The following is a 57,671-nucleotide window of genomic DNA, read 5'->3' as shown; positions in this document are numbered from 1 at the left end:
GAAGCCAATAACGGTAAGATATCCAGTCGACAACAAAAGGCTCATGGCGTAATACGATATAAATCTGATGTCCGCTTTTTAGATTAATGATCCCTGTTAGTTCATTGCTATTGACGGTATAAGAGCTATGATTATTACTGCTAAAAGTGGTAGTGCCGATGGTAGGGAAAGCAACAGTAGAAAAAGCAGATTCATTGGGACGAGTATTATGATGAATATAGGTCTGCCCAGAAGGCATCATCAAAATCAGCTGATAACTAAGGTGATCAAAAGTAGGTTGTTCTAAGATTTTTTTTATTTCACTATCTACAGGCGCTGCATGCTCAATAATACTGTGCTGTAGGGCATAAAAAGTATCTATGCTATGTTGCTCACTATGTTTTTTCATCCCATCAAACATTGTGACATAGTACAGCAGTAACATAACCGTGAGAGACAAGGCATAAAAAATCAATAAGCGTTGTAAGGACTGAAACTGTTGCATGAAAGCGTGGCCCTATCTCGACACGAAAGAATATAGTGAAATAAAATTAAGTTTCTACATACAGTAGATGAATTATACGACGGTTGAATTGTCTAAAATTTTTAGTGTTACCTTCTATTTATAGCAGAATAACGGCTTACTGTTTACAGAGAGTGGTTATTAACACCAAATTGTTTTGTAAAAGATATAAATAGAACGTTCGATGTCCTTGATATTATAAAGGCAAATAATGTCATTGGTTATCATGAAGTGAGGTCATTACAATCATGGCACTGCGCCGTAAACTCACCTATAATGAACAAATAAACCTTATATAATGCATGATTATGACTACAACTGCTCCTACCTTTGATACATCTAACTCGCTTACTGACCATGATAACCCAACTACTAACCGATTAAGGGTCGTATTTGCGGGTACACCTGAATTCGCTGCTATCAGTCTATCAGTATTAATCGAACAGCAAGAAGCGCTGAATATAGAGATAGTCGCTGTTTACACGCAGCCTGATCGTAAAGCAGGTCGTGGTCAAAAACTGTCAGCCTCTGCGGTAAAAGAAGTTGCATTGACACATGATATCGCTGTAGAGCAGCCAGTCACTTTTAAAAAGTCTAGTGCAGAAGGTCTAGCTGCTAGGCAAACTCTGCGCACCTATCAACCAGATGTGATGATTGTTGCCGCTTACGGGTTGATCCTACCTATCGGTGTATTAGAGACGCCTACTCATGGTTGCTTGAATATTCACGCTTCACTGTTACCACGCTGGCGTGGTGCTGCACCTATCCATCGTGCACTCTTGGCCGGAGATGATGAGACCGGCATTACCATTATGCAGATGGACAAAGGTCTTGATACGGGTGATATGCTTTATAAAGTCAGCGAAAGTATTGCCTCTGATGACACCGCTGCTAGCCTACATGATAAGATGGCTGCACTTGGTGCGACAGCCATTAGTACGGTATTAAAGGATTTGCCCACTTATCAAGCTCAAGCTATCGCTCAAGATGATAGTCAAGCTAACTATGCTGAAAAGCTGGTCAAAACCGAAGGCGAAGTTGATTGGTCGCAGCCTGCTGCCGCTATTGAACGCCAAATTCGTGGGCTGACGCCATGGCCAGGTGCTTATACTTTCCTAGCAGAGCAGCGCGTCAAAGTGTTGGCTAGCTTACCTGTAAATACATCGCAGCAAACCAATGAACCTGCTGGAACGGTTATCAGTGTCGGACGAAAAGCGATTTTAGTCGCTTGTGGTAAAGAGAGTGACGCTGAATCATCAGCCACCACTTTAGCCATTACTCACTTGCAGTTTGCAGGTGGTAAGCCAATGACAGCTGAACAAGTTTGCCATGGCAACCAATTAAATGACGGCGATCAATTTATGTCAGAAACAAAATAACGCTACTTATATTTAACCTACTTGCACAAGACGCTATCGATCATACGTCAAGGAAATGAAATTTAATGAGACAAAACAGTACTGCGCCTAGAAACAATAAGCTCAAACCATCAAGCAATCTTATTATGAATGGCAGCGTACGCGTGCGTGTGATTCGTACCTTACTGGCTATTCAAAATGGTCAGTCGCTCTCAAGCGTCCTTGATCCGTTACTGAATAGTCTGCACGATGGCGATAAAGGCTTTGCTCATGCATTACTGCTCACGACATTGCGTCAATGGCATGCGCTGGCACGTTTGCTCGATAGCTTAGCAGACAACCCTATCGACGAAGTTGAAGTGCGTACCACCATTCAAGTCGGCTTAGTACAGTTGCTATATTTAGAAGTGGCTGACCATGCTGCAATTCATGAAACCGTTGAAGCAGCCAAAGAAATTGAGTTTGCTCATTCGACTGGTTTGGTGAATGCTATTTTGCGTAAAGTCGCCAAGAATCCAAGCAAATTCCGTAAGAAATGCGATAAAAAGCATAGTCTACCGAATTGGCTCGCTTATCAGCTTAAACAAGATTGGAGCGAACAGTATGATGAGCTGACACAAGGCTTGCGCCAACCAGCCCCGATGTTTTTACGAGTGAATTCGGCGGTTACTTCGGTAGAGGATTATCAGCATGCATTGGATGGCGCAGAAATTGATGCAGATATCGTTGAGCTAACGACTGGTTTTAAGGTAGCAAACTCATCAGGGTCTGCCACTTCCACCACGCTATCAACCAAAGGTCTTAGACTACATCAAAGCACTGCCGTTAACGCTTTGCCTGATTTTGCTTTAGGAACAGCTAGCGTTCAAGATATGCATGCTCAGTTAGCTGCACCGATTATTAATCAAGCATTGATGGCTAAGCTCAGCGTTGAAAGTAAAAGTGCTGACGATACTGACAGTGATAGTGTTGGGAAAGAGATACATATTCTAGATGCTTGTGCAGCCCCTGGTGGTAAGCTTGCTCATTGGTTAGAGCTTATAAGTGCTAACGACCAGTCATCGTTGTTTCACGTGAAACAAGATAACAATGGGATGTCATCTGAAACGTCGCCTGAAAATACCAACATCAAAGTAACAGCTATCGATAACGAAGCACCACGTATCGAGCGTATTCGTGAGAATTTACAGCGCCTAAATTTAAGTCAGCATGATTTGCAGCAAGCAGATAACAGCATTGCACTTAATATCGTCTGTGCAGATGCGACCAGATGGCAGCATGGAAAAAATAAAAAAGCGGCGACAAATGAACCCGTATTTGATGCGATATTATTGGACTCTCCTTGTACTGCGACTGGCGTGATTCGCCGTCATCCAGATATCAGTATCTTGCGTACCGAAGAAGATATCGAGCAAACAGCGCTGCTACAAGCAGACATCTTGCATAATTTATGGCCACAACTCAAAGCTGGTGGTTATCTGTTGTATGTGACATGTTCTATCTTAAAGCAAGAAAACGTCGAGCAAATGCAGGACTTTATTACTCATCATAATGATGCGGTAGTGATTGAGTTTACCGACGATTGCAACTGGGGCATTGAACAAGCGATCGGTCGTCAGTGCTTACCGATTGATAGCGCGAGTGGCGATGGTTTTTATTATGCATTGCTACAAAAAACTGCTGAATAAACCATTTTTAACTATTGAATAACATTATTGTAGACAGGACAATCTAATGAAATATATCAGTACCCGTGGTCAGACAGCGCCGATGGATTTTAGTGATGTGCTTTTGATGGGTCTTGCCCCAGATGGTGGTTTGATGTTGCCTGAGCATTATCCAAATATCGATAGTGCAACCCTTGATGAATGGCGTACGCTCAGCTATCCAAAGCTTGCGATGGCGATTATGCAGCGTTTTGCCACTGATATTCCTGTGGCTGATTTGCAAGATATCATTGAGCGCACTTATACTGCTGATGTATTTGGCTCTGACGAGATTGTTCCTGTCCGCAAGCTCGAAGACAATTTATATATTCTAGGATTATCAAACGGTCCGACATTGGCATTTAAAGATGTTGCCATGCAGTTTTTGGGCAATGCCTTTGAATATGTGCTTAAGAAAAAAGACGCACGTATTACGATCATTGGTGCGACCAGTGGTGACACCGGTAGTGCAGCAGAGTATGCATTGCGCGGCAAAGAAAATATCGAAGTGTTTATGCTGTCACCGCATGGCAAAATGAGTGAATTTCAGCGTGCGCAGATGTATAGTTTGACCGATGAAAATATTCATAACATTGCTATCGATGGTATGTTTGATGATTGCCAAGACATCGTTAAAGCGCTACAGCAAGATGCTGAGTTTAAAGCGGCTTATAACCTAGGCACGGTAAACTCTATCAACTGGGGGCGTATCCTAGCGCAGATTGTTTACTACTTTAAAGCTTACTTCGCGGTCACGACGAGCAACGATAAAAAAGTCAGCTTTAGCGTACCATCAGGTAACTTCGGTAATATTTGTGCCGGTCACATCGCTCGCGAAATGGGACTGCCAATTGACCGTCTGATTGTCGCAACCAATGAAAACGACGTTTTAAATGACTTCTTCAATCAAGGCGCTTATCAGCCGCGTCCGACTGAAAAAACTTATGTAACCTCTAGTCCGTCGATGGATATTTCAAAAGCGTCTAACTTTGAGCGTTTTGTTTATTTACTACTGGAAAAAGACAGCGCACGTGTTCATGAGTTATTTGACGGCGTAAAATCAGGTCGGGGCTTTGACTTATCTGACTTGATGGAAGCGGTTAATACGCGTTATGGATTTGCTGCTGGTAAATCTACTCATAGCGACCGCTTGCAGACTATCAAAGCGCTTTATGATCAGCATGGTGAATTGGTTGATCCACATACTGCAGACGGAATTAAGGTTGCCAAAGAGCTACAGCTAGATGGTGAAATTATTGTTTGTGCAGAGACAGCATTACCCGTTAAATTTGCAGATACTATCGTTGAGGCTATCGGTCAGATAGATATCGCTCGTCCAGTGCATACTGAAGGGTTAGAAGATTTACCGCAGCATGTAGTGGTACTGGATAACAAGGCAGAATTGGTCGCTGAACAAATCCGCCAACATGTCACGCCGAATCCTGCTTAAATAATTATGGTCTTTAGGCTTATTATCAACAAGGAAAAGTATCCGCGTAAAAGTTACACCATTGTAATAAAGTGTTTATGATTGTGTTATGGTAGATATAATTGTAATATTAGAAACAGCGTCAGCAAATCATCATCGTGCTAGGCGCTTTTTTAGGAATTATTCTAGCCAATTACACTGAACAGTTACCCTATAATCGCCATGAGAATTTTATTAATAAGTTGCTGATAAATTTGATTTTTTATTAATTTAAGAAATTTTTACAGTAATAAATCTAGTACAGTTCTTTGCGTCGAACACAGTGGTACATATTGTGGATATAACGATGAAGATGAGCTTAAAAAAGACAGCAAAAGCACTGGCAAAAGGATTATTAGTTACGACGTTTAGTAGTGCCATGTTGATGAGCACGGCTCAAGCTAACAACCCGCCGCCAACTATCAAAGCTGATGCGCCCAATCGTTATATCGTTAAAAAAGGCGATACCTTATGGGATATCTCAGGTCGCTACCTAGACAGCCCATGGCGCTGGAAAGAAATTTGGGTAACCAATAAGCAAATCAAAAATCCAAACCTTATTTACCCTAATGACGTTCTCATTCTTTGTGTGATTCAAGGAAAAACACTGATTGGCGTTGATACTGGTGAAGGCTGTGCTGGCGTTGAAAAGCAGCTTACTGGAAATGTAAGTACGAGTACGGTCGCGATTACCTCGACGGCCAATAGTATTCCTCCTATTCCGTGGTCAGCTATTCAGCATTGGCTTGATAAAACGCTTATCGTTAATCCTCAAGACTTTAATACCACGCCTTATATTTTAGCTTCTAAAAACCGTAACTTGATTACTGCGCGTGGTGATAAAGTCTATGCTAAAGGCGTACCGCTTATCGTAGGTCAGCGTTACGGCATCTACCGTGAGGGTGAGCTATATGTAGATCCCAAAACTCAAGAAGTGATCGGTTTAGAAGTTACGCAGGTAGCGACTGGTCTTGTTACTTCTACAGAAAGTAATGGTGTGACTAGCTTGCAGCTTATCGATAGCTATGGCAAAGAAGTGCGTGAAGGGGATCGCGTCTTTGTAGAGTTAGACAACGCTATTCCTCCTGTCTTTTATCCAACGCCTGCAAGTGTCAGTCGCGGCGGTATGATCGTACGTGTGATGGACTCTATCAGCTCAGCTGCGAAGGGTAGTGTGGTCGCCATCAATTTGGGTAGCTTACAAGGTGCTAAACCAGGTGATGTGCTGACGGTTTATCAAAAAGGGCCTTTGGTACGTGATACTAAAGATAATGACACACCGGTACGTCTACCAAACGAGCCAAGTGGTATGGTGATGGTTTTTAATACCTTTGACCACATCAGTTATGCTTACGTACTTGACTCTGAGTTACCACTTAATATTGGCGATCAGCTGTTACCACCCCCTTATTTATAAATAGCTATAAGGCTGTATTAAGCAATATATTAAACTAAATACTAATCTAAGCTTGCCTATACGAGACAGATGACAATGACGGCAGTCACCTCTTCTTTATCCGACGATCAGCGCGCTATCTTAGCGCTGTGGTACGAGGTGAATGCGTCGTTATCTGCTTATCACAAACTGATCACTTCTTTCGGTTATCCGCAGCTTGCTTGGCAAGCCAAAGTAGAGGCATGGAAGCAGCTCGGTATTCATCATACCCATCTCAAACGTCATGAACAGCTAGAGCAAACACTCGCCAATATCGATAAGATTCAGCAAGCGTTGATAGAGGGGCGTTATGGCTTGCTATTCGCTGATGACGCCGATTATCCTGCTCAACTCTCACAAATCTACGACCCGCCGCCATTATTATTTTATCGTGGGAATAGCGCGCGCCTACATCAAGCACAAATCGCTATAGTAGGTAGCCGCAAACCCACCGCGCATGCGCAAAAAATCACGTTTGATATGGCGCAGTACTTAGCGCAAGCAGGTTATATCGTTACTAGCGGTCTAGCTATGGGTGTAGATAAACGCGCACATTTAGGCGCGCTAGCTCAGGCAGACCCTGACTATCAGGGACGGACGGTTGGTGTAATGGGTACAGGGATCGATGTGAACTATCCCAATCATCGAGATCAGTTATTTACTCAAATTATTGAGCAAGGTGGCTGCATCATCAGTGAGCTACTACCACACACGCAGCCGCATAAACATACTTTTCCGCGTCGCAATCGTTTGGTAGCTGGGCTGAGTCTTGCGACCATTGTGACGGAAGCGACAATCAAAAGCGGCTCGCTTATAACAGCACGTCTCACGTCTGAACAAGGTAAACAGGTCTTTGCTATTCCCAGTCATATTGATAATAGTAATGCAGAGGGCTGTCATCATTTAATTCGTGAAGGCGCGACCTTGGTTTATCATCCTCAGCAAGTACTAGAAGATGTCAATGGTCAGCTTGACTATGATAAAGGCGCTTATAGAACAGCGAACGCTACTAATTTCAATAGTAATCACTCTAATATCACTCAGACTTCTGAAGCGATAGAGACAAGCTCAATCAAATCTACTAGCCAGCAACCAACCTCTGAGATAAAGCCTGCGCGCAGTACAGTCGTTGTGCCTGAGCATTTAACTGCAATCTATGAGCAGCTTGACTGGCATGGGCAAGATTTAGATGCGCTTATTAGTGCAACCAAGCTTGCACCGCCGCAGTTGATTGGTCAGCTAATGGAGCTTGAACTAATGGGTCTCATCAGCGAACAAGGTGGACGATATTTGCGCGTTTAAAGTATTGTAAATATTCCTTATTAGACACTGGCATAGACAGCCCTTAGTTATAGACTCTCCTAGACAATATCTCTCTTGTGGTATTATTAGAATTTACTTCTACGAACCATTTAAGTCATGAGCCAACTTACACCTCTTATTACTAATTCTGCTACCCAAGCTGCTAAATGGCTAAAAGAAGGGCAACTGCTCGCGTACCCTACAGAAAGCGTTTGGGGTATTGGTTGCGACCCTTATGACCAAGCAGCTGTTCAGCGTATTTTGGATATCAAACAACGTCCACAAGCCAAAGGCATGATAGTCGTTACTGATAGTGTGTCTCGCTTAGCACCTTTGCTAGCCTCTTTAAATGATGTTCAGTGTCAGCAGGTTATTGATAGCTGGCAGACAGGCGATAGCGGAGACGAACAGCAGAGTCGCCAAGCACATACTTGGTTATTACCGATTCCTCAGTCGCTTGCGAACACTGTACCTACTTGGATTACCGGACAGCATCAGACTATTGCTGTTCGAGTTATCTCGCATCCTACAGTTCGCCAGCTTTGCCAGCAGATGGTCAGTGAAGAGAACCCATTTGGTCTATTGGTTTCTACAAGCTGCAACCCATCAGGACAAACGCCTGCTAGCACTTTTGAGGCCGCCTATGCTTATTTCGATGAGCAAATTGGTTATTTGCAGGGCGATACTTTAGGTTATACCTTGCCTAGCCAAATTCGTGACGCAACGACAGGCTTCGTCGTTCGATAGCGTTCTCTATACGAACTCTTAAATTTCTCATAAGCGATTGCTTGCAATGCAAAGTGATGATTGTCGCTACTCCTTATTTACGTGAGCGTTTATAAATTAACCATCTGCTAGCTTTCCTATTTGCTCACCTTCCTTTACCAAAAGCATGTAAAAGTCGTTTTGATAAAAACCACAAAAAAGCAGACGATGGTTATAACAGTCTAGTTTTTATTGAACGATAAGTACTTCAGCAATAAGTAACTCAAAGATAAGTCATAGTGGTGGTATTTGAGGCATATAGGGAGTAGGGTATGAATGTTTTGATTAGTGGCGGTTCAGGATTTTTGGGAAGTGCATTCAGTCGAGAGTTAATGGCACGGTCTCGCGCGCAAAATAAAGACGTGACGATTACTTGGCTAACTCGTGATAGCGGTCAACCACATCCCGATGATATCAATATGATGACTTATGACGAGCTTGCAATGTCTGATATGAGCTTTGATGTCATATTAAATTTAGCAGGTGCTGGGATTGCTGACTCTCGTTGGAGCGATGGGCGAAAAGAAGAATTGATGGCGAGCCGTATCAAACCTACTCAGTCGATATTGGATTTTATCGCACGTGCTAGTACTAAACCCAAGTTACTGGTGAGCGGATCAGCGATTGGCTGGTATGGCACGCAGGGCGACAAGCCACTGACTGAAAACAGCGATTATGAGACGGATTTTGCTCATACACTATGTGATGAATGGGAGCAATTAGCGCTTAAAGCGACCGAACACGATGTTCCTGTGGCTATCGTCAGAACAGGTGTGGTTATTCATCCTGAGGGCGGAATGGTGGCTAAATTATTACTACCCTTTAAATTTGGTGTCGGTGGACAGTTGGGTGATGGACAACAAATCATGAGCTGGATTAGCCGTGAAGATTGGGTTAGTGCGGTCATCTTTATTATTGAGCAGCAGCTTAAACTTACTAAAGAATCAGACGTTAATCACATTGAAAGCTTAGCCCAAGACAATGCACCTATTAATGATAGCACTATTAAGACTGCAAACAGTACCGCAAATAATACAAATGCAGTCGTATATAACCTTACTGCTCCGAATCCTGTGACCAATCATACTTTTACCAAAGCACTTGGCTCATGGCTACATCGCCCAACCTTTTTTACTTTACCAGAGTTTTTGCTTAAGCTGATGTTTGGCGAAATGTCGACCTTACTTATCGATGGTCAAAAGGTGCTGCCACAAGCGCTATTGGATGCAGGTTATTCGTTCAAACACTCGACACTCCAGCAAGCATTAGGAAATCAGAAATAGTTATATAGCAGTTGTTTCATGTGAAACATTAGAGTTTATTTTCTGATAATCACTTATCAAACAGTATTTATGTCTAAGGGCAGTCCATGCGTTACGCATTTTTCTTCACTATCTTTTTGCTATTACAGCTGTTCAGTCTGGGTACAGTATTAAGTATACAGTGGTGGCTCCAGCCTTGGATGACGCCAACATTACAGACAACGATATGGGTTAGTGTATTTATTATTACTAATGGTCTATTAGTATTGAGCGTAAAAAGAGCATTTGCTAACAGTTATCGCTGGATTAGTGGATGGATGCTAATCATGCACTTTATGATACTGACGGCGTTGGCAGTGAGTCTATTCTACGGAGGGTATCTGCTAGTAGTTGCTTTATCAGGTAGTACGTTACACCAATCGAATGAAATGGCTATAGGGCTAAGAGTACTAGCGCTATTCCTATTTTTAGGACTATTTATTTATTCGTTATATAGTGCCTATACCCCTGTTATACGCAAGCTTTCTATTAATATAGATAAACCTTTAACCAAGCCATTACGCATTGCAGTCGCTAGTGACTTGCATATAGGACGATTATTTGGTGTAAAAGCCATAGATAGATTGCAACAACTTATGATTCGCTCTGGTGCAGATATGCTACTAATGCCAGGGGATATTATGGATGATAATACAGAGGCCTTTAATGAATATCATATGGAGCAAAACTTAGCAGAATTGTGCAGTAGTCTGCCACGTGGTGTCTATGCGACATTGGGTAATCATGATTTGTATGCTCATGAGCGACCCATTAGCGAAGCGCTGCAAAATGCAGGTATACAATTGTTGAACGATGAGGTGCTCTATATCGAGCACGAGGGTCAACCAGTATGGTTAGTTGGACGTTTTGATAATCATAAACGTCAACGTGTAGCAACTACCGATCTGCTGACGCAAGTAGATACGTCGCAGCCAGTGATATTGTTAGACCATAGACCGAGTGATATAGATAATCACAGTCAATTATCTATAGATTTACAAGTCTCGGGACATACCCACAACGGTCAAGTATTCCCCGCTAATTTCATCGTCAATGCTATTAATAGATTAGGCTATGGCTATGAGCAGATTGGTAAAGGGCACTTCGTCGTGTCCTCTGGTTATGGTTTTTGGGGCATTCCCTTTCGATTGGGATCGCGCTCAGAGATTTGGTTAATTACACTATCTGGCAATACAAATTGAATATACAAACCGATAATTAGCTAGCAAGCGGTCTATGCAGCTAACCGCGATTGTGTACTGATGATCTCACGTACAAAGCTGCTAAAGCCATGAATAATATTGCTTGTCTCTTGTCCAAGACCTTGATGAACACTCATAAAGTGAATAAAGCCATGCGGTGCTCCAAGCACAGTATAGGTCTCTACAGCAACGCCATAACCTCTCAGCTGCTTTGCATAAGCAAATGCCTCGTCACGTAATACATCGAGCTCAGAAGCTACAATGTAAGTTGGGCAAACTTTACTATTATCACCCAGCATAGGTGAGTTCAGTATATGTAGACGAGGCAGCGGACTATTCTCTAGGCAAGCAGCATCAAATACTGCTACATCAGCATGATCTAATAGTAGACCCTCACCATATAGCTCCCAACTAGGATAATCTGTCTCAATATCAGTGACTGGATACAAGGGCATTTGCGCTAGAGGTTCGGGTAGTTTTTCTAATAGATTAAACATTTTCTGACCTTCTATCCCTAGGTCTGCCCATGCGCTTTTGCTCGGTGCGGTCAGTTGCTGCGCAATTAAAGTTGATAGACCACCACCTGCGCTATCACCAGCCAATACAATACGAGAGGGTAACGCACCCAATGTGTGACAGTGCTCAACCAACCAATCATACGCAGTGATACAGTCTTTTAGTGCTGCTGGAGCAGGGCATTCAGGCGCTAAGCGATAATCGACACTAACCACAGACCAGCCAGTCTGCTCACAGACTGCATGACAGAACTCATGATGTGTATCGACATCACCAATGCAGAACCCACCACCATGAAAAAACAGCATGACTGTTTCATCAGGATTATGGATACGTTTTCTTCTAAAACCAGATTTTTTGCCGCCCGCTTTATAACAACGGACAGTCATGTCGCCATCATCTGCATTGGCAATCGTTTCATCTTTCCAGCTAACAGGCGAGTCACTTTTTTTAGTGAAGGGCTTTATATTGCTTAGCATAGTCGTATTGGCTTGCTGCCATACTCTAGGTGATTGCATGGCTACTGCATCAGCAGTAAATCTCTCACGCAATTCGGGCATTGGGGTTAGTTCTAACGGTGTTTTGAGGTAGCTATTTACTGCAAGGATGAGACGTAGATGAGCGTTTGCATGCATATATTGTTTTGAGTTGGGACCTTTAAGGTAACCAATTGCACCTTCTAAAATAGGGTCTGGTAAGTAACCGAGACTTTTCATTGCATAGTGCAATGTATGCGGCTGATAGTTTGCTACAGGGTTATAAGCGAGTATTTTTTCTTTAACGCTTAGACGTTTTTCTAATGAGTCATACGCTTGCGCATCTTGATTTGATGATTCTTTTGACGCTAAGTGCAATGTCATCAATGCTTTATTGAGCAAAGTATTGATAGATAAATTTTTTGAATTAGACATAACAGCTCTCATAAATGATTTTTAGCGTGCATTTGAGTGTAGGCGATAACATTTATAGCAATGATAAAATAGCTAGCAGAATAATAGGGTATCGTTTGGTAATAGCTTGATTAATAAGCGTAAAGCAATTGGAATAAATAGCGGTTTTTTGTTCTTTTTGTGAGTAAATATTGAGATTTATTGACATGGAACAAAAATGTTAGATGCATCGTATTAATGACACTTCACGAATATTTGTCATAAATGGTAAAAATTCCTTTATTCTAGGCTTGAAATTTATACTTACTACCTTTATCAAGCAGCTATTGAAGCGTATTAAAAAAAACAATGAGTCAGAAACATCGAGCATTTAATAATGGCATAGTAGGACCAGTAATGATTTGGTCTACTGTGCCGTCTCTTAATATTCATTATTGAAATTCCAAGGAGCTATCATGAGCGAGCAAAACCCGAACCACGAAAATCTTGACCAAAATGTGGCACATGAGAATATTGATCACAATGACAGTATCTTAGAAGAAACCGTGAAAGAGTTTGATCCACAGAATAATTCAGGTGAAGAAACGACTATCGAAAACGAAATCAACCTTGATACTTTTAAAGCGCGTATTGCTGAGCTAGAAGGCGAAGTAAAACAAGCCAAAGAAGGTACTGCACGCGCTAATGCTGAAGCTTATAATGCGCAAAAACGCATGGAGCAAGAAGCGGATAAGAGCAAAAAGTTTGCACTACAGAAATTTGCTAAAGAATTGTTAGACATCGTTGACAACTTAGAGCGCGCTATCGAAAATGCCGATGCCAATGATCCAGTCGCTGAGGGTGTGCAATTAACGCACAAAGCATTGGTTGCAGTATTGACCAAAAACGGCGTAGAAGTGGTCGATCCACAAGGCGAAAAATTCAACGCTGACTTCCATGAAGCAGTGGGTATTGACCCAGAAGCAGCGGCAGATACAGTGGGTACGGTCTTACAAAAAGGCTATAGCCTAAACGGTCGTCTATTGCGTCCAGCTATGGTTCGTGTTGGTCAGTAATATTTTTAGGGCTAAACCCTACTAATATGAAGGTTTTTCACAAAAAATGACATGAAACACAGTTTTTGCGTGATTATCGCCTTGAAAAATACGACGGGTAAACCGATATATAGCAACAAGTGACCGACTACGGTCTGGATAAATAAGTATTTATAGTTAAAAACAAATTAGGAGCAATTGATTATGGGTAAAGTAATTGGTATTGATTTAGGTACTACTAACTCGTGTGTAGCAGTAATGGAAGGTGACAAAGTTAAAGTCATCGAAAATGCTGAAGGTACTCGTACAACACCATCAATCGTCGCTTATAAAGATGACGAAACGCTTGTTGGTCAGTCAGCTAAGCGTCAAGCAGTAACCAACCCAAGCAACACTTTGTTTGCGATTAAGCGTTTGATCGGTCGTCGTTTTGATGACAAAGTCGTGCAAAAAGATATCGGCATGGTTCCTTACAAAATCGCTAAAGCAGACAACGGCGATGCATGGGTAGAAATCAACGGTAAAAAGCTTGCGCCACCACAGGTTTCTGCTGAAATCTTGAAAAAAATGAAGAAAACAGCAGAAGACTATCTTGGTGAGAGCGTGACTGAAGCAGTTGTAACTGTACCTGCTTATTTCAATGATTCACAGCGTCAAGCAACTAAAGATGCGGGTAAAATCGCTGGTCTTGATGTAAAACGTATCATCAATGAGCCAACTGCTGCTGCACTTGCTTATGGTATGGACAAGAAGCAAGGCGATAGCACTGTTGCTGTATATGACTTGGGCGGTGGTACTTTCGATATCTCAATTATCGAAATCGCAGACGTAGACGGCGAGCAACAGTTCGAAGTACTAGCGACCAACGGTGATACTTTCCTAGGTGGTGAAGACTTTGACTCAGCATTGATTGATTTCTTAGTGGCTGAATTCAAAAAAGAGCAAGACGTTAACCTAAAAGGTGACTCTCTTGCGATGCAGCGTCTAAAAGAAGCGGCAGAAAAAGCGAAGATTGAGCTATCAAGTGCACAAAGCACTGAAGTAAACTTGCCATATATTACTGCTGATAGCAGTGGTCCTAAGCATTTAGTCGTTACTATCAGTCGCTCGAAACTAGAGAGCCTAACTGAAGAATTGGTACAACGTACAATGGGTCCTTGTAAGACTGCACTTGAAGATGCTGGCCTAAAAATTGGCGACATCAACGATGTAATCTTGGTCGGTGGTCAGACTCGTATGCCACTAGTACAGCAAAAAGTACAAGACTTCTTCGGTCAAGAGCCACGTAAAGATGTGAACCCTGATGAAGCAGTTGCAGCTGGTGCAGCGATTCAAGGTGCCGTATTGTCTGGTGACAAAACTGACGTATTGCTACTTGATGTAACGCCATTGACCCTAGGTATCGAAACGATGGGCGGTGTCATGACACCAGTTATTGAGAAAAACACCATGATTCCTACTAAGAAATCACAGGTATTCTCAACGGCTGAAGACAATCAGCCAGCTGTAACGATTCAGGTATATCAAGGTGAGCGTAAAATTGCTAACCAAAACAAAATGCTTGGTCGTTTTGACTTGACGGATATTCCACCAGCACCACGTGGCTTACCACAAATCGAAGTGTCTTTTGACATCAATGCTGATGGTATCATGAATATCTCAGCAACCGATAAAGGTACTGGTAAAGCACAAAGCATCCAGATCAAAGCGGATTCTGGCTTGTCGGACGAAGAAGTCGAACAAATGGTTCGTGATGCAGAAGCTAATGCTGCTGAAGATGAGAAGTTCGCTAACCTAGCGCAAGTTCGTAACGAAGCAGATGGTCGTATCCATGCGGTACAAAAAGCGCTGAAAGAAGCAGAAGATAAAGTGACTGATGAAGAAAAATCAACAGTAGAATCTGCCATCACTGAGCTTGAAGCGGCGGCGAAAGAAGACGATCATGACGAAATCAAAGCTAAGCTTGAAGCATTAGACAATGCATTCTTGCCAATCAGCCAAAAAATCTACGCTGATAGCGGCGCTGGCGCAGAAGGTATGGATCCAAGCCAGTTCCAACAAGGTGCTGACGATGCTGGTAGCAACAAAGCTGATGACGATGTCGTTGATGCTGAGTTCACTGAAGTAGACGAAGACAAAAAGTAATACCAAATCCAAAAACGCGATTAGCTACGTCAAACTCGCTTAGTCTACTTGATGTAGTACTTACGCTTGTTTTCCTTGCTACTCAAGTTTTTGAAAATGGTATAGTCAATATGAATCGATAAGTAGTTAAATTAAAAAACGCATCCTTCGGGGTGCGTTTTTTTATGGCTGCTATTTCTAAATGTTGTTATGCCTACTAGCCACAGTTCCTACTAGCCACTATTTTTACTATCAGTTAATAAATTAAGGTTTAAACGCGCTCACTATTAGCACTTCATAGGTCAAATTAACTACGAGCTGTCCTGTGTCATTCTTTTCTGAGAATTGTTGCCAATAGTCTGACTCAAATTGCTGTAAACGCGACTTTGTCCATACAAAGGTTTGAGTATCTTCTGATTTAACTTGCGTTTGATTGGTCGATACGCCAGTGAGTTTCATATGTTTTAAGATAGCGTAGGGGGTAGGAAATGGTAAATCAAAGCGCTGAATTGAGAGTTTGATATTCTCAAAGCCAGCACTGTCTAATGCCAATTGCCATTCATCAATATCTGGATAGTGAAGTCCTTGGCCAGTAAGAGTTTTAATTTGCAAAAAGTTATTTGGCGTAAATGTGCTAAAGAGCAGCTGACCTCCTGATTTTAACCGCTGCGCTGATTGTGTGATGAAACTCAACGGACTATCAAACCATTGCACGGCATTGGCACTAACTATCAAGCTATGATTTTCTGCTAAATCTATCGTTTCAGCATCACCAATCATTACGTCAGCAGCAGGTAGTATTGATTGCAATGTAGCACTCTGCTCAGTACATAACTCATTAATGAGCCAGTGCTCGCTTTGTATATGATTAGCGAGTAGGCGCGTCATCTGACCTGTGCCTGCACCCACTTCCAACACACTACTTTGCTTGGTATGAGCAATACTGTCTAATAAGTACTTACAAACGGTTTGCTGGATACTGGCATGCTGGTCATAATCGATTGCATTAGCAAAGTGGCGAGCGATGGTTTGTTTTCTAACACTGAGGTCGTCAGCTGTGTCGAATGTTGTCATAGGCTTTATTATGTCCAAGTGCGCCAGTTATCTATCAATAGTAGGAGTAAATTCTGTGTTAAACGATAAAATTACAACTGCTGTATCAATCGCTCGCAGTCTTCCTTAGTTAGTTTGGCATTCATAACTAAACGAATGCGAGCAGTGTTTGCAGGCACAGTAGGTGGCCTGATAGGCAACGCGTAAAATCCAGCGGTTTGTAGCTGTTGTGCTTTGGCAAGGGTGCTTGCGTTATCGCCTAATATATAAGGAACGATAGGAGATTGATAATCCATATCTTCTACAGTTGGCGATACACGGTGCCGTGGGTCAATGGCTTGGCTAAGCGTGGTAGATAGCTGTGCTAGATGCGCACGTTGGTCAGTTAAAGCCGGCATCTTTGCTAAAATAAATCGTGTCCATGCGTGATTGATAGGAGGGAGTGCAGTGCTAAAAATCAGTGGACGCATGACATTGATCAGCCATTGTTTGACGACTTCATCACACATGATATAAGCACCCATTGAAGCAAATGCTTTACCAAAGGTACCCACCAAGTAGTCAATATCAGCCAACGTATGCGTTTCTTCCGCCAATCCTAGACCTGTATCGCCAAGCACTCCAACAGCATGTGCTTCATCGATATATAGTTCAATGCGAGCATCTTTGGATTTTATTTGTACCAGCTGAAGTAAGTCGGCACGGTCACCATCCATACTAAATATACTCTCGGTGACAATGATGATGCGTTCGACCGTCTCGTCTGCTTGTTCAATAAACTTGGCCAAATGCTCGTAATCGTTGTGACGGTAACGACGATAGGTGACAAGTTTACTTTGGCTCAAGCGCATCCCATCGATAATGCTGGCATGTACTAGCTTGTCAGCCAAAATGAGCGTCTTGACTGGCAAAGTTGTTAATGCTGGCAAGTTACCTACATTGGCATGGTAGCCACTGTTCAACACCAGCACCGACTTGGAGTTGGTTGAACTCTGTTTCTCTATGGCGCTTTGATACCAGTTTTGCAGTTCCTCTTCTAGAGCTTCTAACTGTATATCATTGCCTGTGAGTAGTCGTGAGGAAGTGGCGCTCATTTTAGGAGTGTGCGTAGTAGATAGCTGTCCCACTTGAACTAGAAACTCAGCTTGCAGCTCGGTATCGCCGCCTAGACCCAGATAGTCATTACTCGCAATATTGAGTAAAGCCTTAGCTTCCCTGACGACGTATCGTCCGTCGTGCTGCAGGTTTGGTAATTGACGATACTGCTGCTTTGCTTTTAAGTCTGCAAGTGCAGTTTGCAAACGCTCAGTGATAGAATTTTGCATTTTCTCTCTCTAATTATTGTTATATCAGCCATGTTTAGCCGATTTATCTAGCAAGAAAACTGTGAAATGAGTACGGATTATTGCATAAACTGGGTGGATGTAACAAAAGGTTTCATATCTGCGCCTTTGTAACCCACACACTGATAAACACTTTCAAATCTTAACTTTCGTACCATTAAACACTGACAGAGTGTCTGAAATAGTTTGTTACTATGTATTCATCGTTAGCAGACAAGGCGATAGGGCCACAAGGCCAATATAAATAAATAACTTGTTTGTCCAAATTTCTTTCAAGGAGCTAATAATGAAAACTCTACAAAAAACAATACTTGCACTAGCAACTGGTTCTTTACTTACTGTAGGTGCACAAGCTGCCGTTAATTATGGTAACGGCTATACAGGTCAACCGTATGTTGGTGCTAAGATTGGTCAGTTCGATAATGATGTAAGCGGCGACGATCCAACTGCGTATGGTGTGTATGCTGGTTATAATTTTGATCCTAATTTTGGTATGGAAGTTGAATATGTTGGTTCAGATGATGCTGATCTAGACAATAATGCTGGCGATTATGATACGAAAACTTATGGTGCGTACGGTACTTATCGTTACACGTTCCCAAATACTGCACTGTATGCTAAAGGTAAGCTTGGTATCGCTAAAACAGAGCTAGAAGCTGATTTTAACGACGGTAGCAGTGATTCAGTGAGTGATACTGGTATTGCTGGTGGCATCGGTCTTGGCTATGCGGTGAATCCTAACTTCAATGTTGAAACAGAATATGCCATGATGGATAGTGATGCAGATACTAAGCTGCTTACTGTTGGTGCTAACTTAAAGTTCTAAGATAATATAGCGTATTTATACCTATAGTCAAAAACGAAGAAACGACCATTTTATATGGTCGTTTTTTTATGCCTGTAAAAGATTTTTGCAACACATGTTTACTTTGGTAAATAAGTTGGTATGATACCTCCACTACTAATAACAAGTAGAAAATAGTTGAGTATCATTTGATATTAAACAAACTATTTGTTTATTGAATCCAAAGTTGAGAAAAGTATATGAAAAATCTACAAAAAGCTTTAATCGCAGTAATCGCTGGCTCAGTAATGACCATGAGCGCACAAGCAGCCATCTCTTATGGTGCTGGCCAATCATACGTTGGTATTAAAGCTGGTCAATTCATGGTAGATGCTGATGATTTAGATGATCCAACCGCATATGGCGTTTATGCTGGTTATAACTTCGATCCTAACTTTGGTGCTGAGATTGAGTATATAGGTTCTAATGACGCTGATGTTGATACAGGTAACAGTGGCATTGACGCTGAATTTGATCTAAAAACTTATGGTGCTTATGGTACTTACCGTTATGCATTCCCAAATACTGGCTTATATGCAAAAGGTAAACTAGGCTTTGCTAAAGCTGAGATTGAAGTTTCTGCTGAGGACTTTCTTGGAAACTCTGGAAGTGACAGCGATAGCGACAGTGGTGTAGCTGGCGGTATTGGCTTGGGTTATAACTTCAATCCTAATATGAGTGTTGAAGCTGAATATGACTATGTTGCTGAAGACCTTACGCTATTAACTCTTGGTGCACATTACAAATTCTAAGCTTTAATTTGTGTGGATGACTAAAAAACGATCACTTTAAGTGGTCGTTTTTTTTCGCTTAAAATTTATGTTAAGGACTTTAAGTTAGTAATTTATAAGCATCCAATAAGTAATATATCATTATCGTTAAAGCGTTGTTATCCTTAAAAATGTGCTACATTAAAAACTGGAATGATAAAGATAGGAATGGTGGCAAGGATGGAGATACTTTGGATGATTGAACCTTGGCATTGGTTAGTATTGGGCTTCTTATTACTAATAGTCGAGATGTTTGTACCGACGTTTGCCAGTCTGTGGTTTGGTGCCGCTGCCATCATCGTTGCAGCGCTATCATGGCTGTTGCCTATTGCTGTCTCTGTTCAGATTATCGTCTGGTTAGTGCTCTCTGCTGTGTTTTTGCTAGCTTGGTTCAAGTTTATCAGACCGTTGTCAGTAGATCGTACAAAAGCTGGGCTAGGCGGTAGTGTCATAGTTGGTGAAGTGGGGATGATTATCGTGTCACCGCAGCTAGATAAAGCTGGCACGGTTAGATTTAGTGTTCCTATCGTTGGTGCGGCTGAATGGATGTGCCGTACGAGAGGGGAGCAGGTGGCAATCGGTGATAGAGTGGTCGTGACGGATATCGTTGGCAATGAGCTAATTGTGAGCAGTACAAAAGCGCAGGCAGCGATGCATAAAAGTATGCAGGTATAATAATAAGGGATGAGTTATGGAAAGCTTTAGTATTGTCATGGTGGTATTGATTGCACTGGTGGTATTCACCGTGTTTAAAGGCGTACGTATTGTACCGCAAGGTTATAAATGGGTAGTGCAGAGACTGGGTAAGTATAGCCAAACGCTAGAGCCTGGACTCAACCTCATCATCCCTTATGTAGATGATGTGGCTTATAAAGTAACGACTAAGGACATCGTACTCGATATCCCGTCACAAGAAGTCATTACTCGTGACAACGTCGTTATTATTGCAAATGCTGTCGCTTATATTAATATCGTGCGTCCTGATAAGGCGGTCTATGGTATCGAAGATTATGAGTACGGTATCCGTAATCTAGTACAGACGTCATTGCGTTCGATCATTGGTGAGATGGATCTTGATAGTGCATTGTCCAGTCGTGACGAGATCAAAACCAAGCTAAAACATGCAATTTCAGAAGATATTGCGGATTGGGGTATTACCCTTAAGACAGTAGAGATTCAAGATATTAATCCTTCGCAGACCATGCAAGCATCCATGGAAGAGCAGGCAGCGGCAGAACGTTTGCGCCGTGCGACCGTGACCCGTGCTGATGGTCAAAAGCAAGCTGCTATCTTAGAAGCGGATGGTCGCTTGGAAGCTTCACGCCGTGATGCTGAAGCGCAGGTGGTACTAGCCAGAGGTTCTGAAGAGTCGATTCGTTTGATTACTAGTGCGATGGGCGAGGAAGAGATGCCGATCGTATACTTGCTGGGTGAACAATATATCAAAGCGATACGAGAGTTGGCTGAATCTGATAACTCCAAAATGGTGGTATTACCAGCAGATATCTTAAGCACTGTAAAAGGTATGGTCGGTGATAAATTAAAAGTGTAAGAAATCATAGCAATATTAAAAAAAGACCTCGCTTGAGGTCTTTTTTATGTGTATTAATTGGACTAAAGTTTCGCTAGCTTAGATAACTTTTGAAAAGCGGTTTTGGTGTTTCTTTTCTAAGTATTCATCAAATACCATGGCGACGTTACGGCCAAGCAAGCGACCTCTGGGTAAGACGCGCATACCTGCTGCATCCATATCAATCAGTCTGTCGTCTTGCATAGCGCCCAACTGCTGAATCTCATTAATAAAGTAGGTGATGGCATCGATACCAAATTTTTGATTCACATCTTTAAAATCGAGATAGTCATGACACAGCAGGTTCATGATGACATATTCACGCAAGCGATCCTTAATAGAGGTTTTAATGTACTTTACTGCAGGCATGACAGTTGGATTAATTTTCGCCATATCAATCTTGGCTTGATAGCTCTGTAGATCAGTATCGTTTTGCAAAATATAGCGCGTATTGGCATTAGAAATCTGACTGATTGATGAGACACCAAAGCCTAATAAGTCACAATCACCCATGATGGTGTAACCCTGAAAGTTACGATGTAATTTACCCTCACGCTGGGCGATAGCCAACTCGTCATCAGGTTTGGCAAAGTGATCGATACCGATATATTGATAACCGGCTTCGGTCAATGTGTTGACAGTATTGCCGAGCATCGTCAGTTTGGCAGCTGGGCTGGGCAAGTCTTCATCTTTTATCTGACGTTGGGCTTTAAATCGCTCAGGCAAATGCGCATAGTTAAAGACCGATAGGCGGTCTGGTGACATCTCGATGATACGATTTACGGTTTTGTCCAAAGTATCAGGCGTTTGATGCGGTAAACCATAAATCAAATCAATATTGATAGAGCGAAAACCAAGCTCACGTGCTTCTGTTAGCACGCTTTCAATAAGCTCTGCGGAATGCACACGATTAACGGCAATTTGCACAGTTTCATCTAAATCTTGCACACCTAAGCTGATACGGTTGAAACCGAGATTACGCAATATTTTCAGAGTGTTTTCACTCAGCTCACGAGGATCAATTTCGATAGAGTAGTCACCTTCGTCTTCTGGCAAAAACTCAAACTGAGTCTGTAAAAACTCCCATAATTGCACCATCTCTTCGTCACGTAAAAACGTTGGCGTACCACCGCCTAAATGTAGCTGTTTGACCAATGGTTTGTCGCTGCCTTCTGGCGTAGATAACAGGCGGCGCTTATGCGTAATTTCAGCGATTAAATACTGCAAGTAATCGCCAGAGTCGCTATTTTTTTTGGTAATAATCTTATTACAAGCGCAGTAGTAGCAAAGGTGGCGACAGAACGGAATATGAAAATATAGCGATAAAGGAGCGCGCCCTTCACGATTCTGCAGGATTTTTGTCTCAAGACCGATAGCCTCAAAGCTATCCGGTATTGGAGTAAATTCTAAAGCAGTCGGATAAGAGGTATAACGTGGCCCTGAGCGATTGTACTTATTGATGATTGCCTCATCAAATGCTGGTAGCTGCTTGCTAGTAATACTGCCACGTGTACTAGCATAAGGGTTGTCAGTCTGCATAACAGGGCGCACAGTCGTGGGCGGCTCGTCCGCACGGTTGTAGGGCTGCTGAGTGTTCTGTTCTGAATAGTCTGTCATGCGATATTCCTCGTTTTTACTCTAGATACTGCTGGTTTTTATATTATCAATGATTTCGGATTTGGCGTTTATTTTTTGCTTTTAAGATTGATTGATAACACGGCTTGAATATATCATCGGCAGCAGTATGTATCGCTAAATGTATAGTAGTTAGTATAGCAAATCCTTGTTAGCAGTGGGGTGGTCGGTGAGTATTCTTAAATATTAAAATAGAGCTATCATTTACACATAAAAAACCTCAGAAGGACGCTGAGGTTGTGGTGATTCTCTCCACACCAGCAATAAAACACGACATTTGCGCGTTGATAAATAATACTTTATTATCAATGATACTCTGTATTAGGAAGATGCTGATGTCGTTTGCCCAAGTCTATACCCGTTCGGTGGTTGGTCTGCATGCTCCCAAGGTCATCATTGAGGTGCATCTATCGCAAGGACTGCCTGCATTGACCATCGTTGGGCTACCTGAGGCCGCCGTGCGTGAGAGTAAAGACAGGGTGCGCTCCGCCATTCTCAATTCAGGTTTCCAGTTTCCTAATCGCCGCCTCACGATCAATTTAGCCCCTGCTGATTTGCCTAAAGATGGCGCGCGTTTAGACTTACCAATTGCTATTGGTATACTGGCAGCAAGCGGACAGCTTGAGCCAGAGGTGCTATCAGGATTTGAATTTATTGGCGAATTAGCGCTCAATGGTCAATTGCGACAAGTAACTGGTAGTTTGGCAGTCGCACGAGCAATCAAAGCTGAGAAATTGGCATTAGCATTGTCGCAGTTAACAGCGAGTGACCAAGGACAAAATAATTCAAATAACTCAAATAACTCGCCGCCGACAACACCGCAACTGATCGTGCCGATTGATAATGGTCGTGAGGCCAGCCGCGTTGATGGCGTAACGATACTAGCTGCTCAGAGTCTAAAAGCAGTTTGCGACCATCTGCAGTCGCTCGTTGACCCAAGTGCAAGCTATGAGAGTTTAGCAGTAGTACAGCCTAGTCCCACACAGCAGCATGTTGGCTATCAAGTGGATTTAGCTGATGTCAAAGGACAGCACCATGCCAGACGCGCGTTAGAGATTGCCGCCGCTGGTGGCCATTCATTGTTATTTACAGGGCCCCCAGGTTCTGGCAAGACACTCATGGCATCACGATTGCCAACGATATTGCCAGACTTGAGTGATGAGGATGCACTAGAGGTTGCTAGTACCTATTCGGTGGCAGACAGCGATTATGACTATGGGACGCGGCCGTTCAGACAAGTGCATCATACGATATCAGCTGTAGCATTAGTCGGTGGTGGCTCACGGCCAAAACCGGGTGAGATAACGCTTGCTAATAAAGGAGTATTGTTCCTTGATGAGTTACCAGAGTTTGATCGGAGCGTGCTGGAAGTACTGCGTCAGCCGCTAGAAGCCAAACAAATTACTATTAGCCGCGCTAATTCTCAAATGACTTTTCCAGCGAATTTTCAATTGGTCGCTGCGATGAATCCTTGCCCATGTGGCTATGATGGCGATACATCAGGACGTTGTCGATGTCGACCTGAGCAAATCAAACGCTATCAAGACAAACTATCTGGACCTCTCTTAGATCGTATTGACTTACATATTACCGTGCCTGCGTTACCGATTGCCGATCTACAAAACAGTCAGGTAGGTGAAACCTCCAAGCAAGTACGGGATCGCGTAGTGGTCGCGCATCAGCATCAAATGCAGCGCCAGAAAAAGGTTAATAATGAACTTAGCCCTAGCGAAATTGATGAATATATCCAACTAGGCGACAATGAAAAGCAGTTATTGCAACTTGCTCAGCAGCGTCTAAATTTATCAGCGCGTGGCTACCACCGAGTATTACGGGTTGCGCGTACAATCGCGGATTTGGCTAATAGTACGGATATCAACAGCGCCCACGTATCTGAGGCGCTGAGCTATCGCAGCAAAGCGTAATCTATGTTTGAGCAAGTTACATCATGATGATTTGATAGGTTTTTTATAGACTAAACTCTATCTTTCATAACCCAAGCAACCAAGTCCGCAAAGTGATCAAAGGCTTCGGTCGGATTTAATTCGCGAATATCTTGGCCGTAGTTATAACCATAAGACAAACCGAGCGTGTCCATATTGGCGTTCTGTCCAGCCAACATATCGTTCCTAGAGTCGCCAATCATCACTGCCTGATCAACACTGACATTGAGAGTCTCACAGACATGCAGTAGGGGCGCTGGATCTGGTTTTTTGACAGATAAACTGTCGCCGCCCATCACTTCACTAAACAAATCTTGCCAGCCAAATGAGTGCAATATCTTCGGTACAAATCGAATGGGCTTATTGGTGACTAAAGCAAGCGTATAGCCAGCTGCGTGCAGTTTTTTGAGTCCGTCATCGACATCTGGATAGGCAACGGTTTTGCTACCACTAAGATTCTTATAAGCCTCAAAAAATATTTGCTCTGCATGATCGGCTTCCTCAACCGTTAGCTCACCTTCTGCTACTTCCACTTTACCAACCAACGCGCGCTCTACGAGCAGGCGTGAGCCATTTCCTATCCAGTTACGTATCGTCTCGATAGGGTAGGTGTCTTTGCCTAATGTGGTTAGCATGGTGTTGGTGGCGTCGGCCAAATCAGGTACGCTATCAATGAGCGTTCCATCAAAATCAAAAATTAAAAGCTGCTTATTCATTGTTCCTCACTATTGAAAATCGTTATATTTATTATATTGGCCATACCTTAGCACAGTAGCGTTCTGAGACCAGTCAATTTAGTTACCTGTTGTGCTTAATGTCTTGAGCATTAGCATCTATTCGACATCTTTATAGCGTTCACGATGCTCTTTTTTCATTCTTAAATAGTCTTCATTCTCACGGCATTCGTCCCATTTAACTTTAAAGATTCGTGCGGATTCTGCTTTAACTGGGTCTTCCTCTTGTCGTGGCAATTCTTCGCGACCATGAGCGCCGCTTTGACCTTTTTTATCATCAGGTACCGCGCCTTTATATTTTTTACCACCTTTGTGATTGGCATAGCGACGAGCACGGGTATAGCCCATTTGTATAAACTTACGCGCCATATCTGCACCGACGAAGTCATCGTCAGCCAAGTAATCTAAAAACATCTGATAGATAGCTTCACTACTCTCGCGGGCGATATCGGGAGTCGCAAAACGCCAATGGGGTAAAATCTCAGACTTATACGGCTCTACCAGTAATACGCCTTGCTCACCGCGAGCGACACGGTACAACTCAGGCTGAGCGCGCAAATCTAAACTCTTATAATCCAAGTCGTAATCAAACTCTCTCATAGCTATGACCTATTATTTTTGTCTATTCGTATATGGTTATTGAGTATACTTAGCCAAGCTGTTTAGAAAAAAGCACAAAAATGTTATGCAACCGTGACAGTAGGTATTTAGCATCAAAAGCGTTAAGTAGAAATGGTTATGGTAAAGTCAACTGTGAGACGTATGAAGGCTACAAATATGATGAATGCAATACCACAAGAGATACTATGTTGAGAAATAAAATAAGTGTAAATGAGCTGAGCCGTTTGCGATTACCCAAAAATATACTGGTAGCGTGGCTATTGCTAACGACAAGCATACTAGCCAATACGACTGCCCATAGCGCGTGGTTTGAACGTTTGATTCCGCAAGGTGAGACGTATACGGTACGCGAGATAGATCGCGATTTGGCATTTGTGATAGATGGCTTTATCTATGATGCGCGTACGTCTTGTTTTTTGGCAGTGGGCGACCGAGTGATATTTTTTGAAGGGCGTCACGGTATTGATTACCGCGCAACTATATACGACCTAGATTCGCGTGAGCGCTGTAATTTACTATTACGTGGTCGTTTTTACGAATAGTGGTCGGCTATATGAATAAGAACAATGCATAAATAGAATGAATGTTAACGAATACGGTAAAATTTAAACATAAAAAAAGCCCCGAACATTGCTGTTCAGGGCTTTTTAGAATTCTATTAACGAATGGTGGCTCGAGGCAGGATCGAACTGCCGACACACGGATTTTCAATCCGTTGCTCTACCTACTGAGCTATCGAGCCGTCTTCGTTGAGGTCGCTATTAAACTAAATATACGCGCTTCTGTCAAGCAATTTTTGCATTTTATCGAAAAAAAGACGATAAATAATTAGATATTAGTAAAATTAATCGTTTTAGCACTCAATTTAGTCTTTTACACGCAGAAGTTCGTACTCGCTCATGATACGGTGAATATCAGCGTCCGCAGGGACAAATTCACGTACGCCTTTTCTAACTTCGCAATCGTAGACCAGTTTAATAAACTTGGCATCAATAGCACGTTTACGATTCTCTGGATGCACAGTGAGGTACTGCAGGCGCTTAGCATTGGTCTGCCCATCATCAAAGCAGGCAACAGCGGCGATAGGCTTATCATTGAACATACCGACATAGAGATACTGTCCACGTTGAAACCCTTGCTCAACGATATTTAATACCTCGAGACCGTCAGGCTGTGCATCATCACTATCGTATAACGCTTGCAAGCGCTCTGCTAGCTCATTGTCACGAGCAGGTTTTTTGATAAGTGGCGCATCCAAACTATTAATGGCGATCGCTTCTAAAGGCATAGCAGTTCCTATAAATAGAGGGTTTCTATAGTATAAATTAGCAGTATGAGACAGCACGATGTCATAGCGTGTAGTGCCGTAAGTAAGGGTCTTCAAAGTCAGCGCGAGTCATGATTGATAAAACTGAACACACTATTTTAGCAGAATGAGGTGATTTTGTGCGTGGTTTACCGCTTGGTCGTGGCAGTAAATGTTAGGGTTTGCTATGATGAGGCTATATAATATTTAGTATGTATAAACCCTAATATGTTGATATCTTTTGTATATATCATTTTCTAATACATTTTTTGCTAAGGTCTGACCCAGACACTAGTAAAATATTTTGGGCAGGTTTTTGCCTTATTTATTGACCGCTTTTCACTGATAAAAAACTGATAGAGAGTAGCCATGACAGCCAATGCAACGACGACTGCTGCCACACCTGAGCAAACTGAGTCAAAAAACGTAAATCTATATGGTCGCCCTGAACGTATCGCGACCGTTGAACGTATCACTGCCGAAACGCAAATCACCTGTACCGTCAATCTGGATGGTACAGGTAAAGGCACGGTAGACACTGGTGTGCCATTTTTGGATCATATGATTGATCAAATTAAGCGTCACGGTTTGTTTGACCTAGATATCAAATGTACCGGTGATACGTTTATTGATGACCATCATAGCGTCGAAGACACTGGTATTACTCTTGGCCAAGCCTTCAACAAAGCACTGGGTGACAAAAAAGGCATTCGTCGTTATGGGCATTTTTATGCGCCGCTAGATGAGTCATTGACCCGTGCTGTCGTCGATCTGTCAGGGCGTCCTGGTTTGCATATGGATATCCCATTTACGCGCTCGCACGTCGGCCGTTTTGATGTTGATTTGTTCAGTGAGTTCTTTTACGGGTTCGTCAATCACTCATGGATGACCGTGCATTTGGATAATCTAAAAGGCAAAAACAGCCATCATCAGATCGAATCAACCTTTAAAGCTTTTGCTCGTGCGTTACGTATGGCCTGTGAATACGATGAGCGTGCATTAAACACCCTGCCATCGACCAAAGAGGCTTTCTAAGGCGCACTTAAGGCTCTTCTACAAGATTACTCAAAAGGGCCAGTCAAGTTTGGCGTACTGGTTGTACAGCCTGCGCTTGACCTCCTTGTAGCAAAACCTTATCTACACCTTAGTAATAGCCAACAATATAAATGGTCAATAATATAAATAGTACAGTAGTCAAAATATTTAAAAATGAGAACCAATCGATGACTAAAATAGCACTATTAGATTACGGTATGGGCAACCTGCACTCTGCTAGCAAAGCCCTATCGGTAGTCGGGGCAGAAGTCTCTATCACCAATGATCCAAAAATCGTGGCGGCGGCTGATAAGATCGTTTTCCCTGGTGTGGGTGCGATGCGTGACTGTATCGCTGGCATGCACGAAGCGGGCATTGATGAAGTGATACGCCATGCAGTGTTTAACAAGCCCGTTATGGCCATCTGTGTGGGCATGCAGGCGTTGTTTGAGCAGTCAGCTGAAAATGGTGGCACGGACTGCTTGGGCATCTTAAACGGCACTGTAGAAGCGTTTGACCATACGTGGAAAGACAAGCAGGGCGCAACGATAAAAGTACCGCATATGGGTTGGAATACCGTTAGCGGTATGGATTTTGATCATCCGCTTTGGCACGGTATCGAAGACAATGCGCACTTTTACTTTGTGCATAGTTACTACTGTGAACCTGCTGATAGCTCACAAGTGGCGGCGGTATGTGACTATGGTCAACCGTTCTGCGCCAGTGTTATCCAAGACAATCTATTTGCCACCCAGTTCCATCCAGAAAAGAGCCATACTGCTGGCTTGCAACTGCTCAAGAACTTTGTAGAGTGGAATGTGTAAGTAGTTGATAAACGTGAAGTGAATATTTAATTTAGTAGAAGGTAGATTATCAATTGTATAATCTGCCTTTTTTATGCTCAGCCATCACTTTTTAGCTGCCATTCTTTAGCTATTATAGTTTAGCCATCATGGTTTAGTGATACGCTCAGTTATTTTCTACTCGCTTATATTTGGAATATCTCAGTGGATTTTACTGCCTTTAAAATGAATGTTGTGGAAACAACTGGCCTTGCCAAAGATGCCTTACATATCTATGTCGGTGTCGGTGTTTATCTGCTGTGTCTGGTTGCGCTGCGACCTATTATAAAAAGCCAAGGTATTCGGTCATTTATCGCATTGATCGTCGTGACTTGTATTGCGCTGTTGGGTGAGTATTTGGACAATCGAGATACGATTGAATCGCTTGGCTTAACTGGCTTGAGCCGTGATCAGATACTCGCGAGTATCCGTGATTTGATTAATACTTGTATGCTGCCGTACGTGCTTTTTGCGCTGAATAAGTGGACGACTATATTTCGACCAACCAATAAATCGACTTCACTGACCAAACGCCATAAAAAAACGGACTAATTAATAGTCCGTTTTTTCATTCTGCTATTTGAATTTATAATTCTAGCAGCTCATCTTATTTTTTGGCTTCATCATACAGCTCACGTACGACTTCACCAATGGCTTGAATACCATCAGTCAGTGTCTGCTCGTCAGCCGCGATACTCATACGGATACATTCGTGCGCATGCTGATAATCGCTGACATCGACACCGGGGAAAAAGTACTCACTTGGCACAATAAGCGTGCCTTTCTCTTTTAGGCGCTCGTATAGATCCAGCGTGCTAATCGGCAAGTCTTTAAACCATAACCATAAAAATATCGCGCCTTCAGGCTTATGAATGACCAAAGGATAATCGCCCAAGGCTTCTTTTAATAGCTTCACCGCGAGTGTCGCCTGCTTTTGATAAAACGGCTTGATGTCGTTATCAGATAATTGCTTAATACGATCGTTTTCTACCAATGGCGTGGCAATCGCTGCACCAAAGCGTGTCGGTGCTAGATTGACCACGGCATTCATCGCACTGACCGCTTCGATTACTTTGGCATCGGCCACGATAATACCAGTACGCATACCAGGCAAACCAATCTTTGACAGGCTAAAGCAAAGAATCGTATTGTTATCCCAATTCAGGTGCGCGTCAGAGTAGATGATATTGGGGAAGGGCATGCCGTAGGCGTTATCGATAATCAGCGGTATGTCATAGCGTTTGGCAATCTCAGCCAAATGCGCCATTTCGTCATCAGTCAGCACGTTACCAGTTGGATTGGTCGGGCGTGAGCAGCAAATCGCGCCGATACGACCTTCTTTTAGTGCTGGCAAGTTTTCTAACGCGTCAAAATCCACACGATATTTAAAGAAGCCTTCCTCACCATCATGAGTCACTTCATCGATATGTGGCAATACCGCGGTGAAATGCTGACCTTCAACATGCACATCGCTATAGCCGATATACTCAGGGGTCAATGGCAGTAGGATGGATTTGTCCACAGCTCCATTCTTTTCATCAGCGAAAGCGCCGCCAAACAGATTAAACAAATAGAAAAATGCATTCTGTGAGCCATTGGTCAGGGCAATATTTTCTGAAGTGAGATTCCAATCATAATGACGGTTAAAGAAGCCAACCAACGCATCGATAAAGGCGGCATCCCCTTGCGGATTAGAGTAGTTCGCCATGCTGATAATCGCGCTACTATTGGGCACGCCTGCATCATTATCAACACCCAGCGCCTTATAGGTCTCCAAGAACAACTCATTAACGGCATCAATTTTGGCAGGGTTACCACCGCCCAACATGTTGACAGGTTGATCGCTTTTTAGCGCATCGCCCAGATCATCCATCAATTGTGAGATGCCAGTGGGTTGGGTAAATTTTTGACCGAACTTTGAGAATTTCATAAGGCTACCATGCTGTTTGAGAGGGTGTTAATGAGGTATAGGCACGCATACCCCTAATGATAATATGGGCGTTAGTATAGCAAATAGTCAGTTTTAAACGAGTTGGAATCGTAAAATAAACTATTGTTAAATCATCGCCCTTACCCTTGCCATAATTCCACGTCCAATCACCAATCTCACATAAATAATAGCAATGGCAAACAGCAACACGATTAATGCTGCACCGCCAATAGCCAAGCTCAGCCACGGCACACTAAACTGTAGATTAAACCATTGCGTGATAGCAGCCCATGCGCCAACGCTAGCGATAACAACGGCAAAGGTCGCCGCGCTAATCCCAAGCACACCCAACTCTAAGATATTGAGCATATACAGGTCACGCTTTTGCATACCGAGCAGTCTAAATGACGCGCTGTCTTTCATACGATCTTGTGAAGTAGACAGCAGCGAGCTGATCAGCACCATGACCCCAGTGAGTAGGGCAAGCAAGGTGAACACATAGACCAAGCGGCTCATTTGTACCACCAGTTCTTGAATTTGCTTCGCGATAGCCGTGCCATCGATGGTGGTGACAGCAGGGAACTTGCGTACCAGTTTGCCTTGTAGTTCTGGAATGGCACTCTCTGACACATGTGCAGTGGCAAACTGAATCTGCGGGGCAGCGGACAGTACGGACGGTTCAAACAAGAAGTAAAAATACGGGCTTGGGCCACGCTCATAGCGCGTACGAATACTGGTAATCTGCCCGATGATTTCGATACCTTGAATGTTAAAACGTACCTGATCGCCCATACCGACATTGAGCATACCTGCGGCAGTGTCCAAGATAGACAAAGGTTTGATTTGTTCATTTGTCGCATCGATAGAGGAGTATAGCGCGTCGTCTGTGAGTGATTCAGTGATGTATTCGGTCTCCATGACCGTATCTGCGTAGCTCAAGTTAAAGACACGTGTGGGATCATCAAACCCATCAGCAGGCTCGATATCTTTTGCCGCCACATCATTAGCCGTCTCCACACGCGCACGAATGACGGGATAGTAAGTGACGGGCGCCTCAATGATGGCATCAATATCGTCATGTTGATCGCTCTGCACATCGAGCAAAAACAGATTGGGCGCGTCTTCAGGATAGGCGTTGATAAACTGCGCATTGATACTGTGGTTGAGCGTGGTAATGAGCGTCAGCACCGCTACCGATAGTGATAAGGTGACAAAGAACAACGCTGATTGGTTGCCTTTACGCGCAAGGTTATGGATGGCGATACGCTGCATCCAACTGACCTTAGTATTGCTTGCTAACTTGTTAAGCAGCCAGAGCCACCCACGCGCCAATAACCAAAATATCGCCACAAAGCCAATCAAGCCGCCCAATAGCTGTGCGCCTAATGACAGTGAGCCAACTTCATAAGCGAAGAAAGCATACAGCCCTGCCAGCACCAAGCCATACCATAGTAACGGTACGCGTCGATACCAAGGCAGATTTTGCGTTTGCGTGCTCGCACCTTGACTAAGTAGGGTCGCGGGCTTGGTGGTGCTCAGCGTACTCAAACCACGCTGAGCGATCAGTAGCGTCAGGACTAAAGCAATGACAATAGTCTTGATGGCGCTGATTGGATTGATGGCTAGACCAACGTCAGCAGGTAAGATGGCCACCATATAGGGCTGACCGATTTTGAGTAAGCCCAGACTAAGGGCAACCGCTGCGATACAAGCAATGACGGTCGTGATGATAAGCAGCTGATAGTAGCTACGTTTGAGTGAGCCAAGCGGTTCGCCTAGCGCCAAGCGAATGGCATTATTAGACTGCTGCTTGCTGACAAACGCACTAATGACGCCGTACATGGCGACCGCAGATAGTAGTAACACCGCGATGACCAGTAGCTTTAAAAACATCAGCACATTATCAGAGATACGCGAGACCGAAGTGTCTGCGGACTCAGCATCAGATAGCTCGATATCAGGATAATTGGTCAGGATCTCTGTAAGCTGCTCACGCTGCGTGGTTATCAGCTCTGGATCGCCTGCCATCTCGATACGATAGTTTATGCGGCTACGTTGACCGAGTAGATTGGTCGCCTCTAAGGCATCTTGTTTCATCAACACACGCCCACCGAAACCAAAGGTGGTCAGCGGACGGTCAGGCTCTTTGGTTAGTACATCACTAATCGTGAACTGCGCATCGCCAATGGTGATACGGTCGCCGACATCGGCCTGTAGACTACTGAGCACTTCTGGTGCGACGATCACACTGTCAGATGTTAGCTGATCCCACAGTGGCTGTCCTGAGGCAAGCTCCGCTGTGCCGTATAGGGGATACGACGGCGAGACGGCTTTGACGCTGGCAAGCAGTGTTTGCTCATCATTGACCAGCATGGCGCTAAATTGATAGTCATACACGATCTGTGTATTAGGGATAGTTTCTACCTGTGACAATACTTCGCTTGGCCAGTCTTGCTTACTGTTTAGGATTAGATCCCCACCAACGAGTGCGCGCTGATTGTCATTGATGTAGCTATCGACAGACTGCTGCACCGAGTCGAGAGTCAGGTAAGTTGCAAGTGATAAGGTCAAGGTCATTAGAAACAACACTGGATACACCCAGCGCTGCCACCAGCTACGGCTGAGTGCTTGCGAGCCTAGAGTTTGAAAACCTAGAGTACGGGTAAATAGTTGACTAAGAATGCCGCTAGGATAACTGGACTCTTGATGCATACTGGTAGCAGTCTTTTTTGTATCAGGCAATTTGTTGTCTGTGGGCTTACTATTCATTAAGATACAATCCAGTTATTCATGTAGGTACAATGCGGCCGTCATGCATGGTGATGACGCGATCTGCCATCTCGGCAAGTGCAGGATCATGAGTCACGACCACCAGTGCCGAGCCAACCTGTTGACGTAAATCCAATAGTAGCTGCATGACTTGATCGGCATTTTGCTCATCTAAGTTGCCCGTTGGCTCATCCGCAAACACAATCTTTGGGTGCGATACCAGTGCTCGTGCCACCGCTGTACGCTGCTGCTCACCACCTGACAACTGATTGGGTAAGCTGTTACGTCTATGCCCTAAGTCGACCGCATCTATCAGCTCGTCTACGCGTGCTGGGTTTGGACGTCTGGCAATATCAAGTGGAAAGGCGATATTTTCAGCGACGGTCAGTGTGGGCAGTAGATGAAATGACTGAAAGACAAAGCCCATATCTTGCTGACGAATGACGGCTAGCGCATCTTCGTCAAGACTGCTAAGCATTTGACCTGCCAGCGATACCGTACCGCTATCGGGATAGTCTAATGCTGCGAGTAAACCTAACAAAGTAGATTTACCCGAGCCTGATTTGCCCATGATGACCACAAACTCGCCAGCGTTGACATAAATATCCACGTCTTTGATGATGGACAGTTTTTGCTCACCGACTTGCACGGTTTTATTTAATTGTGAAGCGGTCAGTAGAGCTTGTGTCTTAGCGTCTGCTTGTGGCGTTGCTGTGGCAGTCGAAGATGATGATGTCATTACAGTGTCTCGTTTAATGGTCTCGTTAAGTAGTCTCGTTTGTCTTATTTTTTGTCGTATTGTCTTGAGCCGTTGCAGCTGTGTTATCGGTACCGGCTGTTTTTAACTCTTCTAGCTCTTCTAACTTAGGCTCTAGAATAGGCAAGATATTGTTATTGACGATAATCTCGTAGCCTTCTTTAGTCGGATGAATCGCATCTGCTTGGTTTAGCTCTCGGTCACCGCCGACACCCTCTAAGAAAAACGGAATAAGCGTCAGATTCATGTCTTTAGCAATACGAGGATAAATGTCTGAGAATGCCGCAACGTATTCACTGCCTAGATTGTCATAGATTGACATGCCGCCTAAGATAACGACACTGCCATTGTCTTGCAGGTGCTTAACCGCAGTACGAATATTGGCTTCAATGGTCGCCACATCGATGCCGCGTATCGCATCGTTAGCACCGATAGTCAATATGGTGATGTCAGGTTTGGTTTGCGATACCCAGTCCAATCGATTGACTAATCCCGTACTGGTTTCACCGCTTAGACCTGAGTTAATAACTTTGGCGTTAGCATAGCCCATCTCTTGTAGACGATCTTCTAATTGAGCAGGATAGTTGTCGTCTTTGTCCACTCCCAGACCTTCTGTCAGTGAGTCACCAAGCGCCAAAATAGTAAGTGATGAAGATTTGACCTGTTGATCAGTTGTTGCTGCGGTTTCAGCTGCTACTGAAGCAGTGCTAGCTTGACTATTGGTCGCTTCAGTACTGGTACTCTGCGTGTCATCAGCAGATGTGGTTTCAGCATCTTTCTGACAGCCACTGATAGCCATTACAGCCGCGAGCATAGCGATAGCAGGCAAGCGCTGAGCAAAACGAGAGGGAGGTTTTATCATGGGTGTTATGTCCTATATGCAATCAAACCAGTGTATAGTCAAATCCTATCTAAACCAGATACAGTAACAGTCGGATGAATTCTCAGGCTCGTTCAGTCTACTATTGGTAGTACTTTTACTCACCTTCCTTTTATCCGGATTATATTGAATATCCAGCTTATGTTAATTATCTAAATTATATTGAACTGACTATAGCAAAATAAGACAGTGACCTATATTGCCCTAAGGTTAATTTAAGGCCGCTTTATTGCGCGTTAGCAATCATAGCCTTGTAGACCACAAAAACTGATAGAAATGAAAGCTGATAGCAATCAAATATATTTGCCATCGACCATCACTGGACGACTAACAAGCCAAGCAATCACGACGTTGACAATCATCAGTATCAGCATAATAAAAAGTGGCACACTCCAACTGCCCGTTGTTTCATGGAGCCAGCCTGTGCCCAATGGGCCAAAAAACGCAATGACATAACCCACTGCTTGAGCCATACCAGACAGCTCACTGGCTTGATTGGTCGTATAAGTACGCATCGAGAACAGCATCATGCTCAAGGTAAAAATCGCGGAACAGCCCATGCCCATCATGCCTGACCATAGCCATGCCAAGTCAGTCGATAGATAGCTGACGCCCAATATACCAACGACATTTAATACAGCAGCAAATACTGCCAATGCTTGAATAGGGCGGCCACGATTGACCAACCAAGTTAGGCTTAAGATAGAGACTGGTGCCATAAACTGAAATACAGAGCCCATTTGTCCAGCACTGACGGCAGATAGTCCCTTACTGACCCAAATCGATGGTAAAAAACTGGCAACGGTGTAAAACAATAATGACTGTAATCCCATAAAAATAGCAATCTGCCACGCAAAGGTGGTGCGCCACATAGAAATTTCAGAAGAACCTAAGGCCGCAGGGATAACCGCTTGATGGTTGGATGAACCCAACCGTACACGTAAGAACAGCCAAATCACGAAAGCAAAAACACCCAGTATTGTCCAACCGCCTAATGCCCACTGCCAACCAACTTGCTCCGATAATGGTAGTACTACACCTGCGACGATACCTGCTGCTGTGGTCATCGTTAGACTAAACAACCCTGTAATCAGCGGAATATGTTGTGGGGTACGCTGCTTAATGACCGGTGCTGCTAAAGTGTTAGCGAAACCAATAGCAAGAGTAAGTAGCAAAGTACCAATTAAAAACCCACTCCACGTCGGGATGGCAGTACGGATAACCATCCCTACCGTTAATAGCCCAATCATGGCAATCAGTGTGTTTTCTAACCCGAATCGCTTACCAATTGCTGGGGAAATCAGCGCACCAACGGCAAAGCTCAGCATAGGTACTGCCCCTAGCCAGCCTATCTGAAATTCAGAGATATCAAGCGCGTCCTTTACCACTGGGGCGATAGAACCTAGCGCGACGATAGGCGCACGCATATTGGTAGCTAGTAGAATCATGGCACACAGAACCAACCAAAAGGTAAAGCGTGAGGAGGGCAGGCTAGATGAAGCAGATAGATTGGACGAGGTAGACATAGCAGCACAACGATGACAGCAAAAAAGAACACGTTATTTTATAAGCGCCAAGAAATTGCCGCTTATAAAATAACACCAGAGAGCATTTACCCAGACACGTACCTAAACGGTAATCGATATCGTAAGTTAGACCGAAAAATATATGTAGCGCGTAAGACATACAATTTGCTTAACTGACTTTACTAAATTGGCAGGCAGGTTAGTCAAAATGTATGTGTGGTTACTTCGAGTTACGGTTTTAGAACAGTGATAATAAGAGATGGCGATAATAATAAATCTTAAATAAGCAGTCTTATCGCACAATAAAAATAGCGCCAAGTCACTTCTGAATGACTTGACGCTATTATAAGAACATATGTCAGGTAAACGCTACCAACGTATGGTAACTAATAGGCTATTAAACCGATTTACCCAATTGAGCAGCTCTTAATGCATTCTCTTGCTGTTCAGCGATTAGTGAATCGCACTTATTGGGATCATTACCACAAAAAGAGCAATTTTCATCGCCCATCAATTTGGCAACACCGCCACAAGATCCTCTAAGCGGCTTTTTTTTGACCATATAACCGACGCCCATAAAAATAAAGAATAGGACAAATACGGTGAAAGTAATGGCAAGCATAGGAAGCAGTTGGCTAAGCATAGAGGAAACCTCATTTTAAAAAATAGGGCAGTTATTAGTAGTGTTGTCTAAGTTCATGACAGCTAAGCACCGTTAATAACAACTGTATAATAGTATAGCAAATTTTAGTGCGGCTCGTTGTGCGTTAACGTATTCTCTTGTTTCACATCTATCACTTACCAGTGGCTTTTAGAGTGTGCTGTCTAGAGCTTGGAGAACGTTTAAAGCTTTTTATCAGCACGTAATGCTTTCATCGCTGGGGTCTGTACCACCTGCCAGTCGTCAATATCATCATCAGCAGCTTCGTTGGACATATCATCAGAACCTTTTGCCTTTACATCGTCAGCTAGTACCACAAACATGGCCGCCAGATTTTGCGTTTTAGCGAGGTCTAGTGCTTTGTGATAAGGCATCGCGGTAAGAGCAGTTGCCCACGCATCCGCTAATGCAACCGAATCAGCTGCGACAGTGACTGAAGGTGCGCCGCCTGCAATAGGGTTGCCCGTTGTCGGATCGATAGTATGGCTATAGCGTTTGCCATCGAATATGACAGAGTTACGATAGTTGCCAGAGGTCGCTAAATGCATTTGACTAGCCGTATTCTTGGGCTGGCGAATAGCAGATACGGTTTGGCGTTCGCTGACCGTGCTGCCTTCAATAGGAGCGTCAATCGCAATTTGCCATGGCTGCTGCTGGTTGTTCACACCAGAGGTGGCAATTTCACCGCCGATCTCAACCATATAGTTACGAATCTGGTAATCATCTCTCAACACATCAGCGATGACATCGACGCCATAGCCTTTGGCAACGGCAGAAAAATCTAAACCAACGCCGTCTTTGGTCTTATAGATGGTGTCATCTTTCTTTATGATGCTCTCAAAATCGACCAATGCTTTTGCTTGAGCAATCTCTACTGCGGTCGGTGGACTTTGTAAACGCTCGACCGTCATGGTACTTCCAAAGCCCCAGGTGTTTACGAGTGGCATAACGGTAGGGTCAAAAGCACCGCCTGATTGCTGATAGACAATTTGCGAGACATCTAGCACACGACTAAAATCAGCATCGATAGTGATAGGTTTGTCTTTGCCCAAACGGTTGAATGTAGATATTGTTGAATCGTTTTGATAGGTAGACATGCTATCGTTAATTTGTTTTAGGCGCTCGTCTACCGCAGCTTGTATGGCAGCTTCGTCCGCATCATCAGGCAACTGATAGCTAATATGGTAGCTCGTCCCCATCGTCTCACCGATCAGATAGTTATAGTCTGGGGTTTGCTGGCAAGCGCTGAGACCTAAAGTACTGGCAAGGCTGACGACGCCTACTAAGGTAAGGTGTAGAGGTTTTTTGGAAGATAAGCTGTATATAGTGTTTTTCATAATATTTTCGGTATGGCGTAGAAATGAGTAGGGTGTAAAACAAGCCACGCTTATTTTACACCCCTTGAACCCAAAAATACTAATGAAGGCACCATTCAGCGACAATTCGTTCGGTTGATCGAATTATTTTACTTGTGACTCACGTATGAGCTTATAGAGTTTTGGCGGAGAGACGCGGTTGACCCGTGTTGCCAGTTTTTCTTTGCGACCAGCGACGATAATATATTCTTCTTCCTTGGCGAGCGCCTTCACAACTTGTTTAGCAAACTCAGTCGCAGTTAGACCATTATTGGTTGCCTCATCCATCGTACCTTGTGCGCTACCATCGCCAGTCAATGCATTGATAGAGATGTTGGTCTGAATAAACCCGGGGAATATCGTGGCTACTTCGATACCTTGGTCATGTAGCTCAGCGCGCAAGCTATTTGCCCACATATGCAGTGCCGCCTTGGCTGCTCCATAAGCGCCGCGATATTGTGTACCTAATAGGCCTGCCACACTCGAGACCATCACGACTTTGCCGCCACCTTGTGCAATCATGTCAGGCAGTACCAGTCTAGTAAGGCGCGTCTGAGCAAAATAATCTATTTCCATGATTTGACGCTCGACCTCTTCATCGGTATCCATGATAAGTGCGCGTTGACTGATACCGGCATTATTAATCAGCCAATCGATTTTGCCAGCCTGAGCTTTAGCAGTGTCATAAGCTTCTTTGGTTTGATTGGCATCACTGATATCAAAAGGAACGACGATATGCTTTTTAGCGCGTTTGCAGCTGTTTTTGACCACCTCTAACTTATCATTGTCACGTCCGCTTAGAATAATTCTAGCGCCGCGTTTGGCGAACGCAACGGCTAATGCTTCTCCAATACCGCTAGAGGCACCTGTAATCCAAATGGTTAGATCTTTGTATTTCGTTTTCATAAGAGTCCTTTCTCAATGTTTAGATAGTCCATCATATAGGATAATAAAGCGACTCTACTAGCTAGATTTGTAGTCTGTAACGGCATTACTATGTGTAAAAATCGCACAAAAAAAGAGCCTCAATTGAGACTCTTTTTTATATTCTTAAACCTTACTTTGCTAGATTAATTATCTAACTTAACCACCGAAATCATCAAGCATGATGTTTTCGTCTTCCACGCCCATGCTGTGTAGCATGTCGATTACGGCAGCGTTCATCATCGGTGGCCCACACATGTAGTATTCACAGTCTTCTGGGTTTGGATGATCTTTCAGATAGTTTTCGAGCAATACGTTATGGATAAAGCCTGTTGGACCTTCCCAGTTATCTTCTGGTAATGGGTCAGACAGTGCAACATGCCACTCAAAGTTATCGAACTCTTCTTCTAGCTGATCATAGTCTTCAACGTAGAACATCTCACGAATAGAACGAGCTCCGTACCAGAAGCTAATCTTACGATCAGTATTCAAACGTTTAAGCTGATCAAAGATATGTGAGCGCATTGGGGCCATACCAGCACCACCACCAACAAAGATCATTTCAGCTTCGGTCTTCTTGGCAAAGAATTCACCATAAGGACCTGAAACCGTCACTTTGTCACCAGGTACTAAGCTAAATACCCATGAAGACATTTTGCCTGGTGGAATACCGTCAGGACCACGTGGCGGTGGACTTGCGATACGGATGTTAAATTTGATGAGGCCTTTCTCTTCAGGATAGTTGGCCATCGAGTAAGCACGGATAACTGGCTCATCAACTTTTGAGACATAGTTGAAGATACCGAATTTTTCCCAGTCTTCTCTATACTCTTCATCAACCACAAAGTCTTTGTAGTGTACTTCATGCGGTGGCGCTTCCAACTGTACATAACCACCAGCGCGGAAGTTTACTTCTTCGCCTTCTGGAATTTTTAGTACCAGCTCTTTAATGAAGGTAGCAACGTTATCGTTAGAGATAACTTCACATTCCCATTTTTGTACATCAAAGAACTCAGGATCGATCTCAATTTTCATGTCTTGCTTAACAGCTACCTGACAAGCTAAGCGCATGTGATTGCGGATTTCACCTTGAGTAAAATATCCTTCTTCGGTGGGCAAAATAGAACCACCACCTTCAATAACGCGGCAACGACACTGCGCACAAGTACCACCACCACCACAAGCTGAAGATAAAAATATACCTTCGCCCGCTAGCGTTTGTAGTAGTTTGCCGCCAGCTGGTGTCACCACATCATTATCGGGATTATCATTAATATGGATAGTGACATCGCCTGAACTGACCAGTCTTGAGCGCGCCGCCAAAATAATAGCGACAAGGCCCATGATGATCAAGGTAAACATAGCAACGCCACCAATCGCCGTAGCGTAATCCATGGTAGGTATCCTTAATCTATGGGGTAGGGGTGAGGGGGCATAATCTATGCTGTACCCAAACCTCTACCGAATAAATGAATTAAATAAGTCAAATAGCTAATGAAAGCTTTGAGCTTAGCGGTTTAGATGGACATACCACCGAACGACATAAAGCCGAGCGACATAAGACCAACCGTGATAAAAGTAATACCAAGACCACGTAGCGGTGCTGGAATATCTGAGTATTTTAGCTTTTCACGGATACCCGCCAATGCTGTAATAGCAAGTGCCCAACCGAAGCCTGCACCCACACCATAGACAACAGATTCACCAAAGTTATAGTCACGCTCAACCATAAATAATACACCACCTAAGATGGCACAGTTTACGGTGATTAGTGGTAAGAATACCCCAAGCGCGTTATATAGACTCGGTACAAACTTGTCCAAGAACATCTCTAGGATCTGTACGGTGGCTGCAATCAAACCGATATAACTTAGCAATCCTAAGAAGCTCAAGTCGATATCAGGGAAACCTGCCCATGCCAGCGCACCATCTTTTAGGATGAACTGGAATAGTAAATTATTTAGTGGAACGGTAATTGCCATCACGACAACAACCGCAACACCTAGACCAATCGCTGTAGAAACTTTTTTGGATACGGCCAAAAAAGTACACATGCCTAAGAAGTAGGCAAGCGCCATGTTCTCAATAAAGACTGAGGTTATAAATAAACTAACATAATGTCCCATTAGTGACCGCCTCCATGTGCCATGCCTTTAGACTGCGGCTTCATTACAAACTCAGCTTCTTCAACTTGTTCTGGTTTCCAGATACGGACAACAGCGATGAACAAACCAATGATAAAGAACGCTGATGGTGGTAACAGTAATAGACCGTTTGGTATGTACCAACCGCCATCAGTAACTGGTTGTAGAATCGTAATACCGAACCAAGTACCAGCACCCAATAGCTCACGGATAGTTGCAACGAATAGTAATACTGCTGAGTAACCAAGACCGTTACCAATACCGTCTAAAAAGCTTGGGACTGGTGGGTTGCTCATAGCAAATGCTTCAGCACGGCCCATAACGATACAGTTCGTGATGATCAAACCAACAAAGACAGATAGACCTTTACTGACGTCATAAGCCACTGCTTTTAGTACCTGATCAACCAAGATAACCAACGAAGCAATAATCGTCATCTGTACGATGATACGAATGCTTGATGGAATCTGTTTACGGATAATCGAGATAAAGAAGCTTGAAAATGCCGTTACCAAGGTCAATGCCACACACATGACCATAGCGTTAGCCATGCTGGTGGTGACAGCCAATGCCGAACAGATACCAAGGATCTGTAGGGCAATAGGGTTATTATCAAAGATAGGCGTGGTTAAAATGCTTTTAGTGTCAGCCATGTTATGCCTCCTTGCCGTTTGCTACTGGTAGCTTGGCTGCCAATTCGGTTTTAGGTTGAGCTGCCGGCTTTGATTGATTTGCTTGCGTGTCTGCACCTTCAACCGTTTGGCCGCTCTTTTCGCGTAGCGTATCTAGATAAGGCTTATAACCTTGCTCACCTAACCAAAACTGAATCATATTGCTGACGCCGCGGCTAGTCAATGTCGCACCGCTGATGCCATCAACCCAGTTTTCTTTTGGGTTACCAGCTTTGGTTACACCAGTGGCAACGTTACCATTCTCGTCATAAGACTCGATACCGCTCCACTTTGCACGCCATTCTGGCTCTTCGATACGAGCGCCAAGACCTGGGGTTTCTTTATGCTCGTAGAAACTGATACCTTTGATGGTATTCATATCACTTTCGAGCGTTAAGAAACCATAGATAGTGCCCCATAGACCGTAGCCCTGAATTGGCAATACAACCGTTTCTGGCTGACCGGCATCATCATTTTTGACATAGACTTTGGCATATTTTGGCTTACGACCAATACCAGCAGGATCGTTGTCACCCAAGTCTTCACTTAGAGCTTGGTTCTTTGTCGCTTGACTGGCGTCATAAGCATTACGATCAGGGATGCCAGCAGTTTTTAGCGCATCGTCATCGAGATAAGTACCTTCGTTTAGATCAATGATTTTGACTTCAAAGTCTTTAAAACGTTCGGCGACATCATCTGCTGTATCAGACTCAGCGTCATACATGTCAGCCGCAACTAAGATGTTTTTGTTGCGGTCTAAACGTGCGTTTTCGACTTGCGCAGGCTTTAGACCAACAGCCACTGCTGAGACCAACACTGAACACACCAAGCATAGCGTCAAAGCCACACTGATGGTTTTCGCGTTATTACTTTTGGGCTTGGACATAGCGAACCCTCCGAGCGGTTTGGCGTTTGATATTTGCTTGAGTCACAAAGTAATCAAACAATGGAGCAAATAAGTTGGCGAATAGAATGGCCAGCATGATGCCTTCTGGGAAAGCAGGGTTGATGACGCGAATCAATACAGTCATAAAACCAATCAAGATACCGTAAGCCCAGCGGCCTTTGTTTGTATGCGCAGCTGATACTGGATCGGTTGCCATAAATACAGCACCGAAAGCAAAGCCACCGATAACTAAGTGCCAGTAGAACGGCAGGCTCATCATCATGTTGTCTTCAGAGCCAATCATGTTGAATACAAGAGACGTCGCAATCAGACCGACCACACAACCTGCCATAATGCGCCAAGAAGCGATACGCGTCCATAGCAACACTGCAGCGCCCATTAGGATAGCTAGCGTCGATACTTCACCGATACTACCTTGCATGTTACCTAAGAATGCATCACTCCACGTGATGGCATTACCATAGACGTCGACGAAGTCCTGAGGAACCACACCAAGTGCTGCAAGGCCAAGTGGTGTCGCGCCTGAGAAACCATCTACTGCTGTCCATACTGAGTCACCAGACATATAGGCTGGATAAGCAAAGTATAAGAATGCACGACCCGATAGGGCAGGGTTAAGGAAGTTTTTACCAGTACCACCGAACACTTCTTTTGCGACAACCACACCGAAGATAATACCTAGGGCAACTTGCCATAAAGGAATATCAGGTGGTAGACATAATGCAAATAGAACTGAAGTCACAAAGAAACCTTCGTTGACTTCGTGTCCACGGACGACAGCAAAGATAATCTCACAGAGAATACCTACCGCAAACGTCACGATATAAATAGGCAAAAACTGCATCGCACCATAGACGAAGCTTGCCCAGATACTGTCTGGGTTATAGCCTGCCATGCTAGTGATTACAGTACGCCAGCCTTCAGGCTGCAAGCCAAGCTGAGCGATAGCGGTTAGTGCTTGATGACCAATATTGTACATACCCCAAAACATCGCTGGGAAGGTACATAGCCATACGGTAATCATAATACGCTTTAGGTCAATCCCGTCACGTACATGCGATGATGCATAAGTGGTTGAGCTTGGTTGACGTAAGAACGTATCAAACATCTCAAAAATAGCGTAGTACTTTTCGTGTTTGCCGCCTTTGGTGAAAGATGGCTCCATACGATCGAACATATTGTGTAAAAATTTCATCGTGGTTAGCCCTCCAGCTCAATGCGCGTTAAGTTATCACGCAAAATATCACCGAATTCATATTTGCCAGGAGATACAAAGGTGCATAGTGCCAAATCTTCTTCGTCCAGTTCAAGCACGCCCAAATCTACTGCGCTAATGATGTCTTCGACAATCAATGCACGTAGTAATTGAGTTGGTAGGTAATCTTGTGGCATGACTTCTTCATAGACACCGATTGGTACCATCGCTCGTGGTGAGCCGTTACTTGTGGTAGTAAAGTCGTACTTTTTGCCACCAAAGAACTGTGAAATATAGATAGGCAGTTTTGAGAAGCGGTTTTTACCTGGAGTAAAGAAGTGGAACGCAGGACGCTCACGGCCTTCAGTCAATACGCTGATCTGATTGTGAAAACGACCCAGATAGGCGATGTTTTCAAACACTTTGCGACCAGACAATACTGAACCTGAAATGATACGGTTCTCGCCGGCAGCCAGTTTACCTTTGGTCAATGCAGTGATATCAGCACCGCGCTCAGTCATAACCAACTGCGGGTTAGTGACAGCAGGTCCTGCCAAGCTCACCATGCGGCGCGTATATAGACGACCTGTCGTGAACAATTTACCGATGGCAATCACGTCTTGATAACCAATCGTCCATACGGTCACACCGCGGCTGATAGGATGCAAGAAATGAATATGCGTACCGGCAAGACCAGCTGGATGCTTACCAGCAAAACCATGATACTCAGTGACGTTATTCGCTGCAGTTTTTGCAACTGGCGTCAGTTGAGTATCGCCATGATGGCAGACAAAGGTCTTTGGACTAAGCGTAGATAATACAGCAAGTCCATCATTGAACGCTTGTAGCTGCTCATTGATCACAAGCATCGGGTCAAAGGCAAGTGGATTGGTATCCATTGCTGTGACAAAGATAGCATGTGGACGAGCGCCGATTTCGGGTGCGCGGCTATAAGGACGTGTGCGAAACGCCGTCCATTCGCCAGAGGCAATCAGTTGGGTTTCAACGACTTCAGAGTCTAGGTCAGCAAGCTGCTGTGAGTCATAGCGCTCAAAGTCTACTTCTTCACCATTTGGGTCGACCGCAATCACAAGACTCTCAAACACTCGACGTTCGCCACGTTTAACAGCGACGACCTTACCGGCAGCAGGGGCAGTGTAGATCACGCCAACACGTTTTTTGTCTTCATAAACGGGCTGACCTTTGGCTACAATGTCACCTTCTTTGACATTCATAGTGGGTTTCATACCCACATAATCATAGCCAACAAGTGCTACATGTGTCGGTTGGTGCTCAGATATCTCGCGGGAGGGTTCACCAGTGATGGGCAAATCCAAACCTTTTTTGATGGTAATCATAAGCGAAAACTTAGTCCATAGTCTAAAACGATACCAGACGTCCTGTTTGGTATATCGGTAGCATGAACATTTGTATCACTTAATAAAGCCTTCAATCGTCTATTTCCTTTATAGTGAAATAGGGATGAAAGCTCTGTGAAGACAATACATGATCATAACTACTAGTAAGAGTATTAACGCTGACCTTAGACTCCTTAACAACACGTTAATGTCTTATTCGAATTACCAAAGTGGCGACTGGCTACCAAGGTGTATGCTAAAACCGTTTCATCGAAATCAATCGCTACAGCACATGGCTAAAAGAGACTGGTTTAAATACAAATGGCTTTATCACACGTTTCATTGAAATTTAAAACTTGTAACACCAGTATGTTTGACCATCTCTCGCTTACGAATACCGTTTAAAGATATTCGATAGAATAAAAGTGTGGCCAAATAACGATCTATTAAGGTAGATGATATACTGGTTAAAAGACAAACTAGCTAAGCAACTGATAAGCAAACCTCGCTTATTATAAGCTGCTATAGTTTTAATCGTAACGGTTTTAATATAGTTAGCTAGTGATAGGGACTTGCAAGACATCTAATTAAGGTTAAATACCGCAGAATCGATGGTTTAGAGACTATTGGTTGAGATTTTTTCAGATAGTCCTTTTTAGCAATTTCTTAGCCAATATTTTATTGGCGTATTGAGCGATTGCTCGATCCATCCTGATCACCATGCTGTATTAGTGAGTTGTAACAACTCAACAAAAAGCGTAACACATGGTTACTATCACATAGAAACAAATAAAAATTTACCTAGGATTATACGCTAAATTGACCTAAAATTGCCAGTCAGTAATAGAATTTAACGATTGTTGGTAGTGATTCTACGTACTAAAACTTATGGTTATGATTGTCTAGTTTCTGTCTTTCTTATTTATATTCAAACAGATTGCTGACTTAGCGATGTCTTGGTTTTCGATCTGTCCATAATTTATGCTACTTTTAAGCAGCTTTTTCTCTCGTTATTTGATGCTTCGATAACGTTTCATTCTCAAAATTTTCATTTACTAAATTTATTGCCAATCTTGTGCTTTATAAGGAATGCTATATGTGTGCTGTGCCTGTCATTATCCCGGCTATTGATTTAAAAGATGGTAAGTGTGTACGTTTAAAACAAGGCCGTATGGAAGATGATACGGTGTTCTCTGATGACCCAGTTGCCATGGCAGCGCGTTGGGTAGATGAAGGCGCGCGTCGCTTACATTTGGTCGATTTGAATGGTGCTTTTGATGGCGTGCCAGTACATAGACAAGTGGTCAATGATATCACCAAAGCCTATCCGAACCTGCCTATTCAATTGGGTGGCGGTGTACGTAACATGAATACTATCGAGCAGTATATTACCGCAGGTTTGACGTATATCATTATCGGTACAAAAGCCGTTGAAGATCCTGATTTTGTCGCTGAAGCTTGTCGCGAATTTGCAGGGCATATCATCGTCGGTATCGACGCCAAAGACGGTATGGTAGCCACTCATGGCTGGGCAAACGTGACAGATACCAAAGCGACCGAACTTGCTAAGCGCTTTGCAGACGTCGGCGTGTCATCAATCGTTTATACTGATATCGCCCGCGATGGCATGATGCAAGGCGTCAACGTTGAACAAACTGTTAATCTGGCACGTGAAGGCGGATTACCTGTAATTGCATCAGGTGGCGTTACCGATATGAAAGATATCGAGCTGTTAAAGCCTTATGGTGATTGTATCGAAGGTATCATTACCGGTCGCGCTATCTATGAAGGCACATTGAACTTGAGCGCAGCGCAGCTTTACTTAGATAGCTAAATAAAGCCAGACAGCTAATTCTTAACAACTAGCTAAGCGAGAAAAATCCGTAAAAAATAAAGGATGCTTATGGCCACTTATATTGACCGTCCAATAATACGCAGTTCTATAAAAGCGTGGGGTCAAATAGTGTTGCTACTAAGCATCCTTTTTGCGTTTTCAGCGCATGCTGCCAGTGAAGAAATTTCTAGTATCTCAGCGGCATTGGGTGTAGAGGACGCAATACCTGACAGTACAGCTACAGCAGATGATGACACGTCAGAAACCAATATTTCCACACCGACTCCTGCCCCACCACCCGCAATCAATGGTGAAAGTACCAACAATGGTCAAATTGAAACCACACCCACCCTCCAAAAAGACAACGACATCCGTCAGCGAATCAATGGAATCTTTTCTGAGATAGAAGGATTACAAGCCGTCACTGTCAGTGTTACTCAAGGTGTCGTCACCTTGGCGGGAGAAGCTGCCAACGAAAAAAAGGCGCAGCAAGCCATCAATTTGACTAACCGTTTGACAGACGTCGTGACGGTTGATGACAATATAAACCGCACACTAGATGTTCAAGAAAACGTCTCGACAGTTTATCAGGGCCTAAAAGCGCAATTGGAAAACCTAGTGAAGGCGCTGCCTTTATTGCTGGTTGGTATTGTCATATTTGCACTCGTGACATGGTTTGGTAGTTGGTTATCTAGACGCAAAAAAATGTGGCAGCGCCTCACGCCCAATCCTTTTGTCGCTGAGCTATTGTCGCAGACCATTAAAGTTATCTTTATTATTTTTGGTCTTATTCTGGCACTGAGCTTGATCGGTGCAGAAACGGTATTGGGCACGTTGCTCGGCGGTGCTGGTGTCATTGGTATCGCTGTTGGTTTTGCGGTCAAAGACACTATCGAAAACTATATTGCTTCTTTAATGCTCAGTATCCGTCAGCCCTTTCGTGCACGTGATCAAGTAGTGATTAATGGTCAAGAGGGGATTGTGGTTCGTCTGACGTCACGTGCGACGATATTAATGACGCTAGATGGCAATCAGCTGCGTATTCCAAATGCTGAAGTCTTTAAAGGTACCATTCTAAATTACACCAAAAATCCTGAGCGCCGATTTACTTTTGAATTAGGCGTTGATGCCAATGACGATCCATTAGCAGCAATCAAAGTCGGATTGGATGCGATACATACACTAGCGTTTGTCTTGAATGAGCCCAAAGCAATTGCGGTCATTACCAATGTCGGTGATTCTAATATTGTTTTGGAATTTCAGGTTTGGGTAGATCAATCAGAGACTGACTTTGCCAAAGCACGCAGTATCGCCATTCGTGAGACCAAGCATGCACTAGAGGATAAAGGCTTTAGCTTACCTGAGCCTATCTATCGTCTGCGCTTCAACAATAAGTTAGAAAAAGCCTTTGAACACATGCAAAGCAGTGTCAGTAATACTAATAATGTTCAATCTGATATAACGATTACGCCGTCGATTCCTGAACCTATTGACACAAATCAGGTCAGCGGGAGTCATACGGATGACCAAGATAAAAAGCAAGCCAAGGCTCGCGCCAAAACCATTTTGCAAGGTCGCAGTGCTGATGAGGTTCTCGACGCCCGTCCTGACGACAAGCTGATGGAAAAGGTAGAGCAAGAGATTGCTCAAAGCTCAGATGAGACGGATTTATTGAATAATAATAGCCCACAAGAATAGGTACTAGACGTTAAATAAAATTTAGGCATAAAAAGTGCAACAGAATCTATATTTGGTGGTTATTCAAATACGGGGCTTTTTATGGAAATGAAACACGTCATTATCTTTGCAGTAATTGGTATTGTGGCATTGCTTGGCTTTAACATTATCAATGGCAATAGTCGCGAACAAAACAGAGAGATCGCAGCCAGTAGCGTAGCGGCTGAACAGCCTGATTCTACAGTAGTTACCTCTGATACAGATATTATTAGCCAGCCACTTAGTCAACAGCCGAAAGCTATCGTAGATAGTGCTACTAGCAAAATTGACCAAGCACAGCAAGCCGAACAAGACCGTGTAGGGCAATTGGACAATGCGCAATAGGCACAATAAATAGCTATATCATTGATGATTGAAAAGTACACAGCATAAAAAAGGCTAACGATTACGTTAGCCTTTTTTATTGTATTACAACATCAGTATCTAAGTATCAGTCTAAGCTTAGCTTTTTTTGGCAGCGCCTCTGCGGTTGCTGCTTCTTTTCGCTGGGGTTTTCTTAGGCTGTTCTTTCTTCGGTTGACCTTTTTTGCTTTGGTTCATTGCACTAGATTGCAATTTAGCCTTCAAATCAAAATCAATTTGTAGCAGGTCCATGTTGACACCCGCAACCTTCACCTTAACTGAATCGCCCAGTCCAAATAGCGTGCCTTTATCCTTACCGATAAGCTGCTGTTGCTGCTCATCGTAGACAAAGAAGTCATCGCCAACGTTTGAAATATGAACCAAACCGTCGATATATAAGTCAGTCAATGTGACGAATAGACCAAAGCTAGTAACCGTAGTCACAACGCCTTCAAACTCTTCACCGACATGATCGGTCATATAGTGACACTTGAGCCAAGATTCTACATAACGTGATGCTTTTTCTGCACGGCGTTCTGTATCTGACGTTTGTGTACCAGCACCTTCAAGAGAAAAGTCCATAACAGGCTGTGGGCTGTTGGTAACTTTTGCCTTAATCGCGCGATGCAGCATCAAATCTGGATAACGGCGAATCGGCGAGGTAAAGTGGCTATATTCATCATATGCTAAGCCAAAGTGACCAATATTGTCAGGTGCATAGTTTGCTTGCATCATTGAACGCAGTAGCATGCTATGAATACTGATGGCATCTGGTCTATCTTTAGTCGCTTCGATAATGCGCTGGTAATCCGCTTGCGTTGGATTCTCTTCTGGGAATGGTAAGCCAAAGTTTTTCGCATATTCATGAATACGCATCGACTTCTCATTATCAGGCTTATCATGGTTACGATATAAAACTGGTAACTCATGCTTAAGCGCGAAGTTTGCAGCACAAGTATTTGCAAGAAGCATACACTCTTCGATTAGCTTTTGAGAGTCGCCACGAGTGCGCGGTAAAATCGCTTCGATTCCGCCTTTCTCATTGAACTTGATATACGTCTCAACCGTTTCAAATTCCATTGCATGACGTTCTTCACGCTTTTTAAGCAGTAGCTCATACAGCTGATGTAAGGTATCAACAGACTTTTTAACGTCTTTATTACCTGTCAGTGATTTAGGTAATCTCTTATCATTCGGATTCACAAGATAATCATTTACTTGATTATAAGTTAGACGCGCTTGTGAGTGCATCACTGACGGATAAAACTCATATCCAGTCACTTTACCAGCGCGCGATATCTTGATATCAGCAACCATACATAAGCGATCTAGATTAGGGTTCAGTGAACACAGACCGTTAGATAATACTTCAGGCAACATCGGAATCACGCGATGAGGGAAGTATACTGAAGTACCACGCTCATAGGCATCTTGGTCAAGTGGTGAATTCGGTGTCACATAATAGCTGACATCTGCAATCGCAACCACAACACGGTAGTTACCACCAGAACGCTTTTCAGCGAATACCGCATCATCAAAGTCACGAGCATCTTCGCCGTCGATAGTGACAAGCGGTAGATGACGTATATCTGTACGACCTTTTATATCTTTTTCGGTTGGCTCTTGATAATCATCAGCTTGCTTAAGTGCAGCTTCGCTAAAATCTGATGGAATATCATAGTTGAGTAGGGTAGTCTCAATAATCAATTCACGATCATTATCGTCAGAAAGCACTTCAGTGATTTTACCAGTGGCAAATTCGTGCTGGTTTGGCCAGTCAATGATATCGACTTTGACAGGAGCGCCTTGTTTGATATTTAGCGCCTGAACATTGTCATCAGTAACCGTAATCGGTTGATGATTGTTTGGGCTACCAAGCTCAACACAATAACCGTCTTCATCACGAGCAAGTGTACCGATAAAGTTGTTTTGACGACGTTCGACAACATCAACGATACGCCCTTCGGTACGCCCACGGTTGTCTGTCGAAGTGCCAACTGCTGCTACTGTATCGCCATTGAATACCCAGCGCATTTGTTTTTCATGTAAAAACAAATCTGGCATGTCACTTAGCACCACAAAACCAAAACCTTTTGGATGGGCAGACACTGTACCTGAAACGATATCTTGCTTGGTCACTGTGCGATAGCGATAAGGACGACCATCACGATTCACTTGGCCATCACGTGCCATTGCTTTTAGACGATTGCCCAAAGCATCAAACTGATCAGGGTCATCAATGTTAAAGGCTTTTGCCAATTGCTGATGCGTGACTTCCCCATGTTCATTAATCGTGCTGAGTATCAGCTCACGACTAGGAATCGGGTTGTCATATTTTTTTGCCTCACTTGAGGCGTTTGGATCGTTCCAACTCATAAATTACCGTATCTATTTTTAAAATTATTAATAGTGGCTATCTTAACACGAACGACGTTGCAATATCTTGCGTCAATTGTCTTATGTGTATTCGGTAGCAGGAAGCGGTCAGTTTTCTGGCGACCGCTATAGGGATAAATCAAATATCGATATCGACATTGCTCGATTGGTTAGTGATTTTTTTACTATCCAACTCTTTTGAGACTTCTAATACCGTAGTCTGATTTGATTTATCCAAGTATTTTTGTGCTTTATCTACTTCAGTGGTCAGTGTATTGACCGTTTGCTTCATATTCTCTAGCGCTTCAATTTTGTAATTGCTAATCATATCCATCGTGTCATAGACATTATTGAAGGCATTTTGCAGTTTATCAAGCTCAATGCTACTGCTGGTCGCCTGCTCGTGAATCTCACCTGACTGACGTTTGAGCATCGCTGAAGTTGATTCAATCAAACTACTGGTCGTTTTATTCAAGGCAGTGATTTGATCCAATACCAATTTTTGATTGGTCATTGCTTGAGCAACGACAACAGCCGTGCGTAATGCAGACACAGTAGTCGTGGTTGCACGATCGACACCTTTAATCAGTTCTAAGTTATTACGGCGAATAGTATCAAGCGCCAAGTAACCTTGTACGTTCACTGCTAACTGAGTTAAAAAGTCAGTGTTTTTTTGACGGACATAAAACAACATCTCTTCTTTAATGATGCGCGCTTTTTCTGGATCTGTTGCTTCTATCGCATAGACCTTCTGCTCAAGTTGCTCATCAATCTTTTTGCCAACGTAGACATACTGGCGAATAGACTGCATCAGCTCCCACATATTGACTTTTTCTTGCTCAATCATCGCATTGTCTTTGAGCAATTCATCTTTACCATTATAGAGACTGGTAACGACCGCATTTATATGTGATTGTGCCGACTCATACTGACGGAAATAATCTTGCACCTTATTACCGAATGGAATGAGACCGAACAGCTTGCGTGAGCTGGTCAGCTCCTTTTTGCTTGGATCTAAGTCTTCGACAATCCCGCGTAGTTCCGTTAGCGATTTAGCAATAGGAGAGTTGTCGAATAAGCTGTCATTGAGACTTTTTGCGGGCAAATCTAACATTCGGTTGGATACTTGTGCAGATTCACGAATCTCTTTTGTACCTAGATTATGAATAGACTGCACGTTCTGTCGAAACTCATCGCTATGCACAGAGTTGGTAAGCACATGATCAACAAAAGCATCAACCTTGGCATCGAGCTCAGGAATTTGGCTTTCATCCAATTTGACCATCTGATCTGCTTCACTTTTCTGTATTTCTTTGACAGGTTCAGGTGCTGTTAGAGAGATACTGGGAGTTGTAGCGTTTTCTGGTGGCGTCAATTCTTGCATGAAATATCCTCTGATATCGGAGAAGGGGAGTGTTTTTTGTCAACGACTCTGACAGTCGTGGTATACATTGTTTTTATTTATACACTTAGCTTTTATACATTTATAAAACGTCTTTAGCTCATACTAACTTCTATCAAATGATCATTAGTGACTGCTAAATGCTGACTAGCAAATATAACTAGACCTTTAGATTACCGTGTAATCAGAAAGTTGAGAAGGTAGATTTTGTAAAATAGCGTCAGTCAATGATGCTAGGCTATTTATGTTCAATATAGCTATGTTTATTACAGCAGTTTTTGAGTCCAAATAATAAAAAACCATCAATATCCCGCAGCATATTGATGGTTAGAGTTATAAATAGCTATATAGACTAACAGCCACCACTTAAAGCAATCCAATAAACAGATTACTTTTTCTTAGTGGGTCCAAGCAGCATGCCCATCTGACGACCTTCCATCTTAGGGTACTGTTCGACGTTTGAGATATCAGCAGTATCTTCAATGATACGATCAAGTTGTTTGCGACCGATATCTTGGTGCGCCATTTCACGTCCGCGGAAACGGATGCTAATTTTAACTTTATCTTGATCTTCCAAGAAGCTCACGATTTTTCTCAGTTTAACCTGATAATCGGCCTCTTCGGTACTAGGACGTAGCTTCATCTCTTTAAGCTGAGTCTGCTTTTGGTTTTTCTTAGCTTCTTTAGCCTTTTGCTTTTGATCATAGAGGAAATGCTTATAATCCATGATCTTACATACTGGTGGCTTAGCTTCAGGAACTAATTCAACCAAATCTAGATTTTCATCACGTGCCGCTTTCATCGCGGTTGCGATATCAACCACGCCCATTTGCTCGCCATCTTCTTTGACGAGACGGACTTCTTTGACATTGATATCTTCGTTGATGTTCAAACGGTTGGACTGTTTAATAGGTATTACTCCTCATCTGTTTTTGGGGTCTGTCGGCCTTTTTTACTGACAGCGGTCTGTACTAATGTAATAAATTCAGAAACACTCATCACGCCAAGGTTCTCACCTTCGCGAGTTCGGACGTTGACACTGCCCGATTCGACTTCTTTATCCCCTAATACTAGCATATAGGGAATACGTTCTAATGTTTTCTCTCGTATCTTAAATCCAATCTTTTCGTTACGCAAGTCGCTAATAGCGCGCAAACCTGCATTTTTGAGCTCGCTAACTACGTTTTCACATGCATCAGCTTGTTTATCAGTGATGTTCATGACCACAACTTGCTGCGGTGCTAGCCACACTGGCATCCAACCAGCATAGTTTTCGATCAAAATACCGATGAAACGCTCGAACGAACCTAAGATTGCACGGTGCAACATAATAGGTACTTCACGATCGTTCTGCTCATTGACGAATTCTGCATCGAGACGCTCAGGCATGTTTGGATCAACCTGAATGGTACCGCACTGCCAAATACGTCCTAATGAATCCTTTAGACTAAACTCAATCTTTGGACCATAGAATGCACCTTCACCAGGTAAGTAATCCCAGTCTAGCCCTGAGCTATCAAGCGCATCTGCCAACGCCTTTTCTGCAAAGTCCCAAGACTCATCACTACCAACACGTTTTTCAGGACGGGTAGACAGTTTCATAATAATATTGTCAAAGCCAAAATCTTCATAGACAGCAAGCGTTAGCTTAATGAAGTCAGCAACTTCTTGTTGAATCTGCGACTGTGTACAGAAGATATGCGCATCATCTTGAGTAAAGCCACGCACACGCATCAAACCATGCAGTGAACCCGATGGCTCGTTACGATGACAAGAGCCAAACTCAGCCATACGCAGTGGTAAGTCACGGTAAGACTTTAGTCCTTGGTTAAACACTTGCACGTGACAAGGGCAGTTCATCGGTTTTACCGCATAATCACGGTTTTCACTAGCAGTCGTGAACATATTGGTCGCATAGTTGCCCCAATGTCCTGAACGCTCCCACAAGCTGCGATCAACAATTTGAGGGGTTTTAATCTCCTCGTAGCCATTATCGTATTGTACTTTGCGCATATATTGCTCAAGTACTTGATAAATCGTCCAACCATTAGCATGCCAGAACACCATACCTGGCGCTTGCTCTTGCATATGAAATAGGTTCAGCGCTTTACCGATTTTACGATGGTCACGCTTTTCTGCTTCTTCGATACGTTGGATATAAGCTTTCAACTGTTTCTTATCAGCCCACGCAGTACCATAGATACGCTGTAACTGCTCATTTTTCGCATCGCCGCGCCAATAAGCACCTGACATTTTGGTCAGTTTAAATACTTTCAAAAAGCGCGTGTTTGGCACATGCGGACCACGGCACATATCGACGTATTCTTGGTGATGATACAAGCCAAACGCTTCTTCACCTGGCATATCATTAATAAGCTTTAACTTATAGTCTTCATTACGTGATTCAAATATTTCAATCGCTTCGGCGCGTGGCGTCATTTTTTTGATAACGTCATAATCTTGCTTGATCAGCTCCATCATGCGTTTTTCAATGGCCTCCATATGCTCAGGCGTAAATGGCGTTTCACTAAAGATATCGTAATAAAAACCATCATCAATAACAGGACCAATGACCATCTTCACATCAGGGTAAAGCTGCTTAACCGCATGACCTAATAGGTGAGCACATGAGTGACGGATAATATCGACACCGTCGTCGTCTTTTGGCGTTACGATTTCAACATTGGCATCAGCGACGATAGGATCATGTGCATCTACTAGATGACCATTTACACGTCCAGCAACCGTCGCTTTAGCGAGTCCTGTCCCAATACTTTGCGCCACTTCCATGACTGTTGTATGACCTTCAAAGTCTTTTACACTACCATCGGGTAAAGTAATCGCTACCATAATCTATTCGCCTATTATTGGGTCCGTTGGCAGTGATGATTGCAACCATCAATCATATAACCGTGAGACCACATCAATTATATCTAATCATCGTGATATGTTGTGAAAGGGACGCATTACCTAGAGGCTTACTGTGACTATATAAGCTAGGGCTGATGCATGGCTTAAAGCCAGTTAATAAATAGCCTTGCAGCAAAATGCATTTCGCTATATGAATAATATAATAGCCAACATATATAAGTAATGCAGCAAAATACCTATTATAGCAAAAACTGTCTCTCAACACTAGATATCAAGGGATTGCACGACGACTAATATAAGAGCCATATCTTATGATAAAGGTAGTATTAGTAACTGCACTATATAGGACGATATATTGAAAGCATCATATAACCTCGAATTACTTAGCTTCTATATAGTGCTAATTATATGAATATCAACATTGAAAAATATGAGAGACAATTTACTTAGAAGAGATATGTAAGAATATCAGGACGAATAAGCCCAATTGTGAATATTAGATAAGGCTTGTTTTCAATGAAAATTGGTGGATTAAAACATATTGCACACTAGTATTTAAAAAATAGAGAACCTCAATTCTATAACCCATTGAAAAAAATACAGATTTATTTGTCTGCTAAAATAAGATTAAAAACATTAATAAAACGGGTTGACACAAAAGTTAAACCGTCTATAATACGCACCTCATCAAGACGAGCTGGAAGTAGCTAGTGTGTGATTACACATTAACAAT

At 43.3% G+C, this 57,671-nt stretch carries 48 protein-coding genes and 1 tRNA gene (1 of these 49 running past the window's edge); 22 read left to right on the top strand and 27 right to left on the bottom strand.

The genetic code is table 11. The annotated features are described in order from the left end of the window. Positions 1-484, bottom strand: partial view of a response regulator gene (locus CXF69_RS07705; protein ID WP_102078631.1) — the beginning only. 2,270 nt of this gene lie to the left of the window's left edge; 484 of the gene's 2,754 nt are visible here — the first part of the coding sequence; the start codon lies at positions 482-484; its stop codon lies off the left edge, out of view. Between the two features lie 326 nt (positions 485-810). On the opposite strand from CXF69_RS07705, the gene fmt reads away from it, so the two are divergent. The 8 genes from fmt to CXF69_RS07665 all read left to right on the top strand — a co-directional run bounded on the left by fmt (position 811) and on the right by CXF69_RS07665 (position 11,039). Next, on the top strand, positions 811-1,881 hold the full coding sequence (gene fmt / locus CXF69_RS07700; protein WP_102078630.1) for a methionyl-tRNA formyltransferase: 1,071 nt from the start codon (positions 811-813) through the stop codon (positions 1,879-1,881). Between the two features lie 65 nt (positions 1,882-1,946). Next, the gene (locus CXF69_RS07695) at positions 1,947-3,548 is read left to right on the top strand and encodes a transcription antitermination factor NusB (RefSeq protein ID WP_102078629.1); all 1,602 of its coding nucleotides are present in this window, start codon (positions 1,947-1,949) and stop codon (positions 3,546-3,548) included. 46 nt (positions 3,549-3,594) lie between these two features. Further along, the gene (gene thrC, locus CXF69_RS07690; protein ID WP_102078628.1) at positions 3,595-5,016 is read left to right on the top strand and encodes a threonine synthase; all 1,422 of its coding nucleotides are present in this window, start codon (positions 3,595-3,597) and stop codon (positions 5,014-5,016) included. 325 nt (positions 5,017-5,341) lie between these two features. Further along, positions 5,342-6,451 (top strand): LysM peptidoglycan-binding domain-containing protein, encoded by a 1,110-nt coding sequence (locus CXF69_RS07685; protein WP_102078627.1) that lies wholly within the window; start codon positions 5,342-5,344, stop codon positions 6,449-6,451. 75 nt (positions 6,452-6,526) lie between these two features. After that, entirely contained in the window at positions 6,527-7,771 is a 1,245-nt protein-coding gene (gene dprA / locus CXF69_RS07680) for a DNA-processing protein DprA (protein ID WP_102078633.1), read from the top strand. A 117-nt stretch (positions 7,772-7,888) separates the two neighbouring features. Beyond that, positions 7,889-8,518 (top strand): L-threonylcarbamoyladenylate synthase, encoded by a 630-nt coding sequence (locus CXF69_RS07675; protein ID WP_102078626.1) that lies wholly within the window; start codon positions 7,889-7,891, stop codon positions 8,516-8,518. Positions 8,519-8,808: 290 nt separating this feature from the next. Then, positions 8,809-9,819: a TIGR01777 family oxidoreductase gene (locus CXF69_RS07670; protein WP_102078625.1), complete on the top strand. Its 1,011-nt coding sequence runs from the start codon at positions 8,809-8,811 to the stop codon at positions 9,817-9,819. A gap of 86 nt (positions 9,820-9,905) precedes the next feature. Further along, positions 9,906-11,039, top strand: a complete 1,134-nt coding sequence (locus tag CXF69_RS07665) for a metallophosphoesterase (RefSeq protein ID WP_102078624.1) — start codon at positions 9,906-9,908, stop codon at positions 11,037-11,039. 32 nt (positions 11,040-11,071) lie between these two features. Here CXF69_RS07665 and CXF69_RS07660 read toward each other — a convergent pair whose 3' ends face one another. Then, positions 11,072-12,466, bottom strand: a complete 1,395-nt coding sequence (locus CXF69_RS07660) for an alpha/beta hydrolase (RefSeq protein ID WP_102078623.1) — start codon at positions 12,464-12,466, stop codon at positions 11,072-11,074. A 434-nt stretch (positions 12,467-12,900) separates the two neighbouring features. Between CXF69_RS07660 and grpE the strand changes: the two genes are divergently transcribed. Both grpE and dnaK read left to right on the top strand, forming a co-directional pair. Continuing rightward, positions 12,901-13,500: a nucleotide exchange factor GrpE gene (gene grpE / locus CXF69_RS07655; protein ID WP_102078622.1), complete on the top strand. Its 600-nt coding sequence runs from the start codon at positions 12,901-12,903 to the stop codon at positions 13,498-13,500. 183 nt (positions 13,501-13,683) lie between these two features. Continuing rightward, positions 13,684-15,624, top strand: coding sequence for a molecular chaperone DnaK (gene dnaK / locus CXF69_RS07650; protein ID WP_057762214.1), 1,941 nt, complete (start codon positions 13,684-13,686; stop codon positions 15,622-15,624). A gap of 243 nt (positions 15,625-15,867) precedes the next feature. On the opposite strand, the gene CXF69_RS07645 is transcribed toward dnaK, so the two are convergent. Both CXF69_RS07645 and CXF69_RS07640 read right to left on the bottom strand, forming a co-directional pair. After that, complete coding sequence (locus CXF69_RS07645) at positions 15,868-16,677, bottom strand: methyltransferase domain-containing protein (RefSeq protein WP_102078621.1); 810 nt, start codon at positions 16,675-16,677, stop codon at positions 15,868-15,870. Between the two features lie 71 nt (positions 16,678-16,748). Next, positions 16,749-17,981, bottom strand: a complete 1,233-nt coding sequence (locus CXF69_RS07640; protein ID WP_102078620.1) for an 8-amino-7-oxononanoate synthase — start codon at positions 17,979-17,981, stop codon at positions 16,749-16,751. Positions 17,982-18,285: 304 nt separating this feature from the next. Between CXF69_RS07640 and CXF69_RS07635 the strand changes: the two genes are divergently transcribed. From CXF69_RS07635 to CXF69_RS07620, 4 genes are all read left to right on the top strand, one after another. Further along, a complete protein-coding gene (locus CXF69_RS07635; protein WP_102078619.1) occupies positions 18,286-18,825 on the top strand; it encodes a porin family protein in 540 nt (179 codons plus the stop codon). Positions 18,826-19,043: 218 nt separating this feature from the next. Then, on the top strand, positions 19,044-19,595 hold the full coding sequence (locus CXF69_RS07630) for a porin family protein (protein WP_102083169.1): 552 nt from the start codon (positions 19,044-19,046) through the stop codon (positions 19,593-19,595). A 213-nt stretch (positions 19,596-19,808) separates the two neighbouring features. After that, positions 19,809-20,288: an NfeD family protein gene (locus CXF69_RS07625; RefSeq protein WP_102078338.1), complete on the top strand. Its 480-nt coding sequence runs from the start codon at positions 19,809-19,811 to the stop codon at positions 20,286-20,288. Between the two features lie 16 nt (positions 20,289-20,304). Next, the gene (locus CXF69_RS07620) at positions 20,305-21,165 is read left to right on the top strand and encodes an SPFH domain-containing protein (RefSeq protein ID WP_057762202.1); all 861 of its coding nucleotides are present in this window, start codon (positions 20,305-20,307) and stop codon (positions 21,163-21,165) included. 78 nt (positions 21,166-21,243) lie between these two features. Here the strand turns inward: CXF69_RS07620 and hemN are convergent, their stop codons facing one another. Further along, positions 21,244-22,722: an oxygen-independent coproporphyrinogen III oxidase gene (gene hemN, locus CXF69_RS07615; RefSeq protein ID WP_416374998.1), complete on the bottom strand. Its 1,479-nt coding sequence runs from the start codon at positions 22,720-22,722 to the stop codon at positions 21,244-21,246. 431 nt (positions 22,723-23,153) lie between these two features. Here hemN and CXF69_RS07610 point away from each other — a divergent pair, with 431 nt between their 5' ends. Continuing rightward, positions 23,154-24,743, top strand: coding sequence for a YifB family Mg chelatase-like AAA ATPase (locus tag CXF69_RS07610; protein WP_101204741.1), 1,590 nt, complete (start codon positions 23,154-23,156; stop codon positions 24,741-24,743). A gap of 50 nt (positions 24,744-24,793) precedes the next feature. Here CXF69_RS07610 and CXF69_RS07605 read toward each other — a convergent pair whose 3' ends face one another. Both CXF69_RS07605 and CXF69_RS07600 read right to left on the bottom strand, forming a co-directional pair. Next, positions 24,794-25,477, bottom strand: a complete 684-nt coding sequence (locus tag CXF69_RS07605; RefSeq protein WP_101204740.1) for a phosphoglycolate phosphatase — start codon at positions 25,475-25,477, stop codon at positions 24,794-24,796. A gap of 117 nt (positions 25,478-25,594) precedes the next feature. Further along, positions 25,595-26,095 carry a DUF4385 domain-containing protein gene (locus CXF69_RS07600; protein WP_101204739.1) on the bottom strand — a complete coding sequence of 167 codons (501 nt, stop codon included), beginning with the start codon at positions 26,093-26,095 and terminating at the stop codon, positions 25,595-25,597. Positions 26,096-26,301: 206 nt separating this feature from the next. Between CXF69_RS07600 and CXF69_RS07595 the strand changes: the two genes are divergently transcribed. Further along, entirely contained in the window at positions 26,302-26,658 is a 357-nt protein-coding gene (locus tag CXF69_RS07595) for a hypothetical protein (protein WP_145990080.1), read from the top strand. Between the two features lie 124 nt (positions 26,659-26,782). Here CXF69_RS07595 and CXF69_RS07590 read toward each other — a convergent pair. Both CXF69_RS07590 and CXF69_RS07585 read right to left on the bottom strand, forming a co-directional pair. After that, a tRNA-Phe gene (locus CXF69_RS07590) sits at positions 26,783-26,858 on the bottom strand. Positions 26,859-26,981: 123 nt separating this feature from the next. Further along, positions 26,982-27,404, bottom strand: coding sequence for a hypothetical protein (locus tag CXF69_RS07585; protein ID WP_101204737.1), 423 nt, complete (start codon positions 27,402-27,404; stop codon positions 26,982-26,984). Positions 27,405-27,791: 387 nt separating this feature from the next. Here CXF69_RS07585 and hisB point away from each other — a divergent pair, with 387 nt between their 5' ends. The 3 genes from hisB to CXF69_RS07570 all read left to right on the top strand — a co-directional run bounded on the left by hisB (position 27,792) and on the right by CXF69_RS07570 (position 29,851). After that, positions 27,792-28,457 (top strand): imidazoleglycerol-phosphate dehydratase HisB, encoded by a 666-nt coding sequence (hisB, locus tag CXF69_RS07580; RefSeq protein ID WP_220455963.1) that lies wholly within the window; start codon positions 27,792-27,794, stop codon positions 28,455-28,457. A 188-nt stretch (positions 28,458-28,645) separates the two neighbouring features. Then, positions 28,646-29,281: an imidazole glycerol phosphate synthase subunit HisH gene (hisH, locus tag CXF69_RS07575; RefSeq protein ID WP_101204736.1), complete on the top strand. Its 636-nt coding sequence runs from the start codon at positions 28,646-28,648 to the stop codon at positions 29,279-29,281. 204 nt (positions 29,282-29,485) lie between these two features. Next, the gene (locus CXF69_RS07570) at positions 29,486-29,851 is read left to right on the top strand and encodes a hypothetical protein (protein ID WP_220455964.1); all 366 of its coding nucleotides are present in this window, start codon (positions 29,486-29,488) and stop codon (positions 29,849-29,851) included. 55 nt (positions 29,852-29,906) lie between these two features. Here CXF69_RS07570 and CXF69_RS07565 read toward each other — a convergent pair whose 3' ends face one another. The 14 genes from CXF69_RS07565 to CXF69_RS07500 form a co-directional block, all read right to left on the bottom strand. Beyond that, positions 29,907-31,229: a valine--pyruvate transaminase gene (locus tag CXF69_RS07565; RefSeq protein ID WP_101204734.1), complete on the bottom strand. Its 1,323-nt coding sequence runs from the start codon at positions 31,227-31,229 to the stop codon at positions 29,907-29,909. Positions 31,230-31,355: 126 nt separating this feature from the next. Next, positions 31,356-33,998, bottom strand: coding sequence for an ABC transporter permease (locus CXF69_RS07560; RefSeq protein ID WP_101204733.1), 2,643 nt, complete (start codon positions 33,996-33,998; stop codon positions 31,356-31,358). Between the two features lie 19 nt (positions 33,999-34,017). Next, on the bottom strand, positions 34,018-34,737 hold the full coding sequence (locus tag CXF69_RS07555) for an ABC transporter ATP-binding protein (protein ID WP_101204732.1): 720 nt from the start codon (positions 34,735-34,737) through the stop codon (positions 34,018-34,020). Between the two features lie 25 nt (positions 34,738-34,762). Continuing rightward, positions 34,763-35,617, bottom strand: coding sequence for an arylesterase (locus CXF69_RS07550; RefSeq protein WP_101204731.1), 855 nt, complete (start codon positions 35,615-35,617; stop codon positions 34,763-34,765). Between the two features lie 311 nt (positions 35,618-35,928). Next, on the bottom strand, positions 35,929-37,161 hold the full coding sequence (locus tag CXF69_RS07545; RefSeq protein ID WP_101204730.1) for an MFS transporter: 1,233 nt from the start codon (positions 37,159-37,161) through the stop codon (positions 35,929-35,931). 397 nt (positions 37,162-37,558) lie between these two features. Next, the gene (nqrM, locus tag CXF69_RS07540; protein WP_057762175.1) at positions 37,559-37,804 is read right to left on the bottom strand and encodes a (Na+)-NQR maturation NqrM; all 246 of its coding nucleotides are present in this window, start codon (positions 37,802-37,804) and stop codon (positions 37,559-37,561) included. A gap of 200 nt (positions 37,805-38,004) precedes the next feature. Further along, positions 38,005-39,159, bottom strand: coding sequence for an FAD:protein FMN transferase (locus CXF69_RS07535; protein ID WP_101204729.1), 1,155 nt, complete (start codon positions 39,157-39,159; stop codon positions 38,005-38,007). A 123-nt stretch (positions 39,160-39,282) separates the two neighbouring features. After that, positions 39,283-40,083 (bottom strand): SDR family NAD(P)-dependent oxidoreductase, encoded by an 801-nt coding sequence (locus CXF69_RS07530; RefSeq protein ID WP_102078340.1) that lies wholly within the window; start codon positions 40,081-40,083, stop codon positions 39,283-39,285. A gap of 177 nt (positions 40,084-40,260) precedes the next feature. Continuing rightward, positions 40,261-41,496 carry an NADH:ubiquinone reductase (Na(+)-transporting) subunit F gene (gene nqrF, locus CXF69_RS07525; protein ID WP_102078341.1) on the bottom strand — a complete coding sequence of 412 codons (1,236 nt, stop codon included), beginning with the start codon at positions 41,494-41,496 and terminating at the stop codon, positions 40,261-40,263. 122 nt (positions 41,497-41,618) lie between these two features. Beyond that, the gene (nqrE, locus tag CXF69_RS07520) at positions 41,619-42,227 is read right to left on the bottom strand and encodes an NADH:ubiquinone reductase (Na(+)-transporting) subunit E (protein ID WP_011281361.1); all 609 of its coding nucleotides are present in this window, start codon (positions 42,225-42,227) and stop codon (positions 41,619-41,621) included. Next, the gene (locus CXF69_RS07515) at positions 42,227-42,898 is read right to left on the bottom strand and encodes an NADH:ubiquinone reductase (Na(+)-transporting) subunit D (protein WP_101204727.1); all 672 of its coding nucleotides are present in this window, start codon (positions 42,896-42,898) and stop codon (positions 42,227-42,229) included. The genes nqrE and CXF69_RS07515 overlap by 1 nt, the downstream gene beginning before the upstream one ends. A gap of 1 nt (position 42,899) precedes the next feature. Continuing rightward, on the bottom strand, positions 42,900-43,802 hold the full coding sequence (locus CXF69_RS07510) for a Na(+)-translocating NADH-quinone reductase subunit C (RefSeq protein WP_057762167.1): 903 nt from the start codon (positions 43,800-43,802) through the stop codon (positions 42,900-42,902). Then, complete coding sequence (locus CXF69_RS07505) at positions 43,783-45,018, bottom strand: NADH:ubiquinone reductase (Na(+)-transporting) subunit B (RefSeq protein WP_057762164.1); 1,236 nt, start codon at positions 45,016-45,018, stop codon at positions 43,783-43,785. The genes CXF69_RS07510 and CXF69_RS07505 overlap by 20 nt, the downstream gene beginning before the upstream one ends. Positions 45,019-45,023: 5 nt before the next feature. Beyond that, positions 45,024-46,376, bottom strand: coding sequence for a Na(+)-translocating NADH-quinone reductase subunit A (locus tag CXF69_RS07500; protein ID WP_101204726.1), 1,353 nt, complete (start codon positions 46,374-46,376; stop codon positions 45,024-45,026). 1,096 nt (positions 46,377-47,472) lie between these two features. Between CXF69_RS07500 and hisA the strand changes: the two genes are divergently transcribed. The 3 genes from hisA to CXF69_RS07485 all read left to right on the top strand — a co-directional run bounded on the left by hisA (position 47,473) and on the right by CXF69_RS07485 (position 50,271). Further along, positions 47,473-48,210, top strand: coding sequence for a 1-(5-phosphoribosyl)-5-[(5-phosphoribosylamino)methylideneamino]imidazole-4-carboxamide isomerase (gene hisA / locus CXF69_RS07495; RefSeq protein ID WP_101204725.1), 738 nt, complete (start codon positions 47,473-47,475; stop codon positions 48,208-48,210). A 69-nt stretch (positions 48,211-48,279) separates the two neighbouring features. After that, the gene (locus tag CXF69_RS07490) at positions 48,280-49,908 is read left to right on the top strand and encodes a mechanosensitive ion channel domain-containing protein (protein ID WP_101204724.1); all 1,629 of its coding nucleotides are present in this window, start codon (positions 48,280-48,282) and stop codon (positions 49,906-49,908) included. Between the two features lie 81 nt (positions 49,909-49,989). Then, positions 49,990-50,271 carry a hypothetical protein gene (locus tag CXF69_RS07485; protein ID WP_101204723.1) on the top strand — a complete coding sequence of 94 codons (282 nt, stop codon included), beginning with the start codon at positions 49,990-49,992 and terminating at the stop codon, positions 50,269-50,271. Positions 50,272-50,388: 117 nt separating this feature from the next. Here CXF69_RS07485 and rnr read toward each other — a convergent pair whose 3' ends face one another. The 4 genes from rnr to thrS form a co-directional block, all read right to left on the bottom strand. Then, entirely contained in the window at positions 50,389-52,665 is a 2,277-nt protein-coding gene (gene rnr / locus CXF69_RS07480) for a ribonuclease R (RefSeq protein WP_101204722.1), read from the bottom strand. A 139-nt stretch (positions 52,666-52,804) separates the two neighbouring features. After that, positions 52,805-54,049, bottom strand: a complete 1,245-nt coding sequence (locus CXF69_RS07475; protein WP_057762157.1) for a toxic anion resistance protein — start codon at positions 54,047-54,049, stop codon at positions 52,805-52,807. Between the two features lie 406 nt (positions 54,050-54,455). Next, positions 54,456-54,959, bottom strand: coding sequence for a translation initiation factor IF-3 (gene infC, locus CXF69_RS07470; protein ID WP_057762155.1), 504 nt, complete (start codon positions 54,957-54,959; stop codon positions 54,456-54,458). 23 nt (positions 54,960-54,982) lie between these two features. After that, entirely contained in the window at positions 54,983-56,917 is a 1,935-nt protein-coding gene (thrS, locus tag CXF69_RS07465) for a threonine--tRNA ligase (RefSeq protein WP_102078342.1), read from the bottom strand. Between the last annotated feature and the right edge of the window lie 754 nt (positions 56,918-57,671).

The sequence above is a fragment of the Psychrobacter sp. Choline-02u-9 genome (assembly GCF_002836505.1).
GTDB lineage: Bacteria > Pseudomonadota > Gammaproteobacteria > Pseudomonadales > Moraxellaceae > Psychrobacter.
Note: the sequence above shows the minus strand (reverse complement) of the source record. Positions and strands in the feature narration are given on the sequence as shown.

Coding starts and splice junctions, on each gene's coding strand:
- fmt (WP_102078630.1), top strand. CDS start 811: ATGACTACAACTGCTCCTACCTTTGATACATCTAACTCGCTTACTGAC.
- CXF69_RS07695 (WP_102078629.1), top strand. CDS start 1,947: ATGAGACAAAACAGTACTGCGCCTAGAAACAATAAGCTCAAACCATCA.
- thrC (WP_102078628.1), top strand. CDS start 3,595: ATGAAATATATCAGTACCCGTGGTCAGACAGCGCCGATGGATTTTAGT.
- CXF69_RS07685 (WP_102078627.1), top strand. CDS start 5,342: ATGAAGATGAGCTTAAAAAAGACAGCAAAAGCACTGGCAAAAGGATTA.
- dprA (WP_102078633.1), top strand. CDS start 6,527: ATGACGGCAGTCACCTCTTCTTTATCCGACGATCAGCGCGCTATCTTA.
- CXF69_RS07675 (WP_102078626.1), top strand. CDS start 7,889: ATGAGCCAACTTACACCTCTTATTACTAATTCTGCTACCCAAGCTGCT.
- CXF69_RS07670 (WP_102078625.1), top strand. CDS start 8,809: ATGAATGTTTTGATTAGTGGCGGTTCAGGATTTTTGGGAAGTGCATTC.
- CXF69_RS07665 (WP_102078624.1), top strand. CDS start 9,906: ATGCGTTACGCATTTTTCTTCACTATCTTTTTGCTATTACAGCTGTTC.
- CXF69_RS07660 (WP_102078623.1), bottom strand. CDS start 12,466: ATGTCTAATTCAAAAAATTTATCTATCAATACTTTGCTCAATAAAGCA.
- grpE (WP_102078622.1), top strand. CDS start 12,901: ATGAGCGAGCAAAACCCGAACCACGAAAATCTTGACCAAAATGTGGCA.
- dnaK (WP_057762214.1), top strand. CDS start 13,684: ATGGGTAAAGTAATTGGTATTGATTTAGGTACTACTAACTCGTGTGTA.
- CXF69_RS07645 (WP_102078621.1), bottom strand. CDS start 16,677: ATGACAACATTCGACACAGCTGACGACCTCAGTGTTAGAAAACAAACC.
- CXF69_RS07640 (WP_102078620.1), bottom strand. CDS start 17,981: ATGCAAAATTCTATCACTGAGCGTTTGCAAACTGCACTTGCAGACTTA.
- CXF69_RS07635 (WP_102078619.1), top strand. CDS start 18,286: ATGAAAACTCTACAAAAAACAATACTTGCACTAGCAACTGGTTCTTTA.
- CXF69_RS07630 (WP_102083169.1), top strand. CDS start 19,044: ATGAAAAATCTACAAAAAGCTTTAATCGCAGTAATCGCTGGCTCAGTA.
- CXF69_RS07625 (WP_102078338.1), top strand. CDS start 19,809: ATGATTGAACCTTGGCATTGGTTAGTATTGGGCTTCTTATTACTAATA.
- CXF69_RS07620 (WP_057762202.1), top strand. CDS start 20,305: ATGGAAAGCTTTAGTATTGTCATGGTGGTATTGATTGCACTGGTGGTA.
- hemN (WP_416374998.1), bottom strand. CDS start 22,722: ATGCAGACTGACAACCCTTATGCTAGTACACGTGGCAGTATTACTAGC.
- CXF69_RS07610 (WP_101204741.1), top strand. CDS start 23,154: ATGTCGTTTGCCCAAGTCTATACCCGTTCGGTGGTTGGTCTGCATGCT.
- CXF69_RS07605 (WP_101204740.1), bottom strand. CDS start 25,477: ATGAATAAGCAGCTTTTAATTTTTGATTTTGATGGAACGCTCATTGAT.
- CXF69_RS07600 (WP_101204739.1), bottom strand. CDS start 26,095: ATGAGAGAGTTTGATTACGACTTGGATTATAAGAGTTTAGATTTGCGC.
- CXF69_RS07595 (WP_145990080.1), top strand. CDS start 26,302: ATGTTGAGAAATAAAATAAGTGTAAATGAGCTGAGCCGTTTGCGATTA.
- CXF69_RS07585 (WP_101204737.1), bottom strand. CDS start 27,404: ATGCCTTTAGAAGCGATCGCCATTAATAGTTTGGATGCGCCACTTATC.
- hisB (WP_220455963.1), top strand. CDS start 27,792: ATGACAGCCAATGCAACGACGACTGCTGCCACACCTGAGCAAACTGAG.
- hisH (WP_101204736.1), top strand. CDS start 28,646: ATGACTAAAATAGCACTATTAGATTACGGTATGGGCAACCTGCACTCT.
- CXF69_RS07570 (WP_220455964.1), top strand. CDS start 29,486: ATGAATGTTGTGGAAACAACTGGCCTTGCCAAAGATGCCTTACATATC.
- CXF69_RS07565 (WP_101204734.1), bottom strand. CDS start 31,229: ATGAAATTCTCAAAGTTCGGTCAAAAATTTACCCAACCCACTGGCATC.
- CXF69_RS07560 (WP_101204733.1), bottom strand. CDS start 33,998: ATGAATAGTAAGCCCACAGACAACAAATTGCCTGATACAAAAAAGACT.
- CXF69_RS07555 (WP_101204732.1), bottom strand. CDS start 34,737: ATGACATCATCATCTTCGACTGCCACAGCAACGCCACAAGCAGACGCT.
- CXF69_RS07550 (WP_101204731.1), bottom strand. CDS start 35,617: ATGATAAAACCTCCCTCTCGTTTTGCTCAGCGCTTGCCTGCTATCGCT.
- CXF69_RS07545 (WP_101204730.1), bottom strand. CDS start 37,161: ATGTCTACCTCGTCCAATCTATCTGCTTCATCTAGCCTGCCCTCCTCA.
- nqrM (WP_057762175.1), bottom strand. CDS start 37,804: ATGCTTAGCCAACTGCTTCCTATGCTTGCCATTACTTTCACCGTATTT.
- CXF69_RS07535 (WP_101204729.1), bottom strand. CDS start 39,159: ATGAAAAACACTATATACAGCTTATCTTCCAAAAAACCTCTACACCTT.
- CXF69_RS07530 (WP_102078340.1), bottom strand. CDS start 40,083: ATGAAAACGAAATACAAAGATCTAACCATTTGGATTACAGGTGCCTCT.
- nqrF (WP_102078341.1), bottom strand. CDS start 41,496: ATGGATTACGCTACGGCGATTGGTGGCGTTGCTATGTTTACCTTGATC.
- nqrE (WP_011281361.1), bottom strand. CDS start 42,227: ATGGGACATTATGTTAGTTTATTTATAACCTCAGTCTTTATTGAGAAC.
- CXF69_RS07515 (WP_101204727.1), bottom strand. CDS start 42,898: ATGGCTGACACTAAAAGCATTTTAACCACGCCTATCTTTGATAATAAC.
- CXF69_RS07510 (WP_057762167.1), bottom strand. CDS start 43,802: ATGTCCAAGCCCAAAAGTAATAACGCGAAAACCATCAGTGTGGCTTTG.
- CXF69_RS07505 (WP_057762164.1), bottom strand. CDS start 45,018: ATGAAATTTTTACACAATATGTTCGATCGTATGGAGCCATCTTTCACC.
- CXF69_RS07500 (WP_101204726.1), bottom strand. CDS start 46,376: ATGATTACCATCAAAAAAGGTTTGGATTTGCCCATCACTGGTGAACCC.
- hisA (WP_101204725.1), top strand. CDS start 47,473: ATGTGTGCTGTGCCTGTCATTATCCCGGCTATTGATTTAAAAGATGGT.
- CXF69_RS07490 (WP_101204724.1), top strand. CDS start 48,280: ATGGCCACTTATATTGACCGTCCAATAATACGCAGTTCTATAAAAGCG.
- CXF69_RS07485 (WP_101204723.1), top strand. CDS start 49,990: ATGGAAATGAAACACGTCATTATCTTTGCAGTAATTGGTATTGTGGCA.
- rnr (WP_101204722.1), bottom strand. CDS start 52,665: ATGAGTTGGAACGATCCAAACGCCTCAAGTGAGGCAAAAAAATATGAC.
- CXF69_RS07475 (WP_057762157.1), bottom strand. CDS start 54,049: ATGCAAGAATTGACGCCACCAGAAAACGCTACAACTCCCAGTATCTCT.
- thrS (WP_102078342.1), bottom strand. CDS start 56,917: ATGGTAGCGATTACTTTACCCGATGGTAGTGTAAAAGACTTTGAAGGT.